This is a genomic window from Streptomyces sp. NPDC003456, from assembly GCF_042878735.1.
GTDB lineage: Bacteria > Actinomycetota > Actinomycetes > Streptomycetales > Streptomycetaceae > Streptomyces.
The window spans coordinates 392,843-448,662 of sequence record NZ_JBIAOK010000007.1; the positions used below are offsets into that span (position 1 = coordinate 392,843).

A 55,820-nucleotide genomic window follows, 5' to 3' on the forward strand; every position below is an offset into this window, starting at 1 on the left:
CCGCGGACCCGGAGCTGGCGGCGGCGTACCGGGCGGCCCACGAGGACTACATCCGGCGCCGCGACGAGATCGAGGAGCTGAAGAACTTCCCGAGCGCGGGCGGTATGCCGGACCGCGTGAAGTGCCTGCACGTGCTGGTCGCGCACTCGCTGGCCGCGGGGCCGGGCGTGAACCCGCTGGGCGACGAGGCGCTCGCCATGCTGCCCCAGTGGTGGCGCAAGGGCACCTGCGTGACGCCCGCCGGGCCGCCGAGCGGTGACGGCTCGCAGGCCGGCGCCGCGGACGCGGGCCGCTCCGCGTCCGAGCCGACCGGGGAGGACGGACAGTGACCAGGGTCGCCGCCGTGGACTGCGGCACGAACTCCATCCGCCTGCTGGTCGCCGACGTGGACCCGGCCACCGGAGCGCTGACCGACCTGGACCGCCGCATGACCGTCGTGCGGCTCGGGCAGGGCGTCGACCGCACCGGCCGGCTGGCCCCCGAGGCGCTCCGGCGGACCTTCGCGGCCTGCCGGGAGTACGCCGGGATCATCAAGGAGCTCGGCGCGCAGCGGCTGCGGTTCGTGGCCACCTCCGCCTCCCGGGACGCCGAGAACCGCGACGAGTTCGTGCGCGGGGTGCTGGACATCCTCGGCGTGGAGCCCGAGGTGATCACCGGGGACCAGGAGGCCGAGTTCTCCTTCACCGGCGCCACCAAGGAGCTGGCCGGGGGCGACCGCCTCCCCACGCCCTACCTGGTGGTGGACATCGGCGGCGGCTCGACCGAGTTCGTCGTGGGCGACGACCGGGTCCGGGCGGCCCGGTCGGTGGACATCGGCTGCGTGCGCATGACGGAGCGGCACCTGGTCCGCGACGGCGTGGTGAGCGACCCGCCCTCGCCGGAGCAGGTCGCCGCGATGCGGGCCGACATCGAGGCCGCCCTCGACCTGGCCGAGGAGACGGTGCCGCTGCGCGAGGCCCGCACGCTGGTCGGCCTGGCCGGCTCGGTGACGACCGTGTCGGCGATCGCCCAGGAGCTGCCCGCCTACGACTCCGAGGCCATCCACCACTCCCGGGTCTCCCTGGACAGGGTCCGCGAGATCACCGAGTGGCTGCTGCGCTCCACCCACGCCGAGCGGGCGGCCGTGCCGTCGATGCACCCGGGGCGGGTCGACGTGATCGGGGCGGGAGCCCTGGTCCTGCTGTCGATCATGGAACGCACCGGAGCGCAGGAGGTCGTCGTGAGCGAGCACGACATCCTCGACGGGATCGCGTGGAGTTGCGCGTCCACCGAGTGACCTTCGTGCGGGCCCTCGACGGGACCGCGCGGTCGGTCGCCCGGCCCCCTTCTGAGCAGGCACGGGCCACGGATGAGCGGGTGCCGGGGGGTCCGGAGGGCTCCCCGGCGACAGTCCGTCGGGAAAGTTCGTGAAGTTCTTCACAAGGATTTCGGCCCCTGCGGGGGATCGAAGGGCCTTCACTGACCCGTCCGGGGACCGAACTGCCCTTTGAACATGTTCAGAAGCATGATATGGAGGGCTCCCGGGAGAAGCCCCGGAGGGCACGTCCGGCGGCCCTCACAGGGGCCTTTCCGGCCCAGAGAGGCAGCTCACGCGGCATTGACAACGGCCCGGGCTGCACAATCGCTCCCGGTTGTCACCATGACATGGATCACGCGGGCCGCGGAGGATAGCACACCCCCTCCACAACCTTGTGAAGGGGCGCACGAGCCACCCCCCTGAGGCGGGTGGATACTCGATGGCATGAGCACCACGGAGCGTCCCAGGATCCTCGTAGTAGGCGGTGGGTACGTAGGCCTGTACGCAGCTCGGCGCATCCAGAAGAAGATGCGCTACGGCGAGGCGACCGTCACGGTCGTCGACCCCCGGTCGTACATGACCTACCAGCCCTTCCTCCCCGAAGCCGCCGCCGGCAACATCTCCCCGCGCCACGTCGTCGTCCCGCTGCGACGCGTGCTGCCCAAGGCGGAGGTCCTCACCGGCCGGGTCACCACCATCGACCAGGACCGCAAGGTCGCCACGGTCTCCCCGCTGGTCGGCGAGGCCTACGAGCTGCCCTTCGACTACCTGGTCGTCGCACTCGGCGCGGTCTCCCGCACCTTCCCGATCCCCGGCCTCGCCGAGCAGGGCATCGGCATGAAGGGCATCGAGGAGGCCATCGGCCTGCGCAACCACGTCCTCGAGCAGCTCGACAAGGCCGACTCCACCACCGACGAGGAGATCCGCCGCAAGGCGCTCACCTTCGTCTTCGTGGGCGGCGGCTTCGCCGGTGCCGAGACGATCGGCGAGGTCGAGGACATGGCCCGCGACGCGGCCAAGTACTACAAGAACGTGTCCCGTGAGGACATGCGCTTCATCCTGGTCGACGCCGCCGACAAGATCCTCCCCGAGGTCGGCCCCAAGCTCGGCAAGTACGGCAAGGAGCACCTCGAGGGCCGCGGCGTCGAGGTCTACCTGTCCACCTCCATGGACTCCTGCGTGGACGGCCACGTGGTGCTGAAGAACGGCCTCGAGGTCGACTCCAACACCATCGTGTGGACCGCCGGCGTCAAGCCCAACCCGGCTCTCGCCCGCTACGGCCTGCCCCTCGGCCCCCGCGGCCACGTCGACTGCGAGCCCACGCTCCAGGTCAAGGGCACCGACTACATCTGGGCCGCCGGCGACAACGCCCAGGTCCCGGACCTCGTCGGCCGCAAGGCGGGCAACGAGAACGCCTGGTGCCCGCCGAACGCCCAGCACGCGCTGCGCCAGGCCAAGGTCCTCGGCGACAACGTGGTGTCGGGCATGCGGGGCTTCCCGCAGAAGAACTACTCGCACGCCAACAAGGGCGCGGTGGCCGGTCTCGGCCTCCACAAGGGCGTCGCGATGATCGTCATGGGCAAGATGAAGATCAAGCTCAAGGGCCGTCTCGCCTGGTACATGCACCGTGGCTACCACGGCATGGCGATGCCGACCTGGAACCGCAAGATCCGCGTCTTCGCCGACTGGACCCTCGGCATGTTCCTCAAGCGCGAGGTCGTCTCCCTCGGAGCGATCGAGACCCCGCGCGAGGAGTTCTACGAGGCCGCCAAGCCGGCCCCGGTCGCCGCCGCGCCGAAGGAGAAGACCGAGGAGAAGGCCAAGGCCTCCTGACCCCGGCTCCCCGAGCAGTCCGCCGAAGGGCCTCCCGCCATCCGTGGTGCGGGAGGCCCTTCGGCGTTCCCCGGCCGCTCCCCGCCGGGCGGGGGAAGAACGGGCCGTGCCCGGTCATGGCGCGTGCCGGGGACTGCGCCCGGGCGCCCCAGGTGTTTACGTGGTGTCCGGACATGCCGGGATCCCCGTCACGGAGGTGTACACCATGGCAGACGCCGCGCAGCGGCTGCAGGGCCTCTTCGCACAGATGCTGGGAGCACCGCTCCCCGTGGGCATCCGCGCCTGGGACGGTTCGCAGGCGGGGCCGCCGGGCGCACCGGTGCTGGTGGTGCGCAACCGCCGCGCCCTGCGCCGCCTGCTGTTCAAGCCGGGCGAACTGGGCCTGGCCCGCGCCTGGGTGGCGGGCGACCTGGACATCGACGGCGACCTCTACACCACGCTGGACCTGCTCGCCGGACTCCTGTGGGAGCGCGGCGAGGACGCCCGCACCCTCGCCCAGGCCCTGCGCGACCCCGAGGTCCGCACCGCCGTGCGCGGCCTGGTCCGCCTCGCCGGGCTCCCGCTGCCGCCCTCCCCGCCCCCCGAGGAGGTCCGCAGCCCGCGGCGCCACCTGCACACCAAGCACACCGACCGGCGCGCCGTCCGCCACCACTACGACGTCGGCAACGACTTCTACGAGATCGTCCTCGGCCCGTCCATGGTGTACTCCTGCGCCTACTGGCCCGCCCCGGACAGCACCCTGGAGCAGGCCCAGCACGACAAGCTCGAACTCGTCTGCCGCAAACTGGGCCTGAAGCCCGGCCGGCGGCTGCTCGACGTCGGCTGCGGCTGGGGCTCGATGGCCGTCCACGCCGCCCGCGAGCACGGGGCGAGCGTCGTCGGGGTCACCCTCTCCCAGGAGCAGGCCGCCTACGCCCGCAAGCGCGTCGCCGGCGAGGGCCTCACCGACAAGGTCGAGATCCGCGTCCAGGACTACCGCGACGTCCGCGACGGCCCCTACGACGCGATCTCCTCCATCGGCATGGCCGAGCACGTCGGCGCCGACCGCTACCTGGAGTACGCCGCCGACCTGTACGACCTGCTCACGCCCGGCGGGCGGCTGCTGAACCACCAGATCGCCCGCCGCCCGCAGCGCGACGAGTCGGCGTACAGCGTCGACTCCTTCATCGACTCCTACGTCTTCCCCGACGGCGAGCTCCAGCCGCTCGGCGTCACCGTGACCCAGCTGGAGCGCGCCGGGTTCGAGGTGCGCGACGTGGAGTCGATCCGCGAGCACTACGCCCTCACCCTGCGCCGGTGGGTGGCCCGGCTGGAGGCCGACTGGCAGCGCGCCGTACGGCTCGGCGGGCCCGGGCGGGCCCGGGTGTGGCGCCTGTACATGGCCGCCTGCGCCCTCGCCTTCGAGCGCAACCGCATCGGGGTCGACCAGGTCCTGGCCGTCCGCCCCCCGGAGTCGGGCGCCTCGGGGATGCCGTTGCGGGCCCGCACCTGGGCTGCGCCCGCCCCCGGCTGACCCGGGTACGAGCCGAAGGGCCGGGCTCCCCGTCACGGGGAGCCCGGCCCTTCGGCGTGCCGCGCGGCGGCGAGGTCACTCGGCCTTGATCGCGTTCAGCATGTTCAGCCGGGCGGCGTTGCGGGCCGGCCACATCGCGGCCAGGACGCCGACCAGGCCGGCCAGCACCAGGAAGATCCCGATCCGGTCCCAGGGCAGGACCAGCGCGTAGCCCGGGATCTGGTCGGCGAAGGTCTCGCCGATCGCCCAGCCGAGGAACGCCCCGAGACCGACGCCGACCACCGCGCCGAACACCGAGATGACCACGGCCTCCAGCCGGACCATCCGCTTCACCCGGCGCCGGTCCAGGCCGATGGCACGCAGCATGCCGATCTCCTGCTGCCGTTCGAAGACGGACATCGCGAGGGTGTTGACCACGCCCAGCACCGCGATGATCAGGGCCATCGCCAGCAGGCCGTACATGACGTTCAGCAGGGTGTTGATGGCGCCGCCGAACTCGTTGCGGATGTCCTGCTTGTCCATCACGGTGATCGCCGGGTTGTCGCCGAGGGCGTCGATGAGGACCTTCTCGTTCGCCCCGGTCTGCCCGCCGTCGATCTTCACGAAGATCTGCTGGATGGACGGCTTCGTCTCGTGCCGGTCCACGACCTTCCGGTCGATGAGGACGGGGGAGAGGAACTCGCTGTCCTTGAAGACGGCGCCGACCGTCAGCGTGGCCTTCTTGTCGTCGCCGAAGGTGACGGGGAGCCGGTCGCCGGTCTTCCAGCCCTTGCTCTTCGCCGTCTTCTCGGCGACCGCGATCCGGCCCTCGGCGAGGGAGTCCGCGCTTCCGCTGACGACGTCGACGGTCAGGACCTTGTCGATGTCGCCCGGGGTGACGGCCGAGGCGGACACGAAGTCCTTGCCGTCGAGCTGGAAGTAGGCGTCCTGCTGCGGCGAGACCGCGGACACGCCCTCGGCCTTCTCCAGCGCCGTCAGCGCCGACGCGTCGAGGACACCGCCGTTGGCCATCGTGACCATGTAGTCGGCCCGGATGTTGTCGGTGGTCATCTTGTCGATGGCCGTGCCGACCGTGATGCCGAGCACCGACAGGCCGGTCACCAGCGTCAGCCCGATGGCCAGCGCCGAGGCGGTGGCGCCGGTGCGGCGCGGGTTGCGGACCGCGTTCTGGCCGGCCAGCTTGCCCGCCACCCCGAAGGGGCCGACGAGCAGCGGGCGGACGAGCGCGATCACGGGCCGGGACAGCAGCGGGATCAGGATGATCACGCCGATCAGCGCGAGGAAGGCGCCCGCCCCGATGTACATGCGGCCGTCGTCGCCGCCGGTCGAGGCACCCGCCACGATCCCCACCGCGCCGAGGGCGGTGACGGCCGCGCCGATGGAGTTGCGCAGCACCAGCGACTTGGTGGTGGCCACCGCGTGGACGCTGTTCATGGCCGCCACCGGCGGGATCTTCGCGGCCCGGCGGCCGGGCAGCCAGGCGGCGAACACCGTGATCAGCACGCCCACCGCGAACGCCGCGATCACCGGGGTGGCGGACAGGACCAGCGGACCGTCCGGCATCTTCATGTCGAAGGCGGCCATGCCCGAGCGCAGTCCGACCGCCAGGCCGATGCCGAGGACGAAGCCGACGGCCGAGGCGACCAGCCCCACGAGCGCGGCCTCGGCCAGCACCGAGCGGGTGACCTGCCGGCGGGAGGCGCCGACGGCGCGCATCAGGGCGATCTCCTTGGTGCGCTGGGCGACCAGCATCGTGAACGTGTTGGAGATCAGGAAGATGCCGACGAAGAGCGCGATGCCCGCGAAGCCGAGCAGGACCTGCTTGAGGTTGCCCATGCCCTGCTCGATCTGCTCGGCCTGCTCGTCGGCGAGCGCCTGGCCGGTCTTGGCCTCGGCGCTGTCCGGCAGCAGCGGCTTCACCGCGTCCAGGATCCGCGTGTCGTCCGCGCCGGGGGCGGCGGTGACGGTGGCGCTCTCGAAGTAGCCGGGCTTGAGGTACTGCTTCTGGGCGACGGCGGTGTCGAAGAGGACGAGGCTGCCGCCCGCGTTGACGGCGCCGTCCTCGGTGGTGAACACGCCGCTGAGGGTGTACTCCTTCACCGGGCCGTTGGTCGCGACGCGCACCCGGTCGCCGACCTGGTACTCGCCCTTGGCGGCGGACTCCTCGTCCAGGGCGATCTGGCCGTCCTTCACCGGGCCGGAGCCGTCGGTGAACGTGTAGGCGGCGTCCTTGCCGTCCTTGCCGGGGGCGAAGTTGGAGCCCTTGTTGGACCAGCCGACGCCGATCAGCTTCCCGTCGGGGTCGGCGACCCCGGCGAAGCCCTCGACGCGGCCGTACACCCCGGCGACGCCGTCCACGGCGGCGATCTCGTCGAGGACCTTGCCGGACAGGCCCGGTGCCTCCTCGGGGTCGTCCGGGTCGGCGTACGAGGAGACGGCGACGGCGACGTCGTCGTAGCTCTTCGCCGACTGGTTGCGGAAGGCGCTGGAGAGGGTGTCGGCGAAGACCAGGGTGCCCGAGACGAACGCGACGCCGAGCATCACGGCGAGCACGGTCATCAGCAAGCGGGCCTTGTGCGCGAGGACGTTGCGCAAGGCGGTACGGAACATGGTGGCGGTTCTCAGTCCTGTCGGTCCTGGCGGGGGATCAGCTGGTGCGGCCCTTGGCGTCGAACTGCTTCATGAAGTCGAGGACCGTGTCGGCCGTCGGCCGGTGCATCTCGTCGACGATCCGGCCGTCCGCGAGGAAGACCACGCGGTCCGCGTAGGACGCGGCCACCGGGTCGTGGGTCACCATCACGACGGTCTGGCCCATCTCGCGCACCGAGTTGCGCAGGAAGCCCAGGACCTCGGCGCCGGAGCGCGAGTCGAGGTTTCCGGTGGGCTCGTCCCCGAAGATGATCTCGGGCCGGGAGGCCAGCGCCCGGGCCACGGCGACGCGCTGCTGCTGACCGCCGGAGAGCTGGGAGGGCCGGTGGCCGAGCCGGTCGGCCAGGCCGACCATGCCGATCACGGAGTCCAGCCACTGCCGGTCCGGCTTGCGGCCCGCGATGTCCATGGGGAGGGTGATGTTCTCCAGGGCCGTCAGCGTCGGCAGCAGGTTGAACGCCTGGAAGATGAAGCCGATCTTGTCCCGGCGCAGCTTGGTCAGCTGCTTGTCCTTCAGGGAGCCCAGCTCGGTGTCGCCGATGCGCACCGACCCGGAGGAGAAGGTGTCGAGGCCGGCGACGCAGTGCATCAGGGTCGACTTGCCCGAACCGGACGGTCCCATGATCGCGGTGAACTCGGCCCGGCGGAACTCGACGGAAACCCGGTCCAGGGCGACCACCTGGGTCTCACCCTGCCCGTAGATCTTGGACAGATCCGTGGCGCACGCGGCCACGGCGGTGGCCCGGTCGGCGAGGGATGCGGTGGTCACGGGATGGCTCTCCTGTCGGACGGCTGTGCGGAAGCAAGGACGTGTTCCATCGTCCGGGTCCGCGGCGCCCGTGTAGTCACCCGCTGTTCCGGTTCCGGGGGGCGACTCGGGTCGGACCCGGGCGCCCGGTGTCATACCTGGGGATGACACGGCGCCCCTGAGAGGCCCTGATGACCGGAACCTGCGCCTCCGGCTGTCGGGAACAGGTGGAACGCCCTCGTTCGGGAGGTGAAATTCCGTCATTCCGCATACGCCGCTGTCAGTCCCACGCAAGGCTGGTGGCAAGTGCGGACAGCGCGTCCCGTGTGCTGATGCACCCTCAGACGTCAATAAAATAAGACAACATCGGCCCGCCCGTCCGCTGTTCGGGGGACGCGTCCCGATAGTCTCGGACCTCGTTGCGGAGCCCATGGCCTGCCCGGATGGTGGAATGCAGACACGGCGAGCTTAAACCTCGCTGCCCCTTCGCGGGCGTGCCGGTTCAAGTCCGGCTCCGGGCACTTTCCGATCTTCGTACGGCCCCCTGACGTGATCCCTCGCCGCGTCGGCGACGGACCTCCGCCGGCCGATGATCACCGACCGGTACCGAGCCGGTTCCGGACCTGTACCGGGTTGCTGTGGAATGAAGCCCTCCGGCCTGGGGAATCAAGGAGCGGCGTAGCGTGTTGCGCTGCACGACGAGGGAAAGATCCTCCCCAAGCAGTAGGGTCATTCCTTTGCCTACCTATTACTCTTGAGCCAAGGCCATGCTGTGTGGCCATGGAGGAGTGAAATGAGGAGCAGAAACCCGGTCTTCTCGCGACGGGGGTTCAGCCGCGACAACGGCTACGCGGGCTTCAACACCGCGCCGCAGGCCGGGGGTCCCGCTGTCGCCACCCAGGGCAACCCGTACGCCCAGCCCACGGGCAACCCGTACGCGCAGAACCCGTACGCGCAGAACCCTTACGCCCAGCAGGACCAGCAGTACGGCGCGCCGCCGCAGGCCCCGGCCACCACCGGCCGGATGACCATCGACGACGTCGTCCTGCGCACCGCCAGCACGCTCGGTGTCCTCGTCGTCACCGCGGCGCTCTCCTGGGCGCTCCTGCCGGTCGACGACGCCAACATCAGCCGCAGCTACGGCATCGGTATCGGCGCCGCGCTGATCGGCATGGTCCTGGCGTTCGTGCAGTCCTTCAAGCGCAAGGCCTCGCCCGCGCTGATCCTGACGTACGCCGCGTTCGAGGGTGTCTTCCTCGGCGTCGTGTCCAACATCGTCGACAACCGCATCGCCGACGGCGCCGCCATGCAGGCCGTGATCGGCACCATGGCGGTCTTCGCCGGTGTGCTGATCGCCTACAAGGCCGGCTGGATCCGCGTCAACCGCCGCTTCTACGGCTTCGTGATGGCGGCCGCGCTCGGCTTCATCCTGCTGATGACCGTGAACCTGCTGTTCGCGGTGTTCGGCGGCGGTGACGGCCTCGGCTTCCGCAGCGGTGCCCTCGGCATCGTCTTCGGCGTCATCGGCATCATCCTCGGTGCCTGCTTCCTCGCCCTGGACTTCAAGCAGGTCGAGGACGGCGTGGCCTACGGCGCCCCGCGCGAGGAGGCCTGGCTGGCCGCCTTCGGCCTGACGCTGACGCTGGTGTGGATCTACCTCGAGTTCCTGAGGCTCCTGTCGATCCTCAACAGCAGCGACTAGCTCCGACCCGGTCGTGCGCGAAGGGCCCCGGCTCCGGCCGGGGCCCTTCGTCGTGGGGAGGCCCGGGTGCGCGTGCCTAGAGAAGCTTGCGCGCGGCCCGCCTCAGGTCGTACTCGTGGATGATCGCCTTGGCGTGGCCGTACGCCAGGTTGTGTTCGTGCCGGAGCCAGCTGACCTTTTCCTCGAAGCGGAAGAGCGCCGGGCCTTCTTCGACGGTGCGCAACCAGTCGGAGATCTCACGACCGGTGCAGTGCGGAATGCGGGCGAGCATGTTGCGGTGGGTCTCTTCGGAGAAGACTTGGGACATCGGCGCCTCCGGACGCTGGGATACAAGCCGGTCCTTCAGGTCACCGTGCCTGAGTGTTCGCCCGTTGGCAACAGTCCCGGTACGACGCGTACGCTCGCCGCGTGGTTGATACGACGCCCCTCCTCCGAGCCGTTGATCACTTCGCCGATCGTCTGAGGGCCGCGCCCCAGAGCCGGCTGCAGCGAGGCGCTGCCGCCGAGGCGCTCGGCCTGGCCCGGGAGCTGTCCCGCAGGGCGCAGGTCCTCGAGGGCGAGGAGCCCCGGGAGATGCCCGACGCGGGGATGTTCGCCGCCGCTGACCAGATCATGGTCGCCGGGCACGACCTGGCCGTGGTGCTCCCCGCTGACGCCGACGTCGACGAGGCGGTGCGGCTGGTCGAGGAGGCCCAGAAGCGGGCGGGGGTGTGAGCCGCCCCCGCTGCACGCGCGGTGTGAGCGGGTCTAGAAGGACGCGATGACCCGGTCGGCCAGGATGTAGACGTTCTCGTCGCCGCACTCGAAGGTGAGGGTGTAGGCGCCCGAGATGCCCGAGCCGCCCAGCAGGACGGCGCTGCGGCCCGCCCGCAGGGCCTGCGCCAGCCGCTCCGCCGTCTCCCGGTGGCCTGGGGTCATGCACAGCGTGGTGCCGTCGGCGAAGACGTACACGTCGAGGGTGCCCAGAGGGCCCGGGCGGACGTCCGTCAGCTCGATGCGGGAGGCGGCCAGCTCCTCCAGGGCGGCGACCGTGCGCTCGTGGTCGTCGACCACCGGCGACGGGTTCGGCACGAAGTCCGGGTGGGAGGGGTGCCGGCGGCGGGCCGCGGCCAGCTCCGGGGACTCCCCGGCCGGCTCGTCGGCCTCCGCGGCGCCGGGCTCGGACACCGGCTCCAGGCCCGCGAAGTCGGCCTGCCGGGGCAGGAACAGATCCGTGTCGGGCAGACCCAGCAGGGACGGCGCGTCGGAGGCGTCACGGGCCTCCTGGGCGGCCCAGAAGGCGCGCGCCTCGGCGAGCTCGCGCTCCCGCTCCTCCGCCAGCGCCGCGGCCACGGCGGCCCGTATCTCGTCGGTGTCGGCCGTGGTGCGGGCGGCAGGCAGCAGGGCGCGGGTGGTGGCGGCGCGGTTCTCGGCCAGCGCGGTGTGCAGGGCCGCGACCTGTCGGCGCAGCTGCAGGACGGTGCGCAGGACGGCGACGCCCACGGCCCCCGTGGCGGCCGTGGTGACCAGCAACGCGATCGGCATGGCGCTCACTGACGTACTCCCGGTTCAAAGTCGACCCCCGACTTCCTACATCAGCTTGAAGGGCGGACTGACCTGCTGTCAGTGCGTAACATCACGAAACGGACAGGACTTCGGTGACGGGGGAGGGGGTGGTGCTGTCGTGACCTGCGGTTCTCCCCCCGCAGAGGGAGATAGGTCACATCCTGGGGGAGATTGGATCACAAAACAGCCCAGAACCCCGGCGTTTCCGGGGTTCTGGGCTCGTGCTTCACAGCGTGTGCTATGGCGACTACGCAGCGGTGCTCAGCTGAGGCGCTCGATGACCATGGCCATGCCCTGGCCGCCGCCGACGCACATCGTCTCCAGGCCGAACTGCTTGTCGTGGAACTGCAGGGAGTTGATCAGCGTGCCGGTGATACGGGCGCCTGTCATGCCGAAGGGGTGGCCGACGGCGATGGCGCCGCCGTTGACGTTCAGCTTCTCCAGCGGGATGTCCAGGTCGCGGTAGGAGGGGATCACCTGGGCGGCGAACGCCTCGTTGATCTCGACCAGGTCGATGTCGCCGATGGTGAGCCCGGCACGGCGCAGGGCCTGCTTGGTGGCCTCCACCGGGCCGAGGCCCATGATCTCGGGGGACAGGCCGGAGACGCCGGTGGACACGATGCGCGCCAGCGGGGTGAGGCCCAGCTCGCGGGCCTTGGTGTCGGACATGATCACCAGCGCGGCGGCGCCGTCGTTGAGGGGGCAGCAGTTGCCGGCCGTGACCATGCCGTCGGGGCGGAAGACCGGCTTCAGGCCCTGCACGCCCTCCAGGGTGACGCCCGCGCGGGGGCCGTCGTCCTTGCTGACGACCGTGCCGTCGGGCAGCGTCACCGGGGTGATCTCGCGCTCCCAGAAGCCGTTCTTGATGGCTTCCTCGGCGAGGTTCTGCGAGCGGACGCCGAACTCGTCCATGTCCTGGCGGGTGACGCCCTTGAGGCGCGCCAGGTTCTCGGCGGTCTGGCCCATCGCGATGTACGGGTCGGGCAGCAGGCCGTCCTCGCGCGGGTCGTGCCAGTCGGAGCCCTCGGAGGCGGCGACCGCGGCGGTGCGGGCCTCGGCGTCGGCGAACAGCGGGTTGTGCGTGTCCGGGAGGCTGTCGGAGTTGCCCTTGGTGAAGCGGGAGACCGTCTCGACGCCGGCCGAGATGAACACGTCGCCCTCGCCGGCCTTGATGGCGTGCAGGGCCATGCGCGAGGTCTGCAGCGAGGACGAGCAGTAGCGGGTGACGGTGCAGCCCGGCAGGTGGTCCATGCCCATCTGCACGGCGACGATCCGGCCGAGGTTGTTGCCCTGCTCGCCGCCGGGCAGGCCGCAGCCGAGCATCAGGTCGTCGATGTCGCGCGGGTCCAGCTCGGGGACCTTGGCCAGGGCGGCCTGGATGATCGTGGCGGTCAGGTCGTCCGGCCGCAGGTCCTTCAGGGAGCCCTTGAAGGCACGGCCGATGGGGGAGCGGGCGGCTGAGACGATCACGGCTTCGGGCATCACGGCTCCATTGACGTACCGGGTGGTCGGGCAGGGCTGACTGGGAAGTTACCCGTACGTATGGGCTGGGTCACGGGTGTCGCGGTGTGACCCTGGCCGCAGTTTTCTAAGCGCTTGCTTTTTCGTCCGGCTCAGTTCGACGGGGCGGCCGGGGCCGCCTCCTGCTCCGGCACCCGCCGCCGGCGCCGGCGCTTGAGCAGCGCCCAGGGGCCCCGCGGACCGGCCGGCATGGCCGCCGCGACCTCGGTCCCCGCCTCCGAGGCGGCCTCCGCGGCCGCCCGTGCCACCGGCAGGAAGCCCTCGCGGCGGGAGGCGTCCGGACGCTCCTCCTCGGCCGGCCACAGGCCCAGGGCGGCGCAGACCGTCGGCAGGACCGCCATCGCCGCCGTCGCGTAGCCCTCGGCCGAGGGGTGGTAGCTGTCGGGGCCGAACAGCTCGCGCGGGTTCTCCGCGAACTCGGGCCCCAGCAGGTCGCCCAGCGACACCGTGCGGCCGCCCTGCTCGACGACGCCGATCGTCTGGGCGGCCGCCAGCTGGCGGGAGGCCCGTCTGGCCAGCCAGCGCAGCGGCTGGCGCACCGGCTCGATCGTCCCCAGGTCGGGACAGGTGCCGACGACGACCTCCGCGCCGGCGGTGCGCAGCCGCCGCACCGCCGAGGACAGGTAACGCACCGAGCGGGCCGGGGGCATCCGGTGGGTGACGTCGTTCGCGCCGATCATGATCACGCAGATGTCCGGCAGGGGACCGGGGTCGGCCAGCACCAGTGCCACCTGCCGGTCCAGGTCGTCCGACCGGGCTCCGGGGGTGGCCACCGTGCGCAGCAGCACCGGGCGTTCCGCCAGGGCCGCGAGCCCCGACGCCAGCAGCGCGCCCGGGGTCTGCGAGCCGCGGTGCACGCCCTGGCCGGCCGCGGTGGAGTCACCCAGCATGGTCAGCCGCAGCGGGGCGTCGGTGCCGTATCCGTGCCCGTACAGTCCGTCCCCCTTCGGCACGTGCGGTGACGTGCCGTTGCCCACCCGGCGCCGGGCCAGCTGCACCTCCGCCAGCACCAGCCCCACCGTGGCCGCGCCGGCCAGACCGATCCCGCCGCCGCCGTACGCAGCGCCGGCCGCGATCCGCCGGGCCACCCTCGCCCTCGACATGCTCGACATGCGTCGCCGCCACCTCCTCCAACCCGTACACCCAGTGCTTGCCCCGTACAGCCCGTGCTCCAATCGCAACGGGCGGTGAACGACCGTCACGGACCACGGGGCGGGCCCGGCCGCGCGGCCCGGCCCGCCGCCCGCTCCCGGGCGGACAGCGGGATGCGGGCCGCAGGGCCTAGGCTGGCGGAACCACTAGGACCACTTCTTTTGCGGCATCCGGAGACAACGGTGCGATTCCACGACTCGATGATCAGCCTCGTAGGCGACACCCCGCTGGTGAGGCTCAACAGCGTGACCAAGGGCATCAGGGCGACCGTCCTGGCCAAGGTGGAGTACTTCAACCCCGGCGGTTCGGTGAAGGACCGCATCGCCCTGCGCATGATCGAGGCGGCGGAGGAGAGCGGCGCGCTCAAGCCCGGCGGCACGATCGTCGAGCCGACCAGCGGCAACACCGGGGTCGGGCTCGCCATCGTGGCGCAGCAGAAGGGGTACAAGTGCATCTTCGTGTGCCCCGACAAGGTCAGCACCGACAAGATCAACGTGCTGCGCGCCTACGGCGCCGAGGTCGTCGTGTGCCCCACGGCCGTCGACCCCGAGCACCCGGACTCGTACTACAACGTCTCCGACCGGCTGGTCCGTGAGACGCCGGGCGCCTGGAAGCCCGACCAGTACTCCAACCCCAACAACCCGCTCTCGCACTACCACTCCACGGGCCCCGAGCTGTGGGACCAGACGGAGGGGCGGATCACGCACTTCGTGGCGGGCGTGGGCACCGGCGGCACCATCTCCGGCACCGGCCGCTACCTCAAGGAGGTCAGCGACGGCAAGGTCAAGGTCATCGGCGCGGACCCGGAGGGCTCCGTCTACTCCGGCGGCTCCGGCCGCCCCTACCTCGTCGAGGGCGTCGGCGAGGACTTCTGGCCGACCGCCTACGACCGCACCGTCGCGGACGAGATCGTCGCCGTGTCCGACAAGGACTCCTTCCAGATGACCCGCCGCCTCGCCAAGGAGGAGGGCCTGCTGGTCGGCGGCTCCTGCGGCATGGCGGTCGCGGCCGCGCTGGAGGTCGCCGCACGGCTCGGCGAGGACGACGTCGTGGTGGTCCTGCTGCCGGACGGCGGCCGCGGCTACCTCAGCAAGATCTTCAACGACGAGTGGATGGCCGACTACGGCTTCCTGGAGGACTCCGGCTCCAGCGCCCGCGTCGCCGACGTGCTGAACGACAAGGAGGGCGACCGCATGCCCTCCCTCGTCCACATGCACCCGGAGGAGACGGTCGGCCAGGCCATCGAGGTGCTGCGCGAGTACGGCGTCTCGCAGATGCCGGTCGTCAAGCCGGGCGCCGGCCACCCCGACGTGATGGCCGCCGAGGTCGTCGGCTCGGTCGTCGAACGCGAGCTGCTGGACGCGCTGTTCAGCAAGAGCGCCTCCCTGGACGACCCGCTGGAGAAGCACATGTCCGGCCCGCTGCCCCAGGTGGGCTCCGGCGAGCCGGTCGCCGACCTGATGGCCGTGCTCGGCAAGGCGGACGCCGCGATCGTCCTGGTCGAGGGCAAGCCGACCGGTGTGGTCAGCCGGCAGGACCTGCTCTCCTTCCTCGCCAAGACCGGCAAGTGACGGGCCAGGCTCCGAACTGCCCGTGAACTGCGGGAAGTCGCGGGAGAGCGCGGGCTTCGCGCACTTCGCGCAAGTGGTACGCGGGTGTCACGTCCGCGCAGCACCCGCTTAACACGGGCCCTGCACAGTTGAGGTGTCGGCAGGGCGAGGGGCAAGGATCCCAGGCGCTGAGCGCTTGGGGGAGGACCCCCGCCGGGCCGGCGCCGAGCGGCGTCGCAGGACCTCCGGAGCGGCTCCCGGACCTCCACGGACGCCACGGACGCCGAGCGTGGCCTGACCGCGCTCGGCGCCCTCGCGGGGACCGCCGTCGTCCCGCCCCCCGTTCGCGGGGGTGCGGCGGTCCCCGCGCACCCATGCCGTCTCCCGCGCACCCATGCCGTCTCCCGCGGGCCTCCTGTCCCGCGGGTTCCCTCTCTCGTGGAGAAGGCCGGACGCGCTCCGCGAGACGAGGCCGGACGCGCCGCCGCGGTCACTGCGCGCGGGTCGTCGCCCAGCTCCCCAGCAGCGCCAGGCGCTCCTGGGCGTCCGAGCCCGGCTCGGGCACGTAGGCCACGATCGTCCGGTCCGGGGCCCCCGGCACGGTCAGCGTCTCGTAGGGCAGGCTCAGCAGGCCCGCGACCGGGTGGCGGAGCAGCTTCACGCCGTGGTCGCAGGGCTTGACCAGGTGGTCGGCCCACAGGCGGCGGAACTCCGCGCTGCCCTCGGACAGTTCGGCGACGAGTGCACCCGTGGCCCGGTCCCCGGGGTGGTGGCCCGCCTGCAGCCGCAGGTGCGCGACCATCTGCGCGCTCACCTCGTCCCAGGCGGGGTACAGGTCGCGGGAGGCGGGGTCCAGGAACAGCCGGCGCGGCAGGCTGAGGTCGTCCGCGCCGCCGAAGCCGAGCAGGGCGTCGGCGAGGGCGTTCCAGGCGAGGACCTCCATGCGGTGGTCCAGGACGTAGGCCGGGTGACGGTCCATGCCGTCCAGGATCAGCTGCACCCCCGGGCGCACCCGCGACTCCGTGTCCCGGGAGGCGCCCGAGGCCCGCACGCCGTGCCGGCGGGGCCGGGCGACCGCCCGGAGGTACGCGTGCTCGGCGGCGTCCAGCCGCAGCACGCGCGCCAGCGCGTCCAGCACCGCGTCCGAGACCCCGCCGGACCTGGTCCGGGAGGGGTCCCCGGGTCCCCGGCCCTGCTCCAGGCGGACGTAGTAGTCGACGCTCACCCCGGCGAGCTGCGCCACCTCCTCGCGGCGCAGCCCCGGGACGCGGCGGCGGCCGTACGAGGGCAGCCCCACCTCCTCCGGCCGGATCCGGGCCCGGCGCGACCGCAGGAAGTCCCCCAGCTCTCCGTCCATCAGCTCTCCGTCCATGGCTCCGAGCCTAGGCCGGTCCGGCCCCGCCGGCCTGGTACTGCCGGACCCAGGAAAAGCACAGCCCTGGGTAGGGCCGCCGCCCCGGCCCACCGTGGTGGACGAGGCCGGGCGGACGTCCCGGCCCCGACCCGAGGGAGTACCCATGCCGTACGAGAACCTGGCCGGGCGCACCGCCGTCGTCACCGGAGCCGCCAGCGGCATCGGCGAGGCCGTCGCGGTCCTGCTGGCCGAGCAGGGCGCACGGGTGGCGCTGCTGGCCCGCCGCGAGGAACGGCTCGCGGTGATCGCCGGGAAGATCCGCGCCGACGGCGGGCAGGCCCTGGCCGTCGCCGCGGACGTCACCGACGAGACGTCCGTGACGGACGCCGTGGAGCGGATCCACGGCGCGTACGGGACGGTCGACCTGGTGGTGAACGCCGCCGGCGTGATGCTGCCGCACCCCGTCGACGCCCGGCGCACCGACGAGTGGCAGCGGATGATCGACACCAACGTCACCGGAGTGCTGCGCGTCATCGGCGCCTTCACCGCCGACCTGGTGGCCGCCGCCGCGGACGGCCGCAGCGCCGACATCGTGAACATCTCGTCCATCGCCGCGCACCTCGGCTTCCCGAACTACGCCGTGTACGGCGCGACCAAGGCCGCCGTGACCTACCTGTCCCAGACCCTGCGCGGGGAGTTCGGGCCGCGCGACGTGCGGGTCACCAACATCGAGCCCGGGTTCGTGGAGAGCGAGCTGCGCACGCACATCTCCGACGCGGAACTGTCCCGGCAGGTCGAGGGGATGCTGGAGGAGGTGGGCGCGCTGTCCGCGCAGGAGCTGGCCGACCTGGTGGCCTACGCGGCGAGCCGGCCGCGGCGGGTGAACCTGCGGCAGATCGTGGCGCTGCCGACCCGCCAGGTCTGACCACGACGGGCCTTCGCCGGGCGGGCCTTCGGCGAGGCGGGCCCTCGGTCGGGCGGGTCATCGCCTGTCCTGCCGTCGGCCTGTCCTGCCGTCGGCCTGTCCGGTCGCCCGGTCGCCGCCCAGCCGGTCGCCAGGCCCATCCGGTCGCCAGGCCCGGCCGTCCGTCGTCAGTCCGACCAGTCGTCGTCCTTGCGGGACGTGCGGCGGCCGCCGAACAGGGCCGGGTTGGTGCGGGCGGCCTGGGCCACGTTGACGCCGACGATGCCCGCCCAGGCGATGAGCAGCCCCGGCGTCTGCGCGACGCCCCCGCCGATCGCGGACAGCGGCACCGCCAGGACCAGGGAGACGATCCCGAAGCCGAAGCGCTCCCCCCAGGAGTCGGTGGCGCCCGGCGTCCGGGAGTCACGCGCCGTCTGCATCTGCTGCTCGGCCAGGTGCCGGCGCACCCGGCGCTCCACCGCGCCGTCGATCCGCTGGTCGACCTTCTCCAGGAACGAGTCGACCAGCGCCGACTCGTACTCCTCGCCCAGGTCCCTGCGGGCGTGCAGGGTGGCGTCGAGTTCCTTCTTCAGGTCGGTGTCGCGCGCGTCCATTCCGCTCATGGCACCCACGGTAGGAAGGGGCGGCCCGGGCCGCACTGGGGTTAGCCCCCGTCTCCCGCCGGGGGTGTGCCGGGGCGGGGACGCCCGCTCCGGGCCCCGCTTGCCGGTCTGCATATGCTCATGCAGAATCCTCAGCTACTGAATAGGCGAGGGGGAGCACGTCATGAGCGTGACCGACAGCCCTGCCGCGCGGCTGCAGGCCCTCTTCGAGGGCCACCGGCTGACGCCGACCCAGCGGCGCATCGCGCACAGCATGGTGCGCCGCGCCGCGGACGTGCCGTTCCTGTCCAGCGTGGAGCTCGCCGAACTGGCGGGGGTCAGCCAGCCGTCCGTGACCCGCTTCGCCGTCGCCCTCGGCTTCGACGGCTACCCGGCCCTGCGCCGGCACCTGCGCGAGGTCGCCCCCGCCGAGAGCGCGGGGGAGACCGGGGCCAGCAACGAGTACCAGCAGGCCGTCGAGGCGGAGATCGAGAACCTGCGGCACCTCGCGGAGGCGCTGGCCGACCCCGCACCCGTGCGGCGCGCGGGCCGACTGCTGGCGGCCTCCCGGCCCCTGCCCGTCCTCGGGCTGCGGGCGGCGGCCGCCCAGGCGCAGGGCTTCGCCTACTTCGCCGCCAAGGTCCACCCCGACGTACGCCTGCTCGGCGAGGGCGGCACCATGCTCCACGACCGCATCGACGCGGCCGTGCGGGCCGGGGCGAGCGCCCTGCTGTGCTTCGCCCTGCCCCGGCACCCCCGCGAGGTCCTCGACACCCTCGCCTACGCCAGGGAGCAGGCCGGGCTGACCGTCGTGACCGTCGCCGACTCCGCCTTCGCCCCGGTCGCCAAGGCGTCCGACCTGCTGCTGCCCGCCGCCGTCGGCACCGGCCTCGCCTTCGACACGGCCTGCGCCCCGATGCTGCTGGGACGGGTGCTGCTGGAGGCCATGTGCGACGACCTGCCCGAGGCCCAGTCGCGCCTGGAGGAGTTCGACGCCAAGGCCGCCGCGCGGGGCCTGTTCGTCGACTGAACGCCCCCGTCCGGTTTCTCAGACTGGTCTCAGGTTCCGCCGCTAACCTGCCTGCGCTGCAACCCCTTTCAGACGCTTCGGGTACTGGACGGAGGCTGAACGTGACACGCGGAGCACAGGGACTGGCCCGGGTGGCCGTCGTCGTACGGGCGGGGGCCGCCCCGCTGTGGTGGCTGGGTGTGTGCGCGACAGGTGTCGGAGCGCTGGTGCCGGGACTGACAGGGCGCCGCATCGGCCTCCTGGCCGGGGCCGCGCTGTTCGTCCTGGCGGCGGTGGCCGTCGCCTGCGCCCGGCGGCGGCGGTACGCCGCCCTGGCCGCCTGCGCCGCCCGCGCCGGGAAGCACGACGTGCTCCAGGACCGCGCGGTGACGACCCGCAACTGGCGGCGCCTGCACCGCTGGTGGCTCCTGCTCGCCTTCGCGGCGGCCGTCGGCTCGGCCTTCGCCGTGCCGGCCGCGGGCGGCATGCTGCTGGCCGGCTGCGGAGCGGGCCTGTGGCTGAAGGCCGCCTGGCTCGGCCGCCGCGAGCAGACCGGCGAGGCGCTGCTGTGGGTCCGGGTGGACTGGCTGCGCTCGGGTGCGGCCCGCCCGGCCGGCCCGCGGGTCAGGGCGTACCGCAGCACGGGCATCGCCGCGGGTGACGCGGCCCCGGGCGGAGCCCGCCGCAAGGCCCCGGCGCTCGTCTGAGCCGCGAGACGCGCGGGGCCCCGCGTCCCGCACCCGTCCCGCGGTGCCGGGGGCGCTCAGGTCAGGGCGTCGACGTGGGCGCCACCGGACTCGGTGACCACCTCCCGGACGGTCTGCGCCTCGCGCACCACCGCGAACCGGCCCCCGGGCCAGAACCCGTACACCGCCGGCCGCACCAGCGAGTTGTACGCGTAGTGGTGCGCGAAGCAGTACGCCCCGGTGTCCAGCGCCGCCGCGTGGTCGCCCTGCTCCAGCAGCGGCAAGGAGCGGCCCTCGGCCAGCAGGTCCCCCGCGAAGCAGGCCGGGCCGGCCACGTCCTGCACCACGACGGGCCCCTCCTTCGGCCGCCCCGTCGCGTCGTACGCGGCGATCCGCAGCGGCCAGCTCCGCGGTGCGTACACCGTCCGGGCGGCCACCTGCACCCCGGCGTGGGTGACCGCGACCGGGCGCCCGCCGGAGCTCTTGGCGTACTCCACGCGCGTCAGCACCGTGCCCTGCTCGGCCAGCAGCGACCGACCGAACTCGGTGACCAGCCCGTACCGCCCGTCGAACAGCCCCGGCACGTCCTCGGCCAGCATCCGCGCGTACTGCGCGTGCGTCGGCGTCGTCGCCTCCGAGGCGAAGTTCACCGGCAGTCCGCCGCCGAGGTCGAGCGTGTCGACCTGCCGCCGGCCCGCGCGCCGGTTGATCTCCTCGGCCAGCGCGTACGTCTCCGCGACGCCGCGCACCATCAGGGACAGCGCGATGCCCTGGGAGCCGGTGTGCGTGTGCAGCCGGGTCAGCCACGGCCGGTCCAGGTACGCCCGGACCACCCACTCCCGCGCGCCCTCGTCCCGCAGCGCGACGCCGAACTTGCTGGTCGCCGTCGCTGTCGACAGCGCCTCGATGGAACCCCCGCCGAGCTGCGGGTTCACCCGCATCCCGATCGGGGAGCGGACGGCCGCCGACCCCATCAGCGCGTCCAGCCGCGCCAGCTCCTGCGGGTTGTCCGCGTTGACCGCGACGCCCAGGTGCAGCGCCTCGCGCAGCTCGGCCGGTGTCTTGGCGGGCGAGTCGAGCACCGTCATCGCCGCCGGCACCCCCGCGGCCCGGGCCAGGGCCAGCTCGCCGGGGCTGGCGACCTCCGCCCCGACGCCCTCCTCGCGCAGCAGCCGCAGCACCGGTACCAGCGGGGTCGCCTTGACCGCGAAGGCGTGCAGCACCGCGGTGCCGGGGGCCGTCACCGCCTCGAACGCGGCCCGCAGCCCGGCCGCCGACTCCCGGATGCCGGTGACGTCCAGCAGCGCGACGACCGGGCGGTCCGGTCCGACCAGTCCCTGCTCCACGGCGGCCCGCACCGCCTCGTCCCGCCGGGCCGCCCGCGCGGCCCCGGATCCGTCCGCTTCTTCCGCTGCGATGTCTGCGCCCATGGCACCCAGCCAAACACCCCCGGCCCGGCCGCGTCGGCCGCCAAGGTGTTGACTAGGTCTATTCATAACGCCAGGATGTGAATAGAAGCAGCAACATCCCGCCGGGAGCGAGCACCCACCAGGAGGCACACCATGTCAGGACCCCGTCCTGTCCGAGCACCGCGCGGCACGGAACCGAGCGCCCTGGGATGGCAGCAGGAGGCCGCCCTGCGGATGCTGCAGAACAACCTCGACCCCGAGGTCGCCGAGCACCCCGACAAGCTCGTCGTCTACGGCGGCACCGGAAAGGCCGCCCGCGACTGGCGCTCCTTCGACGCCATGGTCCGCACGCTCCAGGGCCTCAAGCAGGACGAGACCATGCTGGTCCAGTCCGGCCGCCCGGTCGGCGTCATGCAGACCCACGAGTGGGCCCCGCGCGTCCTCATCGCCAACTCCAACCTGGTCGGCGACTGGGCCACCTGGGAGGAGTTCCGCCGCCTGGAACAGCTGGGCCTGACCATGTACGGCCAGATGACCGCCGGCTCGTGGATCTACATCGGCACCCAGGGCATCCTCCAGGGCACCTACGAGACCTTCGCCGCCGTCGCCGCCAAGAAGTTCGGCGGCTCGCTGGCCGGGACCATCACCCTCACCGCCGGACTCGGCGGCATGGGCGGCGCGCAGCCGCTCGCCGTGACGATGAACGACGGTGTCGCGATCTGCGTCGACTGCGACCCGCGCGCCATCGACCGGCGCATCGAACACCGCTACCTGGACGTGAAGGCCGACAGCCTGGACCACGCGCTCGCCCTGGCCACCGAGGCCCGCGACGCCCGCCGCCCCCTGTCCATCGGCGTGCTCGGCAACGCGGCCGAACTGGTGCCCCAGCTCCTCGCCATGGGCGCGCCCATCGACATCGTCACCGACCAGACCTCGGCCCACGACCCCCTGGCCTACCTGCCGGTCGGCGTGGACTTCGACGACATGGCCGACGCGGCCGCCAAGGACCCGGCCGGCTTCACCACCCGCGCCCGCGAGTCCATGGCCCGGCACGTCGAGGCCATGGTCGGATTCATGGACGCCGGCGCCGAGGTCTTCGACTACGGCAACTCCATCCGCGGCGAGGCCCGGCTCGCCGGGTACGACCGGGCCTTCGCCTTCCCCGGCTTCGTCCCCGCCTACATCCGCCCCCTGTTCTGCGAGGGCAAGGGCCCCTTCCGCTGGGCGGCCCTGTCCGGCGAGGCGTCCGACATCGCCAAGACCGACAAGGCGATCCTCGACCTCTTCCCGGAGAACGAGTCCCTGGCCCGCTGGATCAGGATGGCCGGCGAGCGCGTCCACTTCCAGGGCCTGCCCGCGCGCATCTGCTGGCTCGGCTACGGCGAGCGCGACAAGGCCGGTGAGCGGTTCAACGACATGGTCGCGAGCGGGGAGCTGGCCGCCCCGGTCGTCATCGGCCGCGACCACCTCGACTGCGGCTCCGTCGCCTCCCCCTACCGGGAGACCGAGGCCATGCTCGACGGCTCCGACGCGATCGCCGACTGGCCGCTGCTCAACGCCATGGTCAACGTCGCCTCCGGCGCGTCCTGGGTGTCGATCCACCACGGCGGCGGCGTCGGCATGGGGCGGTCGATCCACGCCGGGCAGGTGACCGTGGCCGACGGGACCCCGCTGGCCGGGGAGAAGATCCGCCGCGTCCTCACCAACGACCCCGGCATGGGCGTCATCCGGCACGTCGACGCGGGCTACGACATCGCCGAGTCCGTCGCCGGCGAGCGCGGGGTGCGCGTCCCGATGCGCGAGGGTGACCAGGCGTGAGCTTCCACAGCATGTGGGCGGAGCTGCTGCCGATCGGCCGCAGCTCCGCCTCCGGCGGCTACCGCCGCTTCGCCTGGACCGGCGCCGACCTCGACTGCCGGGCCTGGTTCGAGGAGCAGGCCGAGTCCCGCGGCCTGGCCTGTGAGACCGACCGCAACGGCAACCAGTGGGCCTGGCTGGGCGACCCTGCCCGGGGCGACGCCGTCGTCACCGGCTCCCACCTCGACTCCGTGCCCGACGGCGGCGCCTACGACGGGCCCCTCGGCGTCGTCTCCGCCTTCGCGGCGCTGGACGAGCTGCGCGACAGGGGAGCGGACCTCGCCAAGCCCCTCGGCATCGTCAACTTCGGCGACGAGGAGGGTGCCCGCTTCGGACTCGCCTGCGTCGGCTCGCGGCTCACCGCCGGGCAGCTCACCGTCGCCGCCGCCCACCGGCTGACCGACGCGGACGGCACCTCGCTGCCCCGGGCCATGGAGGCCGCCGGCCACGACCCGGAGACGATCGGACCCGACCCCGAACGGCTCGCCCGCATCGGCGCCTTCGTCGAACTCCACGTCGAGCAGGGCCGGGCCCTGGACCTGTCCGGCGACCGGGTCGGCATCGCCAGCGCCATCTGGCCGCACGGCCGGTGGCGGTTCGACTTCGCCGGCGAGGCCAACCACGCCGGCACCACCCGGCTCGCCGACCGGCGCGACCCCATGCTGCCCTACGCCGAGACCGTCCTCGCCGCCCGCCGCGAGGCCGAACTCGCCTCGGCCGTCGCCACGTTCGGCAAGATCGCCGTGGAGCCCAACGGCGTCAACGCCATCCCCTCCCTCGTCCGCGGCTGGCTGGACTCCCGCGCCGAGGACCAGGAGAGGCTCGACACCGTCGTCGCGGGCATCGAGAAGGCCGCCGCTCAGTACGCCGCCGCCCACGGCGTCGACCTCTCGGTCGTCCGCGAGTCCTTCACGCCCGTCGTCGAGTTCGACCACGCCCTGCGCGACGAACTCGCCCGCATCCTCGGCAAGGACACCGAGCTGACCGTCCCCGTCCTCGGCACCGGAGCCGGACACGACGCCGGGATCCTGTCCGGCAGCATCCCGACCGCCATGCTGTTCGTGCGCAACCCCACCGGCGTCTCCCACTCCCCGGCCGAGTCCGCGACCGAGGACGACTGCGTCGCCGGTGTGCTCGCCCTGGCCGACGTACTGGAAGGACTGGCCCGCAGGTGACACAGACGTACTGGCTGGAGCACGCCTGGCTCGGCTCGGCCGTCGAGCCGGGCGTCGCCCTGGACGTGGACGGCGGCCGCGTCACCGCCGTCCGCCCGGACACCCCCGCCCCGCCCCCCGGCGCCGAGGTCCTGCGCGGCCTGACCCTGCCCGGCCTCGCCAACGCCCACAGCCACGCCTTCCACCGGGCCCTGCGCGGCACCGTCCAGGTCGGCTCCGGCACCTTCTGGACCTGGCGCGAGGTCATGTACGCCACGGCCGCCCGCCTCACCCCGGACAGCTACCACGCCCTGGCCCGCGCCGTGTACGCCGAGATGGCCCTGGCCGGCATCACGGCCGTCGGCGAGTTCCACTACGTCCACCACGCCCCCGGCGGCACCCCCTACGCCGACCCCAACGCCATGGGCGAGGCCCTCGTCGCGGCCGCCGCCGAAGCCGGCATCCGCATCACCCTCCTCGACACCGCCTACCTCTCCTCCGGCTTCGGGCACCCGCCCACCACCCCCCAGCTGCGCTTCTCCGACGGCACCGCGGACGCCTGGGCCGAACGCTGCGCCGCCCTGAAGGACCGCGCCCACGCCCGGATGGGAGCGGCGATCCACTCCGTACGGGCCGTGCCCGCCGCCCAGTTGGCGACCGTGGCCCGCTGGGCCGAGGAACGCCGGGCCCCGCTGCACGTGCACCTCTCCGAGCAGACCGCCGAGAACGACGCCTGCCGCGAGGCCCACGGCCGCACCCCCACCCGGCTCCTGGCCGACCACGGAGTGCTTGGGCCGCGCACCACCGGCGTCCACAACACCCACCTCACCGACGAGGACATCGCCCTGCTCGGCGGCTCCGGCACCGGCACCTGCATGTGCCCGACCACCGAGCGGGACCTGGCCGACGGCATCGGACCCGCCGTCGCCCTGCAACGGGCCGGCTCCCCGCTGTCGTTGGGCTCCGACAGCCACGCCGTGATCGATCTGCTCGAAGAGGCGCGGGCGATGGAGCTGAACGAGCGGCTGCGCTCCCGCACCCGGGGCCACTGGACGGCCGCGGCCCTGCTGCGGGCCGCCTCCGCCGACGGTCACGCCGCCCTCGGCTGGCCGGACGCGGGCGCCCTGGAGCCCGGCGCGCTCGCCGACTTCACGACGATCCGCCTGGACTCGGTCAGGACGGCAGGGCCGCTTCCGCGACTCGGGGCCGAGACGGCCGTATTCGCCGCGTCGGCAGCGGACGTGTCGCATACGGTCGTGGCAGGGCGGCACGTCGTGCGGGACGGGGTGCACACGCTCGTCCCGGACGTGCCGCGGGCCCTCGCGGACGCCGTCGCAGACCTGCGCGGATGACCCCGGACCGCCCCCGCGGGCGGTCCGCCCCCGACCCCCGGCCCACCGCCGACCAGGCCAGCAAGGACGCCATGAGCAACGCGACGACCGTCAGCCCCGCCCACTCCGCGAGCACCGCAAGCACGCTCATCACCAACATCGCCGCCCTGGTCACCAACGACCCCTCCCTGGGTGACAGTTCCCCCCTCGGACTGATCCAGGACGCGGCCGTCGTCATCGACGGCGACCGCATCGCGTGGACCGGTGATCAGAGGAAAGCACCCGCCACTGACAACCGGGTCGACGCCGGCGGCCGGGCGGTCCTGCCCGGCTTCGTCGACTCCCACTCGCACCTCGTCTTCGCGGGCGACCGCACCGAGGAGTTCAACGCCCGCATGTCGGGCCGCCCGTACGGCGCCGGCGGCATCCGCACCACGGTCGCGGCCACGCGGGCGGCGAGCGACGAGGAACTGGAGCGCAACCTCACGCGCTACCTCGCCGAGGCACTCCGGCAGGGCACCACCACGTTCGAGACGAAGTCCGGCTACGGGCTGACCGTCGAGGACGAGGCCCGGGCCCTGCGCCTGGCGGCCGCCCACACCGACGAGGTCACCTACCTCGGCGCCCACATCGTCTCCCCGGACTACGCGCACGACCCGGCCGCCTACGTCGCCCTGGTCACCGGAGAGATGCTCGACGCCTGCGCCCCCCACGCCCGCTGGATCGACGTGTTCTGCGAGAAGGGCGCCTTCGACGGGGACCAGGCGCGGGCCGTCCTCACCGCGGGCAAGGCGAGGGGCCTGCACCCCCGCGTCCACGCCAACCAGCTCTCGTACGGCCCCGGCGTGCAGCTCGCCGTCGAACTCGACGCGGCCAGCGCCGACCACTGCACCCACCTCACCGACGCGGACGTGGACGCCCTGGCGAGCGGCCGCACGGTGGCGACCCTGCTGCCCGGCGCCGAGTTCTCCACGCGCGCCGCGTGGCCGGACGCCCGCCGGCTGCTGGACGCGGGCGTGACAGTCGCGCTGTCCACCGACTGCAACCCCGGGTCGTCGTTCACCTCGTCCGTGCCGTTCTGCATCGCGCTGGCCGTACGGGACATGGGGATGACCCCGGACGAGGCCGTCTGGTCGGCGACGGCGGGCGGTGCCGCGGCCCTGCGCCGCACGGACGTCGGCCGCATCACACCGGGCGCGTACGCCGACCTGACGCTCCTCGACGCCCCCAGCCACGTCCACCTGGCCTACCGCCCGGGCGTACCGCTGGTGAGCGGGGTCTGGCAGAAGGGCCGCCGCGTGCTGTGACGGCCGCCGGGGCGGGACGGCCGGGCCGCGGATGCCCGGCCTCCGCAGCGGCTCACGCGCTGCCCACGGCACGCGCCCGGGGGCGGACCGTGCGGTCCGCCCCCGGGGGACACGTACACCCGGTGAGGATCACTCCTCGACGGTCAGCCCCTTGCGCAGCCGGACCAGCGTCCGCGACAGCAGCCGCGAGACGTGCATCTGGGAGATGCCCAGCTCTTCGCCGATCTCCGACTGGGTCATGCCGGCGACGAACCGCAGGGACAGGATCGTGCGGTCGCGCGGCGGGAGTTCGGCGATCAGCGGCTTCAGCGACTCGACGTACTCGATGCCTTCGAGGCCGTTGTCCTCGTAGCCGATGCGGTCCGCGAGCGCGCCCTCGGTGTCGTCCTCCTCCGGCTGGGCGTCCAGCGAGGAGGCGGTGTAGGCGTTCGACGCCGCCATGCCCTCGACGACCTCGTCGTCGGAGATGCCGAGGCGCTCGGCCAGTTCGGCCACCGTCGGGGCGCGGTCGAGCTTCTGGGCCAGCTCGTCACCGGCCTTGGCCAGGTCGAGCCGCAGCTCCTGCAGCCGCCGCGGAACGCGCACGGACCACGAGGTGTCGCGGAAGAAGCGCTTGATCTCGCCGATGATGGTCGGCATGGCGAAGGTGGGGAACTCGACCCCGCGCGACAGCTCGAAGCGGTCGATCGCCTTGATCAGGCCGACGGTGCCGACCTGGATGATGTCCTCCATCGGCTCGCTGCGGGAGCGGAACCGGGACGCGGCGAACTTGACCAGTGCGAGGTTCAGTTCGACGAGCGTGTTGCGGACGTACGAGTACTCGTGGGTCCCTTCCTCCAGCGACTCGAGGCGGTGGAAGAGGGTCTTGGACAGGGCCCGCGCGTCGACCGCGTCGACGTCCTCGTACGGGGGGATGTCCGGAAGTCCGGCGAGAAGGTCGTCCTGTGTGACGAGCATCTCGTCCTGCTCGATGGGATCCAGATGTTCCGGAGGGGGTGTCGACGCCGCTTCCTGGGTACGCGATCCGTCGAGCCGGGGTGACATGATGTCCTCCATCGTTCTCGGCATATGGCTGCCGGAGCCAGTGCGTGCACTGCGGTGTGCGGGCGCCTCCAAAGCCGGCCGTGTCGGGTACGTGTCCCTACTAGGCCTACCCGCTTTCCTGAGCCCACCGCAAGTGCGTTCTGTGGGCATATGTCCGTTTGTGTGTAGTTGTTCGGGTGTCGAAGCGTGGCGGGAAGGCGTAGTGTTCGAGGGCGTCAGCAACCAGCCACGACGTCGGGAGAGAGAGACGGCATGGACCGCGGGACGGTCGGCAGCGCACAGTCTGGCCGGCTTCTGGTCGAGGTGCGGGAAGAGGGCCCTAGTGCCGTCGTGACTCCGGCGGGTGAGTTGGATCACCACACCGCCGATCTGTTGCGCGAGCCACTCGAGGACTGCCTCGCCAAGGGATTCAAGCGCCTGGTCATCGATTGCGCACGCCTGGAGTTCTGTGACTCCACAGGACTCAACGTGCTCCTCGGGGCACGGTTGAAGGCGGAGGCCGCCGGTGGCGGCGTCGCGCTCGTCGGCATGCAGCCGGTGGTCGCGCGCGTCTTCGAGATCACCGGAGCGGACGCCGTCTTCAGTGTTCATGACACGATCGAGGCGGCGTTGAGCGAAGGGTCGGGCTGAGCGGCGGTGCGTCGGCGCGCCGAGCCCCGGCCGTCCCCTTGTGACCGGTTCTTCACAACCGTCACGAGTTTGGTGCCGAATACATGGGTGTTCCGCCGGTCCCCCCGGGCAGGAGACATCCTGAACCTGTCGGGCACCGGGGTGGCTGTGGCGCCGCGCAACCGACCGGCCGCGTTCCGCGTGACTGACGGTGAAGTGAATCCTTTGAATCGTGAACTGGTGAATCGGTGAGGTGAAGCGCTGATGAGCACCACCCGGCCTTACCCGCCGGGCGACCGCGGGCCGGAGCCCAGCGGCGCTTCCGGGACGTCCGAGGGTGGCGAGGCGGCGGTCGGCGCGTCCGTGGAGGGCGTGGCCGCGCCGTCCGGCGCCGCGGCGCCGCCGGGAGGCCGGCAGGTGCGCCGGCTGAGCTTCGAGGGCGAGAGCGGTGTCGTGCCGCTCGCCCGCGACTTCACCCGCCAGGCGCTGTACGCGTGGGGCTGGCTGCCGGCCGACTCGGCCGACCAGCGGGCCGCCGCGGAGGACGTGCTGCTGGTGGTGTCCGAGCTGGTCACCAACGCCTGCCTGCACGCCGAGGGGCCCGATCAACTGCACATCACCTGTGACAACAAGGTGATCCGCATAGAGGTCTCCGACCGCGGCACGGGTCAGCCCGCGCCGCGTACGCCGCACCGGGCCGGACGCCCGGGCGGCCACGGCATGTTCATCGTCCAGCGGCTCTGCCTGGACTGGGGCGTCGTGCGTACGCCCGGGGTCTCGGGCAAGACCGTCTGGGCGGAACTGGGCGCCCCCGCCTGAGCACGCGTCGCACGGGGCCCCGCTGTCGGCGGGTGCCCCGCTTCGGCGTTCCTGCCTGCCCCGTCCGCGACCTGGCCCGCGTCTGCGACCGGTCCCCGTCCGCGGCCGGCTCTCCTCCTGCTTCACCGCCCCGCCGTGCGTTCCCCCGGCTTCCCGCCGCCCCGTTGGGCCGTACGGGTGACACAACGCCGCGGCAGGCCGTCGGTTCCTGCCCCGGGCTCACGCCTGGCCTCGACTGCCTTGCGGGGTTTCGTGCCGTCCCCGGGGATCCCCGTCATCCCCGTGGGCAGTGCGACCTGACGACCCGTCAGGCGGGACTGGTCATGCGGAAGGGCCGCCACCCCGGGTGGGGTGGCGGCCCTTGCGCCGTGCCGGTGCGCAGGGTCAGTGCACGTCGCCCATGAGGGCCTTGACCTTCCTGCGGTACATGAAGACCGCCACACCCGCGGCAGCGGCCAGGACCGCCTCCACGGCGACCGCGCCGGTGCCGCTCAGGTCGACGCCGCCGACGGCCGGGTTGGAGAGCAGGCCCGTCACCGAGTCGCCCGCCGTGACCGCGAGGAACCACACGCCCATCATCTGGCTGGCGTACTTGGCCGGGGCCATCTTCGTGGTGACCGACAGGCCGACGGGGGAGAGGCACAGCTCGCCGACCGTCTGGATCAGGTAGATGCCCACCAGCCACATCGGGCTGACCAGCTTCTCACCGTCGGCCATGCCCAGCGGCAGCAGGAAGAAGAAGAACGAGACACCGATGAAGAACAGCGCCGCGGCGAACTTGGCGACGGTGCTCGGCTCCTTGCCCTTGCGGTTGAGCCACAGCCAGATCCAGGCGAAGACCGGGGCCAGCGCCATGATGAAGACCGGGTTCAGCGACTGGTACCAGGACGACGGGAAGTCGAAGCCGAGCAGCGAGCCCGAGGCCTTCGTCTCGCCGAACGCCTGGACCGTGGAACCGCCCTGGTCGTAGATCATCCAGAAGACGGCGGCCGCCACGAAGAACCAGATGTAGCCGGTCATCTTCGACTGCTCGACGTCGCTCAGTTCCTTGTCCCGCTTGATGCGGATGAGCACGCCGGCCGGGATGATCAGGCCGATCACGGTGAGCGGGATCATCGCCCAGTTGAGGGTGAAGTGGCCGGTGAAGCCGACGACGCCGTAGAAGACGGTGGCGACGATCAGCCACAGCAGGCCCTTGCGCAGCCAGGCGGTGCGCTCCTCGGCGGCCAGCGGCTTGGGCACGACGTTGCTCTGCGGGCTCAGGTGCCGGGTGCCGAGGAGGAAGGCGATCAGGCCGATGCCCATGCCGACCGCGGCGAGACCGAAGCCGAGGTGCCAGCTGACCTGCTGGCCGACGGTGCCGATGATCAGCGGCGCGAAGAAGGCACCCATGTTGATGCCCATGTAGAAGATCGTGAAGCCGCCGTCACGGCGCGGGTCGTCCGGGCCGTCGTAGAGGTGGCCGACCATCGTGGAGATGTTGGCCTTCAGCAGGCCGGAGCCGAGCGCGACCAGGGCCAGACCGGCGAAGAACGGAGCCTGGCCGCCGGGCAGGGCCAGCACCAGGTGACCCGCCATGATCGTGACGGCCGCGATCGTCACCGTCTTGCGCGGACCCCAGACCCGGTCGCCGAGCCAGCCGCCGGGCATGGCGAGCAGGTACACCATCGACAGGTAGACCGAGTAGATCGCCGTCGTCGTGGCGAGGTCCATGCCCAGACCGCCGCCCATGCTGCCCTTCTTGGCGTCGGGGCCGCCGGAGAGCAGGTACACGACGAGCAGGGCCCGCATGCCGTAGAAGCTGAAGCGCTCCCACATCTCGGTCATGAACAGAGTGGCCAGTCCGCGGGGGTGGCCGAAGAAGGTCTTCTCGGAACCGGGGGTGCCCGGTCGGGCCGAGTCCTTCGTCAGGCTGGACGCCATGGGTCGTTCCTTGCTGCTCGGGACGCGTACCGCAGCAGCGGTGGCGCGCCCGGTGGGGGTTGCCGGCACCGGTGCGTACGGCCGTCCGCCCGACGCCTTCGGGGGTCCGCTCCGGATCACGAAGCGGTGGGCGGTCGCCACCGGGATCCACGCCTTCACGCGCATCGCCGCACGCGAAGGCCCGGCCACAGGTCGTTCACTTTCGGGGGCCGGTGGGAACCGGCCCGCACACAAAAGAGACCTTCAGGGCAAACGGCCTCTGAAGGTCGCCGCGGTGCTACAGGCGTTGAATCACCATACGGCAGGACACTGCCTGATATGGAAGAGTTTGAGACGCGGATCACAGGTGTCGGAGGAACCGCGCACCCGTTTCCAAGGTCCTCAACAGGATCGCACCCCACAGGCAGAGGTACGTACGCATACCCCAGGCCGGTGAGAGACGGGTGAGAGGCGGGTGTGCGCGGGGTAAGAGCCGCCGATTCCGGTCACACCCCAGCTCAGGGCCGTGCAGGTCTACCATCACTCCATGACCCGAGTACTGCTCGCCGAGGACGACGCGTCCATCTCCGAGCCGCTGGCCCGTGCTCTGCGCCGGGAGGGCTACGAGGTGGAGGTGCGTGAGGACGGACCCACCGCACTCGACGCCGGACTGCAGGGCGGCGTCGACCTGGTCGTGCTCGACCTGGGCCTGCCCGGCATGGACGGTCTGGAGGTGGCCCGGCGCCTGCGGGGGGAGGGCCACAGCATTCCCATCCTCATCCTGACCGCCCGCGCCGACGAGGTGGACACCGTCGTCGGTCTGGACGCGGGCGCCGACGACTACGTCACCAAGCCGTTCCGCCTCGCCGAGCTGCTGGCGCGCGTGCGGGCCCTGCTGCGGCGCGGCGCCGCCGAACCGCAGCAGCCGCCCGCCACCCACGGCGTGCGCATCGACGTCGAGTCGCACCGCGCCTGGATGGGCGAGGAGGAGCTCCAGCTCACCGCCAAGGAGTTCGACCTGCTGCGGGTGCTGGTGCGCGACGCGGGCCGGGTCGTCACCCGCGACCAGCTGATGCGCGAGGTCTGGGACACCACGTGGTGGTCCTCCACCAAGACCCTCGACATGCACATCTCGTGGCTGCGCAAGAAGCTCGGCGACGACGCGGCCAACCCCCGCTACATCGCCACCGTGCGCGGCGTGGGCTTCCGTTTCGAGAAGAGCTGACCGCGGGCCGGTACGGGGATCGGGTAAGAGAACATGCGCCGCCGACTGATCCAGTCCACGCTCGCCGTGGTGCTGGTGGTGATCGCCGTCTTCGGTGTCTCCCTCGTCATCGTCGAGACACGGACGATCAGCAACAGCGCCCGCGAGCGGGTCGAGTCCGAGGCGGTGCGGCTGGCCAGCATCGTCGACAGCCGGCTCTTCGGCGAGCAGCAGGTCGACGCCGAGGTGCTGCGCGACCAGGTCACCCAGGACCGCTATTACGCCGTCATCCGCATCCCCGGCCAGGCCCCCATCGAGGTGGGCACCCGACCCGACGGCGACGTCATCAGCGCCACCGCCCCGGGTGAGGAGGGCGAGACCGTCACCGTCGAGGAGCCGCGCTCGTCGGTGACCCGCGAGGTCGGCCGCACCCTGCTGATCATCGCCCTGGTCGCCCTGCTGGCGGTGGTGGCCGCCGTGCTGCTGGCCGTGCGCCAGGCGAACCGGCTCGCCTCCCCGCTGACCGACCTCGCCGAGACGGCCGAGCGGCTCGGCTCGGGCGACCCGCGCCCGCGCCACAAGCGGTACGGCGTGCCCGAGCTGGACCGGGTCGCGGACGTGCTGGACGGCTCGGCCGAGCGCATCGCCCGCATGCTGACCGCGGAGCGGCGCCTGGCCGCCGACGCCTCCCACCAGCTGCGCACCCCGCTGACGGCGCTGTCCATGCGGCTGGAGGAGATCACCGTCACCGACGACCCGGATACGGTGAAGGAGGAGGCGACGATCGCGCTCACCCAGGTCGAGCGGCTCACGGACGTCGTCGAGCGGCTGCTGACCAACTCGCGCGATCCGCGCACCGGCTCCGCCGTCACCTTCGACCTCGACGAGGTCATCCAGCAGCAGCTGGCCGAGTGGCGGCCGGCGTACCGCAGCGCGGGCCGGGCGATCGTCAGCTCCGGGAAGCGGCACCTGGAGGCGGTCGGCACACCCGGCGCGGTCGCGCAGGTCCTCGCCGCGCTGATCGAGAACTCGCTGATGCACGGCGGTGGCACGGTCGCCCTGCGCACCCGCGTCACCGGCAACCAGGCCGTCATCGAGGTCACGGACGAGGGACCCGGCGTCCCCGCGGACCTGGGCGCCCGGATCTTCGAGCGCGCGATCAGCGGCCGCAACTCCACGGGCATCGGCCTGGCCGTCGCCCGCGACCTGGCCGAGGCCGACGGCGGCCGCCTGGAGATGCTGCAGACCAAGCCCCCGGTCTTCGGCCTGTTCCTGTCCCGCACGGCGGTGCAGAAGTCCGCGGGCGACGAGCCGACGGTCCGCTAGGTCCCCCGGTCCGCCGGACGGCGCCTAGGGCACCCGCTGGCCGGTCCGGGCCGGGCGGGCCGGTTCCGGCCGCGGGTCCGTCCCCGGCTCGTGGGCGGCCGGCAGGGCCCGGAAGACCCAGGAGCGGTAGGACCAGAAGCGGAACAGGGTCGCGACGCCGATGCCGACGAACTTGAACACGTTGTTCTGCAGCGGGGTGTTCCAGCCGAAGCCGTACGTCGCGGTGTACAGCACGCCGTTCTCGATGACCAGGCCGACCGCGCTGAACAGCAGGAACAGGGTCAGCTCACGGGTGCGGCCGGACTTGTCGCGGTCGCGGTAGGTGAAGTACCGGAAGCCGACGTAGTTGAAGGCGATCGACACGACGGTCGCGATGACGCTCGCGCGCACCACCGGGAGGTCGGTGACGTGCCGCACCAGGTTGAACACGAGGAGGTTGACCAGCACCCCGGCACCGCCCACCGCGCCGAACTTGGCGACTTCGCGGACGAGCCGTCGGAGCCCGGAGGCACCATCTGCCATGGTCGTACAGGCCCCCGTCCGTGGTCGGCGTCAACCCAGCCATGCTAACCACCCGCCCGCGCGATCTTCCTGTGGACGCCGGGCGGCGGCCGCGGAGGGTCCGGCCAGGCCCGGGGAGGGACGGGAAACCGGCCACCCTGGCGCGGCCGATACCCTGGGAGCGTGACGTTCCCGGTAGTCGGCATGGTCGGCGGTGGCCAGCTCGCTCGTATGACACACGAGGCGGGCATCCCGCTCGGCATCAGGTTCAAGCTTCTCAGTGACACCCCGCAGGACTCCGCTGCGCAGGTCGTGAGCGAGGTCGTCGTCGGCGACTATCGCGACCTCGACACGCTGCGCGAGTTCGCGCGCGGGTGCGATGTGATCACCTTCGATCACGAACACGTACCCACCGAGCACCTCAGGGCGCTGGAGGCGGACGGCATCCCCGTACGCCCGGGCCCGGACGCGCTCGTGCACGCCCAGGACAAGGGGGTGATGCGCGCGAAGCTCGACGCGATCGGCGTGCCCTGCCCCCGGCACCGGATCGTGTCCGACCCGCAGGACGTGGCCGCCTTCGCGGCCGAGGGCGACGGATTCCCCGTCGTCCTGAAGACCGTCCGCGGCGGCTACGACGGCAAGGGCGTGTGGGTCGTCGACTCCGTCGAGGAGGCCGCCGACCCCTTCCGGGCCGGTGTCCCCGTGCTCGCGGAGGAGAAGGTCGACTACGTCCGGGAGCTGGCCGCCAACGTGGTCCGCTCCCCGCACGGCCAGGCCGTGGCCTACCCGGTGGTGGAGTCGCAGCAGGTGAACGGCGTCTGCGACACGGTCGTCGCCCCGGCGCCCGGCCTCGAGGAGGCCCTGGCCCTGGAGGCCTCCGAGATGGCGCTGAACATCGCCAAGGAGCTCGGGGTCGTCGGCCACCTCGCGGTCGAGCTGTTCCAGACCCGCGACGGCCGCATCCTCGTCAACGAACTGGCGATGCGCCCGCACAACTCCGGCCACTGGTCGATGGACGGCGCGGTCACCAGCCAGTTCGCCAACCATGTCCGCGCGGTCCTGGACCTGCCCCTGGGCGACCCGCGCCCGCGCGCGAAGTGGACCGTGATGGTCAACGTCCTCGGCGGCGACTTCCCCGACATGTACTCCGCGTACCTGCACTGCATGGCCCGCGACCCGCAGCTCAAGATCCACATGTACGGCAAGGACGTGAAGCCCGGCCGCAAGGTCGGACACGTCAACACCTACGGCGACGACCTGGACGACGTGCTGGAGCGCGCCCGTCACGCAGCCGGCTACCTGAGAGGCACCATCACCGAATGAGCCCCGTTGTTGGCATCGTCATGGGGTCGGACTCCGACTGGCCCGTCATGGAGGCCGCCGCCAAGGCCCTCGACGAGTTCGAGATCGCCTACGAGGTCGACGTCGTCTCCGCGCACCGCATGCCGCGCGAGATGGTCGCCTACGGCGAGCAGGCCGACGCCCGCGGGCTGAAGGTGATCATCGCCGGGGCGGGCGGCGCCGCCCACCTGCCCGGCATGCTCGCCTCCGTCACCCCGCTGCCCGTGATCGGCGTGCCCGTGCCGCTGAAGTACCTCGACGGCATGGACAGCCTGCTGTCGATCGTGCAGATGCCGGCCGGTGTCCCGGTCGCCACGGTGTCCGTCGCCGGCGCCCGCAACGCCGGTCTCCTCGCGGCCCGCATCCTCGCCGCGCACGACGAGGAGCTGCGCGCGCGGATGCGCGAGTTCCAGCAGGAGCTCAACGACCAGGCCACCGAGAAGGGCAAGCGCCTGCGCTCCAAGGTCGAGGGCGCGGGCGGCGGTTTCGGGTTCGGGAAGTGACGGGCGTGCCGTCCCTCGGCGAGGCCCGGGAGCTGCTGGCCGAGTTCCCCGTCGTCGACGGGCACAACGACCTGCCCTGGGCCCTGCGCGAGCAGGTGCGCTACGACCTGGACGCGCGGGACGTGTCCGCCGACCAGAGCGCCCACCTGCACACCGACATCCCCCGGCTGCGCGCCGGCGGGGTCGGTGCGCAGTACTGGTCGGTCTACGTGCGCACGGACTCGCCCGACCCGGTCGCCGCCACGCTGGAGCAGATCGACTGCGTGCGGCGGCTGCTGGACCGGCACCCGGGGGACCTGTGCCCGGCGCTCACCGCCGCCGACATGGAGGCCGCGCGCCGCGAGGGCCGCATCGCCTCCCTCATGGGCGCCGAGGGCGGCCACTCGATCGCCAACTCCCTGGGCACCCTGCGCGGCCTGTACGCGCTCGGCGTGCGCTACCTGACGCTCACCCACAACGACAACGTGGACTGGGCGGACTCCGCGACGGACGTGCCGAAGGCCGGCGGCCTCACCGCGTTCGGCCGCGAGGTCGTCCGGGAGATGAACCGCCTCGGCATGCTCGTCGACCTCTCCCACGTGGCCGCGACGACCATGCGGGACGCGCTCGACGCGAGCTCCGCCCCGGTGGTCTTCTCCCACTCCTCGGCCCGGGCCGTCTGCGACCACCCGCGCAACATCCCGGACGACGTCCTGGAGCGGCTGCCCGCCAACGGCGGTGTCGCGATGGTGACGTTCGTGCCGAAGTTCGTGCTCCGGGCGGCCGTCGACTGGACGGCCGCGGCGGACGAGAACCTGCGCGCCCACGGCTTCCACCACCTCGACACCACCGCCGAGGCCATGGAGGTCCACCGGGCCTTCGAGGAACGCCACCCGCGGCCGGTCGCCACGGTGTCGACGGTCGCCGACCACCTGGACCACATGCGCGAGGTCGCCGGGGTCGACCACCTCGGCATCGGCGGCGACTACGACGGCACGGCCTTCACCCCGGCCGGCCTGGACGACGTCTCCGGCTACCCGAACCTGATCGCCGAACTCCTCGACCGCGGCTGGTCCAAGGCCGACCTGACCAAGCTGACCTGGAAGAACGCGGTCCGGGTGCTGGGCGCGGCGGAGGACGTGGCCCGCGGGCTCCGGGCGACGCGCCCGCCGTCCCACGCCACCATCGAGGCGCTGGACGGGCCCGCCGGCTGAGCGCTCCGGGCGGGGCGGCCGGTCCCGGCCGGGCGTCCTGCCCGCGTCCGCCGCGGAGCCGCTCGCGCCGCGCGCGGACGGCTCCCGGATCCGTACCCCGAACGCCCCGCCCACCAGGAACAACCCCCTGCCGCGTGCGACGGTGACCGTACCTCACGAACGACCGTACGGGAGCCGCCATGGCAGACCTCCAGGACGACCTGCGCCCCACCGCCGCAGCCGGCGAGTGCGACGACCTGGCCGACCCGTACCCCGAAGAGGCCGTCGTCACGGCGGAGTCCTACGAGCCCGTCTCCGACCCGGACGACGCGCCCCTGACCCGCGCCCGCGCCGTCCTCGCCGCGCACCCCGTCGCCGACGGTTACAACGGCCTGCCCTGGGCGCTGAAGCGGCTGTCCTGGTACGACCTGGAGGAGGGCGAGAGCACGGTCGGCACGGACGTGCCCCGGCTGCGCGAGGGCCGGGTCGGCGCGCTTTTCTGGTCGCTGCACCTGCCGGAGGGCCTGGACGGCGACCGGGCCGTCGGCGCCACCCTGGAGCAGCTTGACCTGGCGAAGAGCGTCGCCCTGACCTGCGACGAGGGGTTGCGGCTTGCCGCCACGGCCGGGCAGGTCGTGGACGCCCGCAACTGCGGCCGGGTCGCCGTGCTGCTGGGACCCGCCGGCGCCCCGGCCGTCGGCGACTCGCTCGGCATCCTGCGCCAGTTGCACCTGCTCGGCGTGCGCGTGCTGACCTTGACGGGGGTGTCCTGGGCGAGTGAGGCCGGACTGACCCGGTTCGGGGAGGAAGTCGTGCGCGAGATGAACCGGCTCGGGGTGATCGCGGACCTGTCCGGCGCCTCCGTGCCCACCATCCGCCGGGTGCTGTCGCTGTCCCGGGCACCCGTGCTGTGCAGCCGTTCGGCCGCCCGGGCCCTCCGCCCCCACCCGGCCAACCTCCCCGACGACCTGCTGGCGGAGCTGGGCGCGGCCAAGGGGCTGTGCCTGGTGCCGCTGACCGCCGAGCAGACCGGGCCGACCGTGCGCGACGTGGCCGACCACCTCGACCACGTGCGCGCGGTGGCCGGGGCCCGGAGCGTCGGACTCTCCGGCACCTACGACTCCGGCGCCGCCCATCCCCAGGAGCTGGGTGACACCTCCTGCTACCCGAAGCTGGTGGCGGAACTGCTGCGGCGCGGCTGGGACGAGCACGAGGTGGCCCTGCTGACCTGGGGCAACATGCAGCGGGTGCTGCGGGGCGCGGACTTCACGGCGCGGGCCGCCCGGCAGCGGCGCCTGCCGTCGACCGCGACGATCGCGGAACTGGACGGCTGACGGGCCCGCCCTCGCGGACGGGCCCGCGGGGTCAGCCCTGCTCGATGCGGCACAGGCAGAACGGATGCCCCGCCGGGTCGGCGTAGACCCGGAAGTCCTTCTTCTCGTCGTCCTCCGTGTCGAGGACCCGTGCGCCCAGCGCCAGCACCCGCTCCTCGGCCGCGTCCATCTCCTCCCACGTCGATCCGGCGTCGAGGTCGAGGTGGAACTGCTGGGCGTTGCGGTCGGCCCGGGGCCACTCGGGCGGGGTGTGCTCCGGGGAGCGCTGGAAGGCGAGCCGGGGCCCGCCGGGGACGTGCAGCACCACCCAGTCCGGGTCGTCGCCCTCCGGTGTCCCGCCGACGACCTGCGCGTAGAAGCGGGCCAGCTCACGGGGGTCGGGGCAGTCGACGACCACCGAACGCAAACGTGCCACAGCGGGCATGGAAATCCTCCCTGGGTCAGCCGGCGCAGAGGCAGAACGGGTGCCCGGCCGGATCGGCGTAAACCCGGAAGCTGCGCTCCCGGTCATCGGCGTCGAGCGGCTTCGCGCCCAGCGCCAGGACGCCCTTCTCGGCCGTGTCCAGGTCGTCCACCACCAGGTCGAGGTGGAACTGCTGCGACTGCTCCGGCGAGGGCCACCGGGGCGGCACGAACCCGGGGGCGGCCTGGAAGGCCAGGGCCGGTCCGCCCGGCACCTCCAGGTCGACCCACTCGTCCTCCCCGTCGGTCTCCACCGTCGGTGTGCCGCCCAGCACCTCGGCGTAGAAGCCGGCCAGTGCGCGCGGATCGGGGCAGTCCAGGACGACGACACCCAGCTTGGCGAGAGCCATGACTTCCTCCTCGAAGTCGCGTTGCCCGTCGTGTTACCTACAAGAGGCGGGTAACCAGTAACCGTTACTGCATGCTCCCGTATAGGCGGTAACCTCGCAAGGGAACGCGCGAGAGGTACGGTCCAGCCATGACGGAGAGATCGCCCGCGCCCGGCGGCCTGGCCCTGGTCGAGGCCCTGGTCAACACGCTGGACATCGAGTCGGGGGCCGACGCCCTGGACACGGTGGAGGGCCGGGCGCGCTTCGGGATCGCCCCGGAGGAGACCGACCGGGCGCGCGAGCTGCGCGAATCGCTGCGCGCGACGCTCCTGGCCCACGCCGGGCACCCGCCCCACCGTGCGGTGACCCCGCTCGGGGAGCTGCTGGCCGCGGCCCCGCTGGTCGTCACGGTCGACACCGCGGACGGCTCCGCGGCCCTGGCTCCCGCCGACGACCGCTGCCTGCACGCGCGCGTGGCCGCCGCCGTCGCCGAGTCCCTCGTCACCGGAGCCTGGTCCCGGCTGAAGGCCTGCGAGGCCGCCGACTGCCACTGGGCCTACTACGACCGCAGCCCGGCCGGCCGTGGCCGCTGGTGCTCCATGCAGGTGTGCGGGGCCCGGGCGAAGATGCGCAGGTACCGCGCCAAGGAGGGGTGAGGGACGGCCTGCGGGGACGGCCGCGGACCGGGGCCCCCGCGAGGGCGGGCAGGCCCCGGAAGCCCTCCGGCCGCCCCGCGGCCCGCTTCGGTGGTGCAGAATGCAGCAAGACGCCGGTTCGGCCGACTGAGCCTCGGCCGAACCGGCGTCGCCTCTCTCGCGCGCCGCGCGCTCAGGCCCTCGGGCGGCCCATCGCCCGGTACGTCCAGCCGGCCTTGCGCCAGCGCTCCGGGTCGAGCGCGTTGCGGCCGTCCAGGATGAGGCGGGCCGCGGCGACCTCGCCCAGGGCCTCCTCGTCCAGCTCGCGGAACTCCCGCCACTCCGTCAGGTGCAGCACGATGTCCGCGCCGCGCACCGCGTCCAGCGCCGACCCGGCGTAGCCGAGGGTCGGGAAGACCCGGCGGGCGTTGTCCATGCCCTTGGGGTCGTAGACCGTGACCTGGCCGCCCTGGAGGTGGATCTGCCCGGCGACGTTCAGCGCGGGGGAGTCCCGTACGTCGTCGGAGTCGGGCTTGAAGGTGGCGCCCAGCACCGCCACGCGCCTGCCGAGGAACGGGCCGCCGCCCAGCGCCTGCCGGGCCAGCTCCACCATCTGGCCGCGCTGGCGCATGTTGATGGAGTCGATCTCCCGCAGGAACGTCAGCGCCTGGTCCGCGCCCAGTTCACCGGCGCGCGCCATGAACGCCCGGATGTCCTTCGGCAGGCAGCCGCCGCCGAAGCCGATCCCGGCCCGCAGGAACTTCCGCCCGATCCGGTCGTCGTAGCCGATCGCCTCCGCGAGCTTGGCCACGTCGCCGCCGGCGGCCTCGCACACCTCCGCCATCGCGTTGATGAACGAGATCTTGGTGGCGAGGAAGGAGTTCGCGGACGTCTTGACCAGCTCCGCGGTCGGGAAGTCGGTCACCACGAACGGAGAGCCCTCGGAGACGGGCGTCGCGTAGACCTCCCGCAGCAGCTTCTCGGCCCGCTCGCTGCGCACGCCCACCACGATGCGGTCGGGGTGGAGCGTGTCGTCGACGGCGAAGCCCTCCCGCAGGAACTCCGGGTTCCAGGCCAGCTCGGCGTCCTCCCCGGCGGGCGCGTGCGCGGCCAGGTAGGCGGCGAGGCGGTCCGCGGAGCCCACCGGCACCGTCGACTTGCCGACCACCAGGGCCGGGCCGCGCAGATGCGGGGCGAGCGAGGCGATCGCGGAGTCCACGTAGGACATGTCGCAGGCGTACTCGCCGTGCCGCTGCGGGGTGTTCACGCAGACGAAGTGCACATCGCCGAAGGCGCCGATCTCGGCCCAGTCCTGGGTGAAGCGCAGCCGTCCGCTGGAGCCCTCGATCCCGGCGACGTGCCGGCGCAGCAGGTCGTCCAGGCCCGGCTCGTACATCGGGGCCTCGGCGCGCTCCAGCTTCTCGATCTTCTCGCGCACCACGTCCAGGGCCAGCACCTCGAAGCCCAGCTCGGCCATGGCCGCCGCGTGGGTCGCACCGAGATAACCGGTGCCGATCACGGTGATCTTCAGGGCCATGGGTGCTCCAGACGTCTGCGGCATGTCGTGCGCGCCCGAGCATATCCGGGGCCCGGCAGCGCGCCCCACGGGGCGACTTCCCGGCTGTCGCCTAGCTCACGTATCACTCCCGTGGGCTACGTCATAAACTTTTGATTACTTAACGGTAGTTAGCGCCACCATCGCAGCGTTTTGGAGCGTGAGAGACCTTGGCCGGATCGGCTGACTTCGACCTGTACCGCCCGTCCGAGGAGCACGACATGCTCCGTGACGCCGTCCGCTCGCTGGCCGAGGCGAAGATCGCGCCGCACGCCGCCGCGGTGGACGAGGAGGCCCGCTTCCCGCGCGAGGCCCTCCAGGCACTGGTCGCCAACGACCTGCACGCCGTGCACGTACCCGAGGAGTACGGCGGCGCGGGCGCCGACGCCCTGGCGACCGTCATCGTCATCGAGGAGGTCGCCCGGGTCTGCGCCTCCTCCTCCCTCATCCCGGCCGTGAACAAGCTCGGCTCCCTGCCCGTGATCCTCTCCGGCTCCGAGGAGCTGAAGAAGAAGTACATGGCCCCGCTCGCCAAGGGCGAGGGCATGTTCTCCTACTGCCTGTCCGAGCCGGACGCCGGCTCCGACGCCGCGGGCATGAAGACCAAGGCCGTCCGCGACGGCGACTTCTGGGTGCTCAACGGCGTGAAGCGCTGGATCACCAACGCCGGCGAGTCCGAGTTCTACACGGTGATGGCCGTCACCGACCCGGCCAAGCGCTCCAAGGGCATCTCCGCCTTCGTCGTCGAGAAGTCCGACGAGGGCGTCTCCTTCGGCGCCCCGGAGAAGAAGCTCGGCATCAAGGGCTCGCCCACCCGCGAGGTCTACCTGGACAACGTCCGCATCCCCGCCGACCGCATGATCGGCGAGGAGGGCACCGGCTTCGCCACGGCGATGAAGACGCTCGACCACACCCGCATCACCATCGCCGCCCAGGCCCTCGGCATCGCCCAGGGCGCCCTCGACTACGCCAAGGGCTACGTCAAGGAGCGCAAGCAGTTCGGCAAGCCCATCGCCGACTTCCAGGGCATCCAGTTCATGCTCGCGGACATGGCCATGAAGATCTCGGCCGCCCGCGCCCTGACCTACCAGGCCGCCGCCGCCTCCCAGCGCGTCGACGCCGACCTCACCTACCTGGGCGCCGCCGCCAAGTGCTTCGCCTCGGACGTGGCGATGGAGGTCACCACCGACGCCGTCCAGCTCCTCGGCGGCTACGGCTACACCCGCGACTACCCGGTCGAGCGCATGATGCGCGACGCCAAGATCACCCAGATCTACGAGGGCACCAACCAGGTCCAGCGGATCGTCATGGCGCGCAACCTGCCGTGACCCCTGCTGCCACAGCGTTCTCGGCCCTCGGCACGCGCCGGGGGCCGAGGTGTCTCACAGGAAGCGGCGGATGGGGGTGACCGAGGCCTCTGCCAGGCGCATCGGCAGCGGGCGCCGGCGCCAGCGCGCCGCGTCGATCGGCTCGCTCAGCTTCCGGTCGGCCTCGAAGTCGGCGTCGAGCGCGGCCGTGAAGTCCTCGTCGAGGACGGCCAGCAGGACCTCCTCGTCGTGCTCCATGGAGCGGCGGTTGAAGTTGGTGGAGCCGATCAGGGAGCAGACCCCGTCCACCGTGAGGATCTTCGTGTGGAGCATGGTCGGCTGGTACTCCCGCACCTGCACCCCCGCGTCCACCAGCGTCTGGTAGTGCTGCCGCCCGGCCAGCAGGCACGCCCGCTGGTCGGTGTGCGGCCCGGGCAGCAGGATCTCGACCTCCACACCCCGCCGGGACGCGGCGGCCAGCAGGTCGATGAAGTACGTGTCGGGGGCGAAGTAGGCGGTGGACAGCCGCAGCCGCTCCTGCGCCGAGGTGATCACCACCCGCAGGATCGTCTGCATGTCCTGCCAGCCGAAGCTCGCCGAACCCCGCACGACCTGGACGGTGGCCCGCCCCGGCTGCTCCTGCGCGGTGAAGCGGTCGTGGTGGTCGTAGAGGTCGTCGTGGCACTCGGCCCAGTTCTGCGCGAAGGCCGCCGCGATACCGTCCACGGCCGGGCCCCGCACCTGCACATGGGTGTCGCGCCACTCGTCCGGGTTTCGCGCGTCGCCGCACCACTCCCGGGCTATGCCGACGCCGCCGGTGAACGCGGTGTGCTCGTCGGTGACCAGCACCTTGCGGTGGCAGCGGTGGTTCTGCCGCATCGGCGACAGCCGCGTGGGCTTGCGGAACCAGGCCACCTGCACGCCCGCCTCGTCCATGGCGTCCAGCAGGTCCCGCTCGATCTGCTTGGCCCCGAACCCGTCCAGCAGCAGCCGCACCCGCACCCCGGCCCGGGCCCGCTCGGCCAGCGCGTCGGCGAACTCGTGGGCGATCTCGCCGCGCCAGTACACGAACGTCATCATGTCGACGGTGTGCCGCGCGGCGCGGATGGCCGCCAGCATCGCCGGGAAGATCTCGTCGCCGTTGCGCAGCGGGATGAGCTCGTTGCCCTCGGTCGCGGCGATACCGATGAGCCGCTCCAGCCGTCTGCGCAACCGCTGCTTGCGCTCCTCCGGGTCGTCCGGCCCGGCCGACGGCCGTTCCTCGATCTGCTGTGTCATCAGTGGTCTCCCCTGCCACGGAGTGCTCGGCTCCCCCGCCTGCGCGACGCCGCTCCCCGCGGGTGCGCCATCCACCCTCTTTGCCGCTGGCGGCGATTTCACGCCGCGGGGGATGAGTCGTGCCTCACAGCCCCGGAAGCCCGCAGGCGCCCGGACCGCCGCGCGGACGGGCGGGGCCCCGGCCCTGTGGTGCTCATGGGGCGACAGGCGTAGGACGGAAGGGCGGGTGCCGATCCGCGGCTCCCGCTGCCCCCCGGGAGGACGTCATGACCCAGCAGCCCGCCACCGCCACCCCGCTGAGCCAGGAGATGCAGGACTGCGTGCAGGCGTGCATGACCTGCCACGGTGTCTGCGAGGAGACCATGAGCTCCTGCCTGCAGATGGGCGGCCCGGCCCAGATGCCGATCATGCGTGCCGTCATCGACTGCGCCGAGCTGACCCGCATGTGCGCCGACATGATGATGCGCCGCTCGCCGCTGTCCGCGGACATGTGCGCGATGTGCGCCCGGGCCTGCGACATGTGCGCCGAGGCGTGTATGTCCATGCCCGACGACGCCCAGATGATGCGGTGCGCGGAGGCGTGTCGCCGCTGCGCCGACATGTGCCGGTCGATGTCCACCGCGATGATGTGAGCACCGCCGCACACCGAAGGGGGCACCCGCCCGGGTGCCCCCTTCCGTGCCGCCGCCTGCGGCGCCGCGCCCTGCTCAGTTGCCCGAGACGGTCACCGTCTCGTCGTTCTTCAGCTGGCTCACCAGCGTCTTCACCTTCGCGGTGTCCCACTGCAGGTTGCCGTTCGCGCTGTTGCCCGCGATCGGCATGTTCATGGACTTGCCGTCGCCGCCGCTGACGCCCTTCATCGCCCAGAACATCGACGCCAGGTCGTACAGGCCCATGTCCTTGTCGACGACCAGCGAGTCCAGACCCGCGCCCATGGTCGGGTACAGCTTGAAGGGGTTCAGGATCGTGCCGGGGGTGGCGACCTGGTTGGCCAGGGCCGAGAGGAACTTCTGCTGGTTCTTCGTCCGGTCCAGGTCGGAGCCGGCGAGGGCGTAGCGGGTGCGGACGAAGGCGAGGGCCTGCTCGCCGTTCAGCGTCTGCTTGCCCTTCTTGAGGTCCGCGCCCGACTTGGTGTCCTTGATGTCCTGCGGGATGTCCATCTCCACCCCGCCGACCGCGTCCACGATGTTCGCGAAGCCGGCGAAGCCGATCTCCACGTAGTGGTCGATGTGCAGCCCGGTGTTGGCCTCCACCGTGCGCACCAGCAGCTCCGGGCCGTCCTCGGCGTACGCCGCGTTCAGCTTCGTCTGGCGGCCCGAGGCCGGGTAGAACTTGCCGGAGTCGGAGCCCTTGAACGACGGGATCGTCACGTTCGAGTCGCGCGGCAGCGAGATCAGCGTCGGGGCGCCGCCGCCGGTGTGCAGGATCATCATCGAGTCCGTGCGCTTGCCCTCGGCGGACCCGGTGTGCAGCTTCTTCTTCTCCTCGGCCGACATGCCCTTGCGGCTGTCGGAGCCGACGATCAGGTAGTTCGTGCCCTCGCCCGCGTCCGGCCGGTCGATGACCTTCGACAGGTCGACCTCGCGGTTCAGCTTGGAGTCGGCCCAGAAGTAGGTGCCGACGCCCGTCACCACCAGCACCGTCGCGACCGTGATCGCCGTGATCTTGATGCGGCGGCGCCAGTCGGGCGCGGGGCGCGGCTCGTACCGGCCGTCGCCGGGACCGCCGGGGCCCCCGCCACCGGGCGTGCCGTAGACCTGGCCGGTGTTGTAGCCGCTGTCGTAGCCGTCGCCGGGTCCGTACCCGCCGCCGTCGACGTACGACGGCTGCGGCGGCACCCCGCCGTAGCCGGCCGGCCCGGGCGGTGCCGCCGGACCGCGGCGGACCTGCCGCATGACACGGGCGCTCTCGGGCTGTGCGCTGGAGCTGCCCCGTCCGTACCGGCTGCCGCGGTTGTCGCCGGAGAACCCCTCGGGCCAATCATTCATGCCGAACAGTGTGCAGGTCCCGGTGGTGGGCCATACAAGAGTCGTCGGAAAATCAGAGCACGGCTGTGGCCAAGCTGACACAAATTCCCCGCCGCGCGCCTCGGCATAAGGTGGGGGTCATGACAGACCAGGCCCCAGCTGCGGATTCCGGCGCTTCGGAGATCCCGGGCAAGCCGACTTCGGCGTCCCGCACCACCCTCAGCCACATCATGACCCACAACGACACGAACCTTCTGGGGACGGTGCACGGCGGGGTGATCATGAAGCTGGTCGACGACGCCGCCGGGGCGGTGGCCGGACGGCACTCCGGCGGGCCGGCCGTGACGGCCTCCATGGACGAGATGGCCTTCCTGGAGCCGGTCCGCGTCGGTGACCTGGTGCACGTCAAGGCGCAGGTCAACTGGACCGGCCGGACCTCCATGGAGGTCGGTGTCCGGGTGCTGGCCGAACGCTGGAACGAGTCCGCCCCGGCCACCCAGGTCGGCTCGGCCTACCTCGTCTTCGCCGCCGTCGACGCCGACGGCAAGCCCCGCCGGGTCCCCCCGGTCCTGCCGGAGACGGAGCGCGACAAGCGCCGCTACCAGGAGGCCCAGATCCGCCGCACCCACCGCCTGGCCCGCCGCCGGGCGATCATGGAACTGCGCGAGAAGCGGGCGGCCGAGGGCTTCGAGGACTGACCCGCCCCGCGCCCCCGCCGGGGACGCCCGAAGGGCCGGGCGCCCGTCCGAAGGCCACCGGAGCCCCTGCCGGGCAGGGCCCTACGAGCACGCCACCTCGTCGCCGCGCACCACGCCGAACTCGCCCTGCCCCGGGTCCTCGGCCCGCACCTTGCGCACCCGCTCGAAGTCCGCGCCCGCGATCACCTTCAGCGTCGGTCCCAGGCCCTTGACCGGGCGCAGCTCACTGCCCGGCAGGGCGGCGGCGAGGGACTTCGCGGAGCGGTCCCAGCGCGGGTCGTGGGCGACGACCGTGCGCCTGATGTCGCGGGCGGCCGAGTTCACCGGGGTCTTGGTGGTGCGGAAGCCCGTCGACGCCAGGGCCGCGTCCACGCGGCGGCCGAGACCGGCGGTCCGGGTGCCGTTCTCCACCTGGACGCGGATCTGCTGCGGGGCGACCGGGACGATCAGGGCCGCGCCGCGCTGCCGGTGCACCGACAGCGGCTGGTCCTGGCGCAGGGCGTGGAAGAGCCGCTCGGCCTTCACCGGGTCCCACTTCAGCGTCGAGCCGACGCCCTTCACGGCGTAGCCCATCCGCCCGATCGGGACGGTGGTGAACTCGGACGACGACGGGGAGAAGTTCCGCATCGCCCGGCCCAGGTCCAGCATCTCGTCCGTGCCGAACCCCTTGTCCGCGCGCACCGAACCGAGCACCGCCCGGGTCACGTCCCGGAACCTCATCGGGTTGAGCAGGATCCCGGACGAGGTGACCCGCTCCACGAGCGCCGCCAGGAACCGCTGCTGCCGCTTCATCCGGCCCAGGTCGGACGCCCCGTCGACATGGCGGGCGCGCACGTACTGCAGGGCCTGCCCGCCGGCGAGGGTGTGCCGTCCGGCCGGCAGGTTCAGGCCGGTGTAGCCGTCCTTGAGCGGGTCGGCGGTGCAGATCTGCACACCACCCACCACGTCGACGGTCTTCATGAAGCTGGTGAAGTCGACCTCCAGGTAGTGGTCGATCTTCACCTTGGTCATGCTCTCCACCGTGCGCACGGTCAGCTGCGGCCCGCCCTCGGCGTACGCCGCGTTCAGCTTCACCGGGTGCCCGCGGTGCCGCTCGCCCGAGGTGCGGTCGACGTGCGCCGGCGTGACGGCGTAGGAGTCGCGCGGCAGGCTCACCACGCTGGCCCGCTCCCGGTCCTCGGAGATGTGCACGATCATCATCGTGTCCGTGCAGTGGCAGGGAGCGCCGCCCAGCCGGTACTTGCGCCGCTCCTCCCTGCTGATCCGGTCGCGGCCGTCGGTGCCGACCAGCAGGACGTTCATGCCGTGACCGGCCTGAGGGCGGTTCTTCATGTCCTTGAAGGGATCGACTCGGGCGATGTCCGCGTCCAGGCTCGTCATCACCGCGTGCCCGATCCCGGCCGAGGCGAGGACCACCACCGACAGCGTGGTGACGATCCGCAGGCCCCAGCGGGGCCGGCGCCCGCGTCCGGGCGGCGCGGGCCGGCGCGGGCCCCGCCGGGAGGGGGGCTGGGGACGGCGTTGCGGGGCGGCGGTGGACCGAGGGGACCGCGGCGGCGTGGGCATGGGGCACCTCCGGACGACGGCCGTACGTGGGATCCGTGAAACCGTAGGCCGATACGATCTGCGGCCCGCGGCAGCGCCCCGGCGGCGCGCACCGGTGTCCCCCGTTCGCGGTAACGTGAGCCCCCTATGAACGCCAATCCCGACGTGCGGCTCCCCGCCGTTTCCGTGATCATGCCCGTCCTCAACGAGGAGCGGCACTTGCGGGGAGCAGTCCAAGCGATCCTCGCGCAGGAGTACGCCGGCGAGATGGAGGTCGTGATCGCCCTCGGTCCGTCCACGGACCGCACGGACGAGATCGCCGCCGAGCTCGTGGCCGAAGACCCGCGCGTGCACACCGTCCCCAACCCCACGGGCCGTACGCCCGCCGCGCTGAACGCCGCGATCAACGCCTCCCGGCACCCGATCGTCGTCCGCGTCGACGGCCACGGCATGCTCTCGCCGAACTACATCGCCACCGCGGTACGGCTCCTGGAGGAGACCGGCGCGCAGAACGTCGGCGGCATCATGCACGCCGAGGGCGAGAACGACTGGGAGCACGCCGTCGCCGCCGCGATGACCTCGAAGATCGGGGTCGGCAACGCCGCCTTCCACACCGGCGGCCAGGCGGGCCCGGCCGAGACGGTGTACCTGGGGGTGTTCCGGCGCGAGGCGCTGGAGCAACAGGGCGGCTACAACGTGGAGTTCATCCGCGCCCAGGACTGGGAGCTGAACTTCCGCATCCGTGAGGCCGGCGGGCTGATCTGGTTCTCACCCGAACTGAAGGTGTCGTACCGGCCGCGGCCCAGCGTGAAGGCGCTCGCCAAGCAGTACAAGGACTACGGCCGCTGGCGGCACGTCGTCGCCCGCTACCACGAGGGCTCCATCAACCTGCGCTACCTGGCCCCGCCGACCGCCGTCTGCGCGATCGCGGCCGGGACCGTGGTGGGCGCCCTGCTGACGCCGTGGGGCTTCGTGGTCCCCGGCGGCTACCTCGCGGCGATCGTGCTCGGCTCGGTGCCGGCGGGCAAGGGGCTGCCGCTGAAGGCGCGGCTGCAGATCCCGGTGGCGCTCGCCACGATGCACATGTCCTGGGGCTGGGGCTTCCTGACCAGCCCCCGGTCACTGGCCAGGAAGGTCATCGCCTCCCGGCGCCCGGCGGTCCGCGCGGACGCGGCCGCCGGCTGACGCGCCGTCCGTTCACGGGTGCCGCCCACGGGCCCCTTCCCGCGCGGGGAGGGGCCCGTCGCCGTCACCAGGTGAAGCCGGGGCTCACCTTCATGCAGGCCTTGTCGTTCGCCCCGTTGAGTGCCTGCGCCGACTCGGGTGTCCGGTCGCTGCGCTCCGGTGCCTCGTAGGCGTCGCCCGTACGCCAGTCCGCGCCGACGACGAGGGTGACGCCGCTGACCTCGGTCGACCGCTTCACCGAACCCAGCGGGATCCCGAGGGCCCTGGCCACGCGCTGGGCGTCGCCCTCCAGGTCGGCGCTGGGGTAGCGGACGACGGTGGTCTTCTCGCTCCAGGAGCCGTCGGTGTCGGCGACGGCCTGGGTGAAGCCCCGCTCCTTCAGCAGCCCGGCGACCGTGCTGGTCCGGCCGCTCGCCGGGGCGAGGGTGTCGGTGCGGGTGCCGTTGCGGACCTGCACGGCGATCTCGGCGTCGGCGGCGGCCGGGTCGTCGGAGGTCCGGTCCGGCGCCGGCTCGGGCTTGTCCCTGCCGTCCAGCGCGATGTCCTCGCGCACCAGCCGGAACAGCTGCTCGGCGTCCTCGGTGGGCTCGACCCGGGCGCCGACGTACCGGTTGGGCATGGTGGTCATGGTGATGCGCGCCGGCTCGACCATCCGCAGCTGGTCGCTGAGGTCGTAGAGCTTCCTGACGGTGTCCAGGCCCGGGTCGACGGTCAGCGCCCGGGTGGCCTCCTCGGCGAGCCTGCGCAGCTTGTTGGGGCTGCTGAGGGTGGCGTTCTCGCGCAGCTGGCGGACCATCGCGTTCATGTACATGTGCTGGGCCTTGGAGCGGGCGAGGTCGCTGCCGTCCTCGAAGCCGTAGCGGGTGCGCAGCCACTGCAGGGCCTGCTCGCCCTGGATGTACGTGGTGCCCTTCTTCAGCTTCAGGCCCGAGCCCTTGCCGTCGGAGGTGCGGGAGTGGATGTTGGCGTCCACGCAGACGGGCACACCGCCGACCGCGTCGGCCATCGACACGACTCCGGCGAAGTCGACCATGATGAAGTGGTCGATGTGGATGCCGGTCAGCTCCTGCCAGGTGGCGACGGTGCAGCCGGGACCGCCGTGGCCGAGGCTCTGGTTGGTCATCGTCCGGCCCCGGGTGGCCGGGTAGACCTTCCCGTCGTCCGGGTCGGTGCACTTGGGGATCTCGACCAGGGTGTCGCGCGGCATGCTGATGACCGACATGTTGCTGCGGTCGGCCGACACGTGCAGCAGCATCTGGACGTCGGCGAGCGGGGTCGAGCCGAACGTCTCGCGGGCACCGCCGAGTTTCTGGTTCTCCTCGGTGTCCCGGGCGTCGGACCCGATGAGCAGGATGTTCAGCGGGGTCTGCCCGGCGGCGTTGGGGGTGGGGGCGGCGACCTTGCCGTCGCCGAGGTTCAGGGCGTCCTTCTTGATGTTGCCGTTGAGGTGCCGGTAGTAGAGGTAGCCCGCTCCGGCGGTCCCGAGTATCAGCAGGGCCAGCACGGCGGAGGCCCACTTCAGCGCCCGCCGCCGAGGCGGCCGTCCACCGCGCCGCACCCGCCCCGCCGCCCCGCCACCGCCGTTGCCGTCGCCGGAGCCTCCACCGGGGGAGGAGGCACCGGGGGAGGAAGCGTCCTCGGGAGAGGGGGCGTCATCGGTGGAGGAAGCGTCCTCGCGAGAGGGGGCGTCGTCGGTGGCGGGGGGCCCGGGGAGGGAGGAACCGGGCGTCATGGAGGAGGCGCCGTCCGGGGGAGTGTCGCCGTCCGGCGGCGGGCCGGCGTCCGGCCCGCCGCCGCCGTCGCCGCTGCGGCGGGTGCGGCGGCGCGCCGAAGCGGCCCGGGGCCGGGGCGCCTTCGGGGTTGCGGCGGGCGTGTCCTCGTCCGCCGAGGCCGTCTGCCCGCCGGCGGACGCGTCGTGGCGGGACGTCGTCCCGTCGTCGGCGGGATCCTCGTCCGGCACCGTCTTCTCCGCTCCCGGTTCACGGACGCCCTGTCGCGCTCCGTCCTCCCGCACACCGCTCTGCGTCACTTCCCCGGTCCTTCCCGCCCCCCGGCGCATGCAGCAGGCCCGTCCTGCCTCCTGTTAGACGCACGACGGGCCCGTCAGTTGCCCTCAGCGGGTCAACTCGCGCACGTGACCTTGTCGGCCGTGGACCTCTCCACGTCCGGCGCCTCGGCCGGTGCGTTCAGTTTCACTCCCGCCCCCTTGAAGTCCTTGCCGAGGGTGAGGGTGATGGCGGGCAGGCCCTGGGAGTTGGTGACGCTGTCGCCGGGCTTCATGGCGGAGCCGGACAGGCCCATGATGGCGGCCAGGCGGCGGGCCTGGCCGGCCTGTTCGGGGGCGTACTCCAGGGTCGTCTTCCTCAGGGCCTCGGGCGCGTTGCCGGCGTTCTCCGACTTGGTCACGCCCTCCTCGACCTGGAGGTACTGGAGCATCTTCTGCGCGCTGCCGGAGACGGCACCGCCGTTGAGGATCCGCACCCGCACCTCCGAGGCCGGCGCCTGGTCGCCCTTCAGCCGGGCGGCCGCGGCGTCCTTCTCCTTCTTCCGCTGCTTCTTGACCTCGGTGAACGAGACGTCGTTGCTGATCATGTCGAACACCTGGGGGGCCTTCGACTCGTCGAGGACGACCGTCGCCTTCACCGTCTCCGCCGGGTTGTCCTTCACGGGGACGGTGGTGAAGGTGATGTTCTTCGTCGGCACCTTCTTCAGCTCCAGCGCCACGTCCTTGAGCGTGCCGACCGAGCCGATCGCCTTGTCCACCGTCAGCGCCTCGGTCGCGGCCTCGGCCAGCTTCAGCAGCTTGGACGGGCTCGTGAGGGTGTCGCCGGAGGACATCTTGCGCATCAGCGAGCCGAGGAACTGCTGCTGCACCTTGATCCGGTCGAGGTCACCGCTGTTGCCGAAGCTCTTGCGCGTGCGGACGAAGGCGAGGGCCTGCTCGCCCTCGACCGTCGACTCGCCCGCGGGCAGCACGAGTTTGGAGTCCTTGTCGTTGACCGGCTTCTCCACGCACACGTCGACGCCGTCGACCGCCGTCGTCAGCGTCTTCACGGCGTTGAAGTCCGCCATCATGAAGTGGTCGACGGAGATGCCGGTGTTCTCCTCCACCGTGCGCATCGTGCAGCCCGGGTCCCGGCCGCCCTCCCCGAGGCTGCGGTTGAAGCGGACGCCCCGCACCCCGGCGACGACCTTCTCCGAGCCGTCCTCCAGCTTCGTCGGGCAGTCCGGGATGTCCACGATCAGGTCGCGGGGGATGCTGAGCGCGGTGGCGTTGGAGCGGTCCTTGGCGACGTGCAGCAGGATGGTGGTGTCGGCGTGCCCGACGCTGCCCTTGTCGCCGTAGCCCTCGTTGCCCGCGCCGGTGCGCTTGTCCGTGCCGATGACGAGGATGCTGAACGCCTCGTCCTTGCTGAAGTTCGAGGCGCCGGCGTTGCCGACGTCGGTGGTGGTGACGTTGCCCTCGAGGTGCTTGAGGTACAGGTAGCCGGCGGCGGCCACGCCCACCAGCACGAAGGCCATCGTGCCGCCGGTCCACAGCAGCGCCTTCCTGGCCCGCCGGGGCTTCTGCTGCGCGGGCCGGCGGCCTCCGCGCCGCCCGGCCGGGGGCTCGGCGGGCTCGGTGCGCCGCCTGCGCTGCGGCGGCACGTCGGTCCGGGTGGCGCCGCCCGCGCGGGAACCCGCCGCCCGGGAACCCGCCGGGCGCTGGGCACCGGAGCGGGGCGCCGTACGCGCGGCGGTCGCGGATCCGGGTGCCCGGCCGCCGGGCGACTGCGGTGCGGAAGGTGTCAGTCGCAGTTCGTATTCACCGGTGTTCGGGTTGAGCACCCACTGGTCCGCGGGGTCCATCCGTTCCCCCCGCCCACGGCGTTGCGCGTCCACGGTCGCTGTTTCCTCCGTCGGGGCACGCGGCGCCCCTCCCCCCGGGAGGCGCACGGGTACTCGGTCATCACAGAAGCACTGGATCGCTCACACTATCCGCCCAGTTGAACGTCGGTGTGCGCCGAATGACAAATTCGACATCCCTACATCGGGCAATACCACCCAAGTCCGGGAACGGCAGTTCGGCGGACCGGTGTGCGTGTACGGCGCCGCGCGCTACCAGCGGTAGGGCTTGTAGACGTCCATGCACCCGCCGGTGTCCGAGCCGTTGAGCGCGTCCGCGTCACCGGGCAGGCGCCCGGCCTCGGCACGCCGCGGCTTCGGATACGCCGTGCCCGTGCGCCAGTCGGCGCCCACGTCGACCGTGACACCGGAGACGTCCGTCGACCGGCGCACCGAACTCGCCGGTATGCCCAGGGACTTGGCGACGCGCCGGGCGTCGCCCTCCAGGTCGGTGCCGGGGTAGCGCACCACGGTCCGCTCCTCGGCGAGCGCGCCGGAGGTGTCCGCGGCGGCCTTGGCGAAGCCCTTCCCGGTGAGGGTCCGCGCCACGGCGGCCGCCCGTCCGCCGACCGGCCCGAGGGCGGCGGAACGCGTCGCGTTGCGCACCAGCACCCCGATCTCCCCGTCCGGAGCCGCCGGGTCCCGGGAGGTCTTCGCCCGGGGCTTCCCGGCCGCCCGCCGGGCGCCCTTGCCGTCGAAGGGCACGTCGTCGCGGAGCAGCTCCCACACCCGGTCGGCGTCGGCACCCGCCGGGACCAGGTGGTTGGCGTCCTGGGGGTCGGGGGCCGTGGGCAGCGTCGTCATGGTGATGCGGTCGGTGGGGACGGTCCTGAGCTGCGTACCGAGGTCGTACAGCTTCTTGACCGTGCCGATCTCCTCGGAGACGTGCAGCGATCTGGTGGCCGCCTCCGCCAGGTCCGTGAGCCGGCCGGTGTCGGTGAACACGTTCTGCGCCTTGAGCGTGCGGATCATCGAGTTCATGTACATGTGCTGCGCCCGGGCCCGCAGCGGGTCGCTGCCCCACGCGTGGCGGGTGCGCAGCCACTGCAGCGCCTGCTCGCCCTGCACCTTGCGGTGGCCGGCCTTCAGCTTGAGCCCCGAGCCGCCGGGCACGCCGGGCAGGGGACGGTCCCACACGTTCTGCCGCACGCACACCTCGACCCCGCCGACGGCGTCGGCCATGCGCACCACGCCCGCGAAGTCGATCGTCATCCAGTGGTCGATGTAGACGCCGGTGAGGTTCTCCCACGTCGCCAGCGTGCAGCCCGCCCCGCCCCGGGCCAGGGAGGCGTTGATGATGGTGTTGACCGGCGGGTACGTCCGGCCGCTGTCCGGGTCGGTGCACTCGGGTATGTCGACCCGGGTGTCGCGCGGGATGCTCACCACGGACGCGCTCTCGCGGTCCGCGGACAGGTGGATCAGCATCTGCACGTCGCCCAGCGGGGGATTGCCGCGGCTGTCCCGGCTGCCGCCCAGCCGCACGTTGGCGTCGGAATTGCGGCTGTCGGAGCCGATCAGCAGGATGTTCAGCGGTGTCTGCCCGGCCGCGTTCGGCCGGGCCCTGAGCGCCTTGGAGTCGCCGCTGCTGCGCTCGCCCTTGTGGATGTTGCCGTTCAGGTGCTCGTAGTAGAGGTAGCCCGCCCCGGCCGTGACGAGCACGAGCGCGGACAGCCCGAGGGCCGACCAGCGCAGCACACGGCGCCCGCGGTCGCGCGGCGGCCGGCCGCCCGTGCCGCCGCCCGTACGTCCGGAGCCCCCCGCCCCGCCGTCCGGGCCGCCTGCCTCACCGTCCGGTCCGCCCGCCCTGCCGTCCGCCCCGTCCGCCGGCCGGCGCGGCACGGGACCTCGTTTCGTCCCCTCCCCGAACACACTGCTGCCCTGCGCCATCTCTCCCCCGCTCCTCCGCCCCGCGACCCTCGCCCACGTCATCGGACGCGGTCTGCCGTATGCCCTGTAGGACGCGGGACAGGCCCGTCACGTCACTTGGCGCACTCGACCTTGTCGGCCGTGGACTTGTCGACGCCCTCCGGCGCCTTGTCCGGAGCCGTGAGCGGCACCCCCGCGCCCTCGAAGTCCTTGCCGAGGGTGAGGGTGAT

At 72.4% G+C, this 55,820-nt stretch carries 49 protein-coding genes and 1 tRNA gene (2 of these 50 running past the window's edge); 28 read left to right on the forward strand and 22 right to left on the reverse strand.

Annotation, left to right across the window (positions count from 1 at the left end):
• The 4 genes from ACFYWG_RS29180 to ACFYWG_RS29195 all read left to right on the forward strand — a co-directional run.
• Nucleotides 1–329: the 3' portion of a DUF501 domain-containing protein gene (locus tag ACFYWG_RS29180; protein WP_383501685.1), read on the forward strand. Its footprint begins 271 nt before the window's first position; only the last 329 of its 600 coding nucleotides appear in the window; the start codon falls outside the window, past its left edge; it ends in the stop codon at nt 327–329.
• The gene (locus ACFYWG_RS29185; RefSeq protein WP_376332419.1) at nt 326–1,276 is read left to right on the forward strand and encodes an exopolyphosphatase; all 951 of its coding nucleotides are present in this window, start codon (nt 326–328) and stop codon (nt 1,274–1,276) included. The genes ACFYWG_RS29180 and ACFYWG_RS29185 overlap by 4 nt, the downstream gene beginning before the upstream one ends.
• 465 nt (nt 1,277–1,741) lie before the next feature.
• Complete coding sequence (locus tag ACFYWG_RS29190) at nt 1,742–3,130, forward strand: NAD(P)/FAD-dependent oxidoreductase (protein ID WP_389204157.1); 1,389 nt, start codon at nt 1,742–1,744, stop codon at nt 3,128–3,130.
• Nucleotides 3,131–3,335: 205 nt separating this feature from the next.
• On the forward strand, nt 3,336–4,643 hold the full coding sequence (locus tag ACFYWG_RS29195) for a class I SAM-dependent methyltransferase (RefSeq protein ID WP_383511980.1): 1,308 nt from the start codon (nt 3,336–3,338) through the stop codon (nt 4,641–4,643).
• A 75-nt stretch (nt 4,644–4,718) separates the two neighbouring features.
• Here the strand turns inward: ACFYWG_RS29195 and ACFYWG_RS29200 are convergent, their stop codons facing one another.
• Nucleotides 4,719–7,253 carry an ABC transporter permease gene (locus ACFYWG_RS29200; protein ID WP_376332423.1) on the reverse strand — a complete coding sequence of 845 codons (2,535 nt, stop codon included), beginning with the start codon at nt 7,251–7,253 and terminating at the stop codon, nt 4,719–4,721.
• Between the two features lie 37 nt (nt 7,254–7,290).
• Nucleotides 7,291–8,061 carry an ABC transporter ATP-binding protein gene (locus ACFYWG_RS29205; protein WP_389204158.1) on the reverse strand — a complete coding sequence of 257 codons (771 nt, stop codon included), beginning with the start codon at nt 8,059–8,061 and terminating at the stop codon, nt 7,291–7,293.
• 416 nt (nt 8,062–8,477) lie between these two features.
• On the opposite strand from ACFYWG_RS29205, the gene ACFYWG_RS29210 reads away from it, so the two are divergent.
• Nucleotides 8,478–8,561, forward strand: a tRNA-Leu gene (locus ACFYWG_RS29210).
• Between the two features lie 272 nt (nt 8,562–8,833).
• Complete coding sequence (locus ACFYWG_RS29215; RefSeq protein WP_376332428.1) at nt 8,834–9,742, forward strand: Bax inhibitor-1/YccA family protein; 909 nt, start codon at nt 8,834–8,836, stop codon at nt 9,740–9,742.
• Nucleotides 9,743–9,818: 76 nt separating this feature from the next.
• On the opposite strand, the gene ACFYWG_RS29220 is transcribed toward ACFYWG_RS29215, so the two are convergent.
• A complete protein-coding gene (locus ACFYWG_RS29220; protein ID WP_059424410.1) occupies nt 9,819–10,049 on the reverse strand; it encodes a DUF4287 domain-containing protein in 231 nt (76 codons plus the stop codon).
• Between the two features lie 101 nt (nt 10,050–10,150).
• On the opposite strand from ACFYWG_RS29220, the gene ACFYWG_RS29225 reads away from it, so the two are divergent.
• On the forward strand, nt 10,151–10,456 hold the full coding sequence (locus ACFYWG_RS29225; protein WP_376332430.1) for a hypothetical protein: 306 nt from the start codon (nt 10,151–10,153) through the stop codon (nt 10,454–10,456).
• A 33-nt stretch (nt 10,457–10,489) separates the two neighbouring features.
• Here ACFYWG_RS29225 and ACFYWG_RS29230 read toward each other — a convergent pair whose 3' ends face one another.
• The 3 genes from ACFYWG_RS29230 to ACFYWG_RS29240 form a co-directional block, all read right to left on the reverse strand.
• Nucleotides 10,490–11,275, reverse strand: a complete 786-nt coding sequence (locus tag ACFYWG_RS29230) for a hypothetical protein (RefSeq protein WP_383506085.1) — start codon at nt 11,273–11,275, stop codon at nt 10,490–10,492.
• Nucleotides 11,276–11,548: 273 nt separating this feature from the next.
• Entirely contained in the window at nt 11,549–12,769 is a 1,221-nt protein-coding gene (locus ACFYWG_RS29235; RefSeq protein ID WP_376332434.1) for an acetyl-CoA C-acetyltransferase, read from the reverse strand.
• 131 nt (nt 12,770–12,900) lie between these two features.
• A complete protein-coding gene (locus tag ACFYWG_RS29240) occupies nt 12,901–13,920 on the reverse strand; it encodes an SGNH/GDSL hydrolase family protein (RefSeq protein WP_389204159.1) in 1,020 nt (339 codons plus the stop codon).
• 222 nt (nt 13,921–14,142) lie between these two features.
• On the opposite strand from ACFYWG_RS29240, the gene ACFYWG_RS29245 reads away from it, so the two are divergent.
• Nucleotides 14,143–15,531 carry a cystathionine beta-synthase gene (locus ACFYWG_RS29245; RefSeq protein WP_376332753.1) on the forward strand — a complete coding sequence of 463 codons (1,389 nt, stop codon included), beginning with the start codon at nt 14,143–14,145 and terminating at the stop codon, nt 15,529–15,531.
• 469 nt (nt 15,532–16,000) lie between these two features.
• On the opposite strand, the gene ACFYWG_RS29250 is transcribed toward ACFYWG_RS29245, so the two are convergent.
• Nucleotides 16,001–16,867, reverse strand: a complete 867-nt coding sequence (locus ACFYWG_RS29250; protein WP_389204189.1) for a helix-turn-helix domain-containing protein — start codon at nt 16,865–16,867, stop codon at nt 16,001–16,003.
• A 160-nt stretch (nt 16,868–17,027) separates the two neighbouring features.
• On the opposite strand from ACFYWG_RS29250, the gene ACFYWG_RS29255 reads away from it, so the two are divergent.
• On the forward strand, nt 17,028–17,789 hold the full coding sequence (locus ACFYWG_RS29255; protein ID WP_389204160.1) for an SDR family oxidoreductase: 762 nt from the start codon (nt 17,028–17,030) through the stop codon (nt 17,787–17,789).
• A 167-nt stretch (nt 17,790–17,956) separates the two neighbouring features.
• Here the strand turns inward: ACFYWG_RS29255 and ACFYWG_RS29260 are convergent, their stop codons facing one another.
• Nucleotides 17,957–18,382 (reverse strand): hypothetical protein, encoded by a 426-nt coding sequence (locus tag ACFYWG_RS29260; RefSeq protein ID WP_376332757.1) that lies wholly within the window; start codon nt 18,380–18,382, stop codon nt 17,957–17,959.
• A 172-nt stretch (nt 18,383–18,554) separates the two neighbouring features.
• Here ACFYWG_RS29260 and ACFYWG_RS29265 point away from each other — a divergent pair, with 172 nt between their 5' ends.
• On the forward strand, nt 18,555–19,400 hold the full coding sequence (locus ACFYWG_RS29265) for a MurR/RpiR family transcriptional regulator (protein ID WP_376332750.1): 846 nt from the start codon (nt 18,555–18,557) through the stop codon (nt 19,398–19,400).
• A 101-nt stretch (nt 19,401–19,501) separates the two neighbouring features.
• On the forward strand, nt 19,502–20,086 hold the full coding sequence (locus ACFYWG_RS29270; RefSeq protein ID WP_383506095.1) for a hypothetical protein: 585 nt from the start codon (nt 19,502–19,504) through the stop codon (nt 20,084–20,086).
• 56 nt (nt 20,087–20,142) lie between these two features.
• Here the strand turns inward: ACFYWG_RS29270 and ACFYWG_RS29275 are convergent, their stop codons facing one another.
• Complete coding sequence (locus tag ACFYWG_RS29275) at nt 20,143–21,495, reverse strand: diaminopimelate decarboxylase (protein ID WP_389204161.1); 1,353 nt, start codon at nt 21,493–21,495, stop codon at nt 20,143–20,145.
• 132 nt (nt 21,496–21,627) lie between these two features.
• Between ACFYWG_RS29275 and hutU the strand changes: the two genes are divergently transcribed.
• From hutU to hutI, 4 genes are read left to right on the forward strand one after another with little or no spacing between them, the layout of a single operon-like run.
• A complete protein-coding gene (gene hutU, locus ACFYWG_RS29280; protein ID WP_383506101.1) occupies nt 21,628–23,292 on the forward strand; it encodes a urocanate hydratase in 1,665 nt (554 codons plus the stop codon).
• Nucleotides 23,289–24,506, forward strand: a complete 1,218-nt coding sequence (locus ACFYWG_RS29285; protein ID WP_389204162.1) for an allantoate amidohydrolase — start codon at nt 23,289–23,291, stop codon at nt 24,504–24,506. The genes hutU and ACFYWG_RS29285 overlap by 4 nt, the downstream gene beginning before the upstream one ends.
• Complete coding sequence (locus ACFYWG_RS29290; protein WP_389204163.1) at nt 24,503–25,837, forward strand: formimidoylglutamate deiminase; 1,335 nt, start codon at nt 24,503–24,505, stop codon at nt 25,835–25,837. The genes ACFYWG_RS29285 and ACFYWG_RS29290 overlap by 4 nt, the downstream gene beginning before the upstream one ends.
• Complete coding sequence (gene hutI, locus ACFYWG_RS29295) at nt 25,834–27,123, forward strand: imidazolonepropionase (protein ID WP_389204164.1); 1,290 nt, start codon at nt 25,834–25,836, stop codon at nt 27,121–27,123. Before ACFYWG_RS29290 ends, hutI begins: the two co-directional genes overlap by 4 nt.
• 129 nt (nt 27,124–27,252) lie before the next feature.
• Here the strand turns inward: hutI and ACFYWG_RS29300 are convergent, their stop codons facing one another.
• Nucleotides 27,253–28,167, reverse strand: a complete 915-nt coding sequence (locus ACFYWG_RS29300) for an RNA polymerase sigma factor SigF (protein ID WP_389204165.1) — start codon at nt 28,165–28,167, stop codon at nt 27,253–27,255.
• Nucleotides 28,168–28,419: 252 nt separating this feature from the next.
• Here ACFYWG_RS29300 and ACFYWG_RS29305 point away from each other — a divergent pair, with 252 nt between their 5' ends.
• Both ACFYWG_RS29305 and ACFYWG_RS29310 read left to right on the forward strand, forming a co-directional pair.
• On the forward strand, nt 28,420–28,797 hold the full coding sequence (locus ACFYWG_RS29305; protein WP_376332735.1) for an STAS domain-containing protein: 378 nt from the start codon (nt 28,420–28,422) through the stop codon (nt 28,795–28,797).
• A 243-nt stretch (nt 28,798–29,040) separates the two neighbouring features.
• Nucleotides 29,041–29,595: an ATP-binding protein gene (locus tag ACFYWG_RS29310; RefSeq protein ID WP_376332734.1), complete on the forward strand. Its 555-nt coding sequence runs from the start codon at nt 29,041–29,043 to the stop codon at nt 29,593–29,595.
• A gap of 384 nt (nt 29,596–29,979) precedes the next feature.
• Here the strand turns inward: ACFYWG_RS29310 and ACFYWG_RS29315 are convergent, their stop codons facing one another.
• Nucleotides 29,980–31,518, reverse strand: coding sequence for a peptide MFS transporter (locus ACFYWG_RS29315; RefSeq protein WP_383506117.1), 1,539 nt, complete (start codon nt 31,516–31,518; stop codon nt 29,980–29,982).
• A 526-nt stretch (nt 31,519–32,044) separates the two neighbouring features.
• On the opposite strand from ACFYWG_RS29315, the gene ACFYWG_RS29320 reads away from it, so the two are divergent.
• Both ACFYWG_RS29320 and ACFYWG_RS29325 read left to right on the forward strand, forming a co-directional pair.
• Nucleotides 32,045–32,722, forward strand: a complete 678-nt coding sequence (locus ACFYWG_RS29320) for a response regulator transcription factor (RefSeq protein ID WP_150481273.1) — start codon at nt 32,045–32,047, stop codon at nt 32,720–32,722.
• 33 nt (nt 32,723–32,755) lie between these two features.
• Nucleotides 32,756–34,027 (forward strand): ATP-binding protein, encoded by a 1,272-nt coding sequence (locus ACFYWG_RS29325; RefSeq protein ID WP_376332730.1) that lies wholly within the window; start codon nt 32,756–32,758, stop codon nt 34,025–34,027.
• Between the two features lie 24 nt (nt 34,028–34,051).
• Here the strand turns inward: ACFYWG_RS29325 and ACFYWG_RS29330 are convergent, their stop codons facing one another.
• Nucleotides 34,052–34,549, reverse strand: a complete 498-nt coding sequence (locus ACFYWG_RS29330; protein ID WP_376332728.1) for a GtrA family protein — start codon at nt 34,547–34,549, stop codon at nt 34,052–34,054.
• A gap of 162 nt (nt 34,550–34,711) precedes the next feature.
• On the opposite strand from ACFYWG_RS29330, the gene ACFYWG_RS29335 reads away from it, so the two are divergent.
• From ACFYWG_RS29335 to ACFYWG_RS29350, 4 genes are all read left to right on the forward strand, one after another.
• A complete protein-coding gene (locus ACFYWG_RS29335; protein ID WP_383506122.1) occupies nt 34,712–35,851 on the forward strand; it encodes a 5-(carboxyamino)imidazole ribonucleotide synthase in 1,140 nt (379 codons plus the stop codon).
• Nucleotides 35,848–36,372 (forward strand): 5-(carboxyamino)imidazole ribonucleotide mutase, encoded by a 525-nt coding sequence (purE, locus tag ACFYWG_RS29340; protein ID WP_376332724.1) that lies wholly within the window; start codon nt 35,848–35,850, stop codon nt 36,370–36,372. Before ACFYWG_RS29335 ends, purE begins: the two co-directional genes overlap by 4 nt.
• Nucleotides 36,373–36,377: 5 nt before the next feature.
• A complete protein-coding gene (locus ACFYWG_RS29345; RefSeq protein WP_389204166.1) occupies nt 36,378–37,565 on the forward strand; it encodes a dipeptidase in 1,188 nt (395 codons plus the stop codon).
• Between the two features lie 179 nt (nt 37,566–37,744).
• Nucleotides 37,745–38,878: a dipeptidase gene (locus tag ACFYWG_RS29350; RefSeq protein WP_385412222.1), complete on the forward strand. Its 1,134-nt coding sequence runs from the start codon at nt 37,745–37,747 to the stop codon at nt 38,876–38,878.
• A gap of 31 nt (nt 38,879–38,909) precedes the next feature.
• Here the strand turns inward: ACFYWG_RS29350 and ACFYWG_RS29355 are convergent, their stop codons facing one another.
• Both ACFYWG_RS29355 and ACFYWG_RS29360 read right to left on the reverse strand, forming a co-directional pair.
• Nucleotides 38,910–39,302 (reverse strand): VOC family protein, encoded by a 393-nt coding sequence (locus ACFYWG_RS29355; protein ID WP_383506132.1) that lies wholly within the window; start codon nt 39,300–39,302, stop codon nt 38,910–38,912.
• A gap of 16 nt (nt 39,303–39,318) precedes the next feature.
• On the reverse strand, nt 39,319–39,690 hold the full coding sequence (locus tag ACFYWG_RS29360; RefSeq protein WP_383506135.1) for a VOC family protein: 372 nt from the start codon (nt 39,688–39,690) through the stop codon (nt 39,319–39,321).
• Between the two features lie 128 nt (nt 39,691–39,818).
• Here ACFYWG_RS29360 and ACFYWG_RS29365 point away from each other — a divergent pair, with 128 nt between their 5' ends.
• Entirely contained in the window at nt 39,819–40,325 is a 507-nt protein-coding gene (locus ACFYWG_RS29365) for a CGNR zinc finger domain-containing protein (protein WP_385412217.1), read from the forward strand.
• Nucleotides 40,326–40,497: 172 nt separating this feature from the next.
• On the opposite strand, the gene ACFYWG_RS29370 is transcribed toward ACFYWG_RS29365, so the two are convergent.
• Nucleotides 40,498–41,841 (reverse strand): UDP-glucose dehydrogenase family protein, encoded by a 1,344-nt coding sequence (locus ACFYWG_RS29370; RefSeq protein WP_376332714.1) that lies wholly within the window; start codon nt 41,839–41,841, stop codon nt 40,498–40,500.
• Nucleotides 41,842–42,029: 188 nt separating this feature from the next.
• Here ACFYWG_RS29370 and ACFYWG_RS29375 point away from each other — a divergent pair, with 188 nt between their 5' ends.
• Nucleotides 42,030–43,187 (forward strand): acyl-CoA dehydrogenase, encoded by a 1,158-nt coding sequence (locus ACFYWG_RS29375; protein ID WP_376332712.1) that lies wholly within the window; start codon nt 42,030–42,032, stop codon nt 43,185–43,187.
• Nucleotides 43,188–43,241: 54 nt separating this feature from the next.
• On the opposite strand, the gene ACFYWG_RS29380 is transcribed toward ACFYWG_RS29375, so the two are convergent.
• Nucleotides 43,242–44,444: a phosphatidylserine/phosphatidylglycerophosphate/cardiolipin synthase family protein gene (locus ACFYWG_RS29380; RefSeq protein WP_383510818.1), complete on the reverse strand. Its 1,203-nt coding sequence runs from the start codon at nt 44,442–44,444 to the stop codon at nt 43,242–43,244.
• A gap of 266 nt (nt 44,445–44,710) precedes the next feature.
• Here ACFYWG_RS29380 and ACFYWG_RS29385 point away from each other — a divergent pair, with 266 nt between their 5' ends.
• Nucleotides 44,711–45,076, forward strand: a complete 366-nt coding sequence (locus ACFYWG_RS29385) for a four-helix bundle copper-binding protein (protein ID WP_383510820.1) — start codon at nt 44,711–44,713, stop codon at nt 45,074–45,076.
• Between the two features lie 75 nt (nt 45,077–45,151).
• Here ACFYWG_RS29385 and ACFYWG_RS29390 read toward each other — a convergent pair whose 3' ends face one another.
• Entirely contained in the window at nt 45,152–46,432 is a 1,281-nt protein-coding gene (locus ACFYWG_RS29390) for an LCP family protein (RefSeq protein WP_376332708.1), read from the reverse strand.
• A gap of 119 nt (nt 46,433–46,551) precedes the next feature.
• On the opposite strand from ACFYWG_RS29390, the gene ACFYWG_RS29395 reads away from it, so the two are divergent.
• The gene (locus tag ACFYWG_RS29395) at nt 46,552–47,109 is read left to right on the forward strand and encodes an acyl-CoA thioesterase (protein WP_376332706.1); all 558 of its coding nucleotides are present in this window, start codon (nt 46,552–46,554) and stop codon (nt 47,107–47,109) included.
• Nucleotides 47,110–47,190: 81 nt separating this feature from the next.
• On the opposite strand, the gene ACFYWG_RS29400 is transcribed toward ACFYWG_RS29395, so the two are convergent.
• Nucleotides 47,191–48,675 carry an LCP family protein gene (locus ACFYWG_RS29400; protein WP_385412205.1) on the reverse strand — a complete coding sequence of 495 codons (1,485 nt, stop codon included), beginning with the start codon at nt 48,673–48,675 and terminating at the stop codon, nt 47,191–47,193.
• A 126-nt stretch (nt 48,676–48,801) separates the two neighbouring features.
• Between ACFYWG_RS29400 and ACFYWG_RS29405 the strand changes: the two genes are divergently transcribed.
• The gene (locus tag ACFYWG_RS29405) at nt 48,802–49,839 is read left to right on the forward strand and encodes a glycosyltransferase family 2 protein (RefSeq protein WP_383510824.1); all 1,038 of its coding nucleotides are present in this window, start codon (nt 48,802–48,804) and stop codon (nt 49,837–49,839) included.
• Between the two features lie 64 nt (nt 49,840–49,903).
• Here ACFYWG_RS29405 and ACFYWG_RS29410 read toward each other — a convergent pair whose 3' ends face one another.
• The 4 genes from ACFYWG_RS29410 to ACFYWG_RS29425 form a co-directional block, all read right to left on the reverse strand.
• Complete coding sequence (locus ACFYWG_RS29410; protein ID WP_389204190.1) at nt 49,904–51,571, reverse strand: LCP family protein; 1,668 nt, start codon at nt 51,569–51,571, stop codon at nt 49,904–49,906.
• A 389-nt stretch (nt 51,572–51,960) separates the two neighbouring features.
• The gene (locus ACFYWG_RS29415; RefSeq protein WP_385412202.1) at nt 51,961–53,721 is read right to left on the reverse strand and encodes an LCP family protein; all 1,761 of its coding nucleotides are present in this window, start codon (nt 53,719–53,721) and stop codon (nt 51,961–51,963) included.
• A gap of 216 nt (nt 53,722–53,937) precedes the next feature.
• Nucleotides 53,938–55,611: an LCP family protein gene (locus ACFYWG_RS29420; protein WP_389204169.1), complete on the reverse strand. Its 1,674-nt coding sequence runs from the start codon at nt 55,609–55,611 to the stop codon at nt 53,938–53,940.
• 92 nt (nt 55,612–55,703) lie between these two features.
• Nucleotides 55,704–55,820, reverse strand: the 3' portion of a protein-coding gene (locus ACFYWG_RS29425) for an LCP family protein (RefSeq protein ID WP_389204170.1). 1,791 nt of this gene lie beyond the right edge of the window; only the last 117 of its 1,908 coding nucleotides appear in the window; its start codon lies off the right edge, out of view — the gene reads right to left on this strand; it ends in the stop codon at nt 55,704–55,706.

What these genes read in the sequence shown, in the direction of transcription:
- ACFYWG_RS29190 (WP_389204157.1), top strand. Translation starts at nt 1,742, where the DNA reads ATGAGCACCACGGAGCGTCCCAGGATCCTCGTAGTAGGCGGTGGGTAC.
- ACFYWG_RS29195 (WP_383511980.1), top strand. Translation starts at nt 3,336, where the DNA reads ATGGCAGACGCCGCGCAGCGGCTGCAGGGCCTCTTCGCACAGATGCTG.
- ACFYWG_RS29200 (WP_376332423.1), bottom strand. Translation starts at nt 7,253, where the DNA reads ATGTTCCGTACCGCCTTGCGCAACGTCCTCGCGCACAAGGCCCGCTTG.
- ACFYWG_RS29215 (WP_376332428.1), top strand. Translation starts at nt 8,834, where the DNA reads ATGAGGAGCAGAAACCCGGTCTTCTCGCGACGGGGGTTCAGCCGCGAC.
- ACFYWG_RS29220 (WP_059424410.1), bottom strand. Translation starts at nt 10,049, where the DNA reads ATGTCCCAAGTCTTCTCCGAAGAGACCCACCGCAACATGCTCGCCCGC.
- ACFYWG_RS29235 (WP_376332434.1), bottom strand. Translation starts at nt 12,769, where the DNA reads ATGCCCGAAGCCGTGATCGTCTCAGCCGCCCGCTCCCCCATCGGCCGT.
- ACFYWG_RS29240 (WP_389204159.1), bottom strand. Translation starts at nt 13,920, where the DNA reads ATGTCGAGCATGTCGAGGGCGAGGGTGGCCCGGCGGATCGCGGCCGGC.
- ACFYWG_RS29250 (WP_389204189.1), bottom strand. Translation starts at nt 16,867, where the DNA reads ATGGACGGAGAGCTGGGGGACTTCCTGCGGTCGCGCCGGGCCCGGATC.
- ACFYWG_RS29255 (WP_389204160.1), top strand. Translation starts at nt 17,028, where the DNA reads ATGCCGTACGAGAACCTGGCCGGGCGCACCGCCGTCGTCACCGGAGCC.
- ACFYWG_RS29260 (WP_376332757.1), bottom strand. Translation starts at nt 18,382, where the DNA reads ATGGACGCGCGCGACACCGACCTGAAGAAGGAACTCGACGCCACCCTG.
- ACFYWG_RS29265 (WP_376332750.1), top strand. Translation starts at nt 18,555, where the DNA reads ATGAGCGTGACCGACAGCCCTGCCGCGCGGCTGCAGGCCCTCTTCGAG.
- ACFYWG_RS29275 (WP_389204161.1), bottom strand. Translation starts at nt 21,495, where the DNA reads ATGGGCGCAGACATCGCAGCGGAAGAAGCGGACGGATCCGGGGCCGCG.
- hutU (WP_383506101.1), top strand. Translation starts at nt 21,628, where the DNA reads ATGTCAGGACCCCGTCCTGTCCGAGCACCGCGCGGCACGGAACCGAGC.
- hutI (WP_389204164.1), top strand. Translation starts at nt 25,834, where the DNA reads ATGACCCCGGACCGCCCCCGCGGGCGGTCCGCCCCCGACCCCCGGCCC.
- ACFYWG_RS29300 (WP_389204165.1), bottom strand. Translation starts at nt 28,167, where the DNA reads ATGTCACCCCGGCTCGACGGATCGCGTACCCAGGAAGCGGCGTCGACA.
- ACFYWG_RS29305 (WP_376332735.1), top strand. Translation starts at nt 28,420, where the DNA reads ATGGACCGCGGGACGGTCGGCAGCGCACAGTCTGGCCGGCTTCTGGTC.
- ACFYWG_RS29310 (WP_376332734.1), top strand. Translation starts at nt 29,041, where the DNA reads ATGAGCACCACCCGGCCTTACCCGCCGGGCGACCGCGGGCCGGAGCCC.
- ACFYWG_RS29315 (WP_383506117.1), bottom strand. Translation starts at nt 31,518, where the DNA reads ATGGCGTCCAGCCTGACGAAGGACTCGGCCCGACCGGGCACCCCCGGT.
- ACFYWG_RS29320 (WP_150481273.1), top strand. Translation starts at nt 32,045, where the DNA reads ATGACCCGAGTACTGCTCGCCGAGGACGACGCGTCCATCTCCGAGCCG.
- ACFYWG_RS29325 (WP_376332730.1), top strand. Translation starts at nt 32,756, where the DNA reads ATGCGCCGCCGACTGATCCAGTCCACGCTCGCCGTGGTGCTGGTGGTG.
- ACFYWG_RS29330 (WP_376332728.1), bottom strand. Translation starts at nt 34,549, where the DNA reads ATGGCAGATGGTGCCTCCGGGCTCCGACGGCTCGTCCGCGAAGTCGCC.
- purE (WP_376332724.1), top strand. Translation starts at nt 35,848, where the DNA reads ATGAGCCCCGTTGTTGGCATCGTCATGGGGTCGGACTCCGACTGGCCC.
- ACFYWG_RS29350 (WP_385412222.1), top strand. Translation starts at nt 37,745, where the DNA reads ATGGCAGACCTCCAGGACGACCTGCGCCCCACCGCCGCAGCCGGCGAG.
- ACFYWG_RS29355 (WP_383506132.1), bottom strand. Translation starts at nt 39,302, where the DNA reads ATGCCCGCTGTGGCACGTTTGCGTTCGGTGGTCGTCGACTGCCCCGAC.
- ACFYWG_RS29360 (WP_383506135.1), bottom strand. Translation starts at nt 39,690, where the DNA reads ATGGCTCTCGCCAAGCTGGGTGTCGTCGTCCTGGACTGCCCCGATCCG.
- ACFYWG_RS29365 (WP_385412217.1), top strand. Translation starts at nt 39,819, where the DNA reads ATGACGGAGAGATCGCCCGCGCCCGGCGGCCTGGCCCTGGTCGAGGCC.
- ACFYWG_RS29370 (WP_376332714.1), bottom strand. Translation starts at nt 41,841, where the DNA reads ATGGCCCTGAAGATCACCGTGATCGGCACCGGTTATCTCGGTGCGACC.
- ACFYWG_RS29380 (WP_383510818.1), bottom strand. Translation starts at nt 44,444, where the DNA reads ATGACACAGCAGATCGAGGAACGGCCGTCGGCCGGGCCGGACGACCCG.
- ACFYWG_RS29385 (WP_383510820.1), top strand. Translation starts at nt 44,711, where the DNA reads ATGACCCAGCAGCCCGCCACCGCCACCCCGCTGAGCCAGGAGATGCAG.
- ACFYWG_RS29390 (WP_376332708.1), bottom strand. Translation starts at nt 46,432, where the DNA reads ATGAATGATTGGCCCGAGGGGTTCTCCGGCGACAACCGCGGCAGCCGG.
- ACFYWG_RS29395 (WP_376332706.1), top strand. Translation starts at nt 46,552, where the DNA reads ATGACAGACCAGGCCCCAGCTGCGGATTCCGGCGCTTCGGAGATCCCG.
- ACFYWG_RS29400 (WP_385412205.1), bottom strand. Translation starts at nt 48,675, where the DNA reads ATGCCCACGCCGCCGCGGTCCCCTCGGTCCACCGCCGCCCCGCAACGC.
- ACFYWG_RS29405 (WP_383510824.1), top strand. Translation starts at nt 48,802, where the DNA reads ATGAACGCCAATCCCGACGTGCGGCTCCCCGCCGTTTCCGTGATCATG.
- ACFYWG_RS29410 (WP_389204190.1), bottom strand. Translation starts at nt 51,571, where the DNA reads ATGACGCCCGGTTCCTCCCTCCCCGGGCCCCCCGCCACCGACGACGCC.
- ACFYWG_RS29420 (WP_389204169.1), bottom strand. Translation starts at nt 55,611, where the DNA reads ATGGCGCAGGGCAGCAGTGTGTTCGGGGAGGGGACGAAACGAGGTCCC.